This window comes from Actinosynnema sp. CA-299493 (genome assembly GCF_050946825.1).
GTDB lineage: Bacteria > Actinomycetota > Actinomycetes > Mycobacteriales > Pseudonocardiaceae > Actinosynnema.
Map to the genome: position 1 here is coordinate 6,127,471 of NZ_CP191993.1, position 57,671 is coordinate 6,185,141.

At 73.0% G+C, this 57,671-nt stretch carries 48 protein-coding genes (2 of these 48 only partly in view); 24 read left to right on the forward strand and 24 right to left on the reverse strand.

Going from position 1 to position 57,671, the window contains the following annotated elements; genetic code table 11:
• The 3 genes from ACQPYE_RS25580 to ACQPYE_RS25590 all read right to left on the reverse strand — a co-directional run.
• Positions 1-204, reverse strand: partial view of a UbiA family prenyltransferase gene (locus ACQPYE_RS25580; RefSeq protein ID WP_498714928.1) — the beginning only. Its footprint begins 849 nt before the window's first position; only the first 204 of its 1,053 coding nucleotides appear in the window; the start codon lies at positions 202-204; its stop codon lies beyond the left edge, outside the window.
• Positions 201-1,220, reverse strand: a complete 1,020-nt coding sequence (locus ACQPYE_RS25585) for a polyprenyl synthetase family protein (protein ID WP_498714929.1) — start codon at positions 1,218-1,220, stop codon at positions 201-203. Before ACQPYE_RS25585 ends, ACQPYE_RS25580 begins: the two co-directional genes overlap by 4 nt.
• Positions 1,221-1,308: 88 nt before the next feature.
• Positions 1,309-2,322 (reverse strand): methyltransferase, encoded by a 1,014-nt coding sequence (locus tag ACQPYE_RS25590; protein WP_498714930.1) that lies wholly within the window; start codon positions 2,320-2,322, stop codon positions 1,309-1,311.
• 74 nt (positions 2,323-2,396) lie between these two features.
• Between ACQPYE_RS25590 and ACQPYE_RS25595 the strand changes: the two genes are divergently transcribed.
• Positions 2,397-3,260 (forward strand): TauD/TfdA dioxygenase family protein, encoded by an 864-nt coding sequence (locus tag ACQPYE_RS25595; protein WP_498714931.1) that lies wholly within the window; start codon positions 2,397-2,399, stop codon positions 3,258-3,260.
• Here the strand turns inward: ACQPYE_RS25595 and ACQPYE_RS25600 are convergent.
• Positions 3,254-4,423, reverse strand: a complete 1,170-nt coding sequence (locus ACQPYE_RS25600; RefSeq protein WP_498714932.1) for a cytochrome P450 — start codon at positions 4,421-4,423, stop codon at positions 3,254-3,256. The two genes, ACQPYE_RS25595 and ACQPYE_RS25600, sit on opposite strands and share 7 nt — an antisense overlap.
• A 75-nt stretch (positions 4,424-4,498) precedes the next feature.
• Between ACQPYE_RS25600 and ACQPYE_RS25605 the strand changes: the two genes are divergently transcribed.
• Positions 4,499-5,665 carry a nucleotide disphospho-sugar-binding domain-containing protein gene (locus ACQPYE_RS25605; RefSeq protein ID WP_498714933.1) on the forward strand — a complete coding sequence of 389 codons (1,167 nt, stop codon included), beginning with the start codon at positions 4,499-4,501 and terminating at the stop codon, positions 5,663-5,665.
• A complete protein-coding gene (locus ACQPYE_RS25610; protein WP_498714934.1) occupies positions 5,662-6,846 on the forward strand; it encodes a cytochrome P450 in 1,185 nt (394 codons plus the stop codon). The genes ACQPYE_RS25605 and ACQPYE_RS25610 overlap by 4 nt, the downstream gene beginning before the upstream one ends.
• On the opposite strand, the gene ACQPYE_RS25615 is transcribed toward ACQPYE_RS25610, so the two are convergent.
• From ACQPYE_RS25615 to ACQPYE_RS25625, 3 genes are read right to left on the reverse strand one after another with little or no spacing between them, the layout of a single operon-like run.
• Positions 6,806-8,212, reverse strand: a complete 1,407-nt coding sequence (locus ACQPYE_RS25615; protein WP_498714935.1) for a condensation domain-containing protein — start codon at positions 8,210-8,212, stop codon at positions 6,806-6,808. The genes ACQPYE_RS25610 and ACQPYE_RS25615 overlap by 41 nt on opposite strands.
• Positions 8,205-9,440, reverse strand: coding sequence for a beta-ketoacyl-[acyl-carrier-protein] synthase family protein (locus ACQPYE_RS25620; RefSeq protein ID WP_498714936.1), 1,236 nt, complete (start codon positions 9,438-9,440; stop codon positions 8,205-8,207). Before ACQPYE_RS25620 ends, ACQPYE_RS25615 begins: the two co-directional genes overlap by 8 nt.
• Positions 9,437-9,697 carry a phosphopantetheine-binding protein gene (locus tag ACQPYE_RS25625; RefSeq protein ID WP_498714937.1) on the reverse strand — a complete coding sequence of 87 codons (261 nt, stop codon included), beginning with the start codon at positions 9,695-9,697 and terminating at the stop codon, positions 9,437-9,439. The genes ACQPYE_RS25620 and ACQPYE_RS25625 overlap by 4 nt, the downstream gene beginning before the upstream one ends.
• Positions 9,698-9,823: 126 nt before the next feature.
• Between ACQPYE_RS25625 and ACQPYE_RS25630 the strand changes: the two genes are divergently transcribed.
• From ACQPYE_RS25630 to ACQPYE_RS25685, 12 genes are all read left to right on the forward strand, one after another.
• The gene (locus ACQPYE_RS25630) at positions 9,824-11,299 is read left to right on the forward strand and encodes an AMP-binding protein (RefSeq protein WP_498714938.1); all 1,476 of its coding nucleotides are present in this window, start codon (positions 9,824-9,826) and stop codon (positions 11,297-11,299) included.
• Positions 11,256-12,032 (forward strand): hypothetical protein, encoded by a 777-nt coding sequence (locus ACQPYE_RS25635; protein WP_498714939.1) that lies wholly within the window; start codon positions 11,256-11,258, stop codon positions 12,030-12,032. Before ACQPYE_RS25630 ends, ACQPYE_RS25635 begins: the two co-directional genes overlap by 44 nt.
• Positions 12,029-12,511 carry a phosphopantetheine-binding protein gene (locus tag ACQPYE_RS25640; protein WP_498714940.1) on the forward strand — a complete coding sequence of 161 codons (483 nt, stop codon included), beginning with the start codon at positions 12,029-12,031 and terminating at the stop codon, positions 12,509-12,511. Before ACQPYE_RS25635 ends, ACQPYE_RS25640 begins: the two co-directional genes overlap by 4 nt.
• Complete coding sequence (locus ACQPYE_RS25645; RefSeq protein ID WP_498714941.1) at positions 12,508-13,893, forward strand: AMP-binding protein; 1,386 nt, start codon at positions 12,508-12,510, stop codon at positions 13,891-13,893. The genes ACQPYE_RS25640 and ACQPYE_RS25645 overlap by 4 nt, the downstream gene beginning before the upstream one ends.
• Positions 13,890-14,795, forward strand: coding sequence for a thioesterase domain-containing protein (locus ACQPYE_RS25650; protein WP_498714942.1), 906 nt, complete (start codon positions 13,890-13,892; stop codon positions 14,793-14,795). Before ACQPYE_RS25645 ends, ACQPYE_RS25650 begins: the two co-directional genes overlap by 4 nt.
• 29 nt (positions 14,796-14,824) lie before the next feature.
• Positions 14,825-16,525 (forward strand): condensation domain-containing protein, encoded by a 1,701-nt coding sequence (locus ACQPYE_RS25655; protein WP_498714943.1) that lies wholly within the window; start codon positions 14,825-14,827, stop codon positions 16,523-16,525.
• Between the two features lie 105 nt (positions 16,526-16,630).
• The gene (locus tag ACQPYE_RS25660) at positions 16,631-17,167 is read left to right on the forward strand and encodes a hypothetical protein (RefSeq protein WP_498714944.1); all 537 of its coding nucleotides are present in this window, start codon (positions 16,631-16,633) and stop codon (positions 17,165-17,167) included.
• Positions 17,168-17,275: 108 nt separating this feature from the next.
• Positions 17,276-17,926, forward strand: coding sequence for a winged helix-turn-helix transcriptional regulator (locus tag ACQPYE_RS25665; protein ID WP_498714945.1), 651 nt, complete (start codon positions 17,276-17,278; stop codon positions 17,924-17,926).
• A gap of 70 nt (positions 17,927-17,996) precedes the next feature.
• Complete coding sequence (locus tag ACQPYE_RS25670; protein WP_498714946.1) at positions 17,997-19,721, forward strand: ArnT family glycosyltransferase; 1,725 nt, start codon at positions 17,997-17,999, stop codon at positions 19,719-19,721.
• A 356-nt stretch (positions 19,722-20,077) separates the two neighbouring features.
• Positions 20,078-21,679, forward strand: coding sequence for a PP2C family protein-serine/threonine phosphatase (locus ACQPYE_RS25675; protein ID WP_498714947.1), 1,602 nt, complete (start codon positions 20,078-20,080; stop codon positions 21,677-21,679).
• An 80-nt stretch (positions 21,680-21,759) separates the two neighbouring features.
• The gene (locus ACQPYE_RS25680) at positions 21,760-22,878 is read left to right on the forward strand and encodes a cobalamin B12-binding domain-containing protein (RefSeq protein ID WP_498714948.1); all 1,119 of its coding nucleotides are present in this window, start codon (positions 21,760-21,762) and stop codon (positions 22,876-22,878) included.
• Entirely contained in the window at positions 22,875-23,270 is a 396-nt protein-coding gene (locus tag ACQPYE_RS25685; RefSeq protein ID WP_498714949.1) for an STAS domain-containing protein, read from the forward strand. The genes ACQPYE_RS25680 and ACQPYE_RS25685 overlap by 4 nt, the downstream gene beginning before the upstream one ends.
• Before the next feature lie 28 nt (positions 23,271-23,298).
• Here ACQPYE_RS25685 and ACQPYE_RS25690 read toward each other — a convergent pair whose 3' ends face one another.
• Both ACQPYE_RS25690 and ACQPYE_RS25695 read right to left on the reverse strand, forming a co-directional pair.
• On the reverse strand, positions 23,299-25,230 hold the full coding sequence (locus ACQPYE_RS25690) for an FtsX-like permease family protein (protein WP_498714950.1): 1,932 nt from the start codon (positions 25,228-25,230) through the stop codon (positions 23,299-23,301).
• A gap of 12 nt (positions 25,231-25,242) precedes the next feature.
• A complete protein-coding gene (locus ACQPYE_RS25695) occupies positions 25,243-26,022 on the reverse strand; it encodes an ABC transporter ATP-binding protein (RefSeq protein WP_498714951.1) in 780 nt (259 codons plus the stop codon).
• Positions 26,023-26,243: 221 nt separating this feature from the next.
• On the opposite strand from ACQPYE_RS25695, the gene ACQPYE_RS25700 reads away from it, so the two are divergent.
• Complete coding sequence (locus ACQPYE_RS25700) at positions 26,244-27,572, forward strand: sensor histidine kinase (RefSeq protein ID WP_498714952.1); 1,329 nt, start codon at positions 26,244-26,246, stop codon at positions 27,570-27,572.
• Complete coding sequence (locus tag ACQPYE_RS25705; RefSeq protein ID WP_498722986.1) at positions 27,572-28,234, forward strand: response regulator; 663 nt, start codon at positions 27,572-27,574, stop codon at positions 28,232-28,234. The genes ACQPYE_RS25700 and ACQPYE_RS25705 overlap by 1 nt, the downstream gene beginning before the upstream one ends.
• 79 nt (positions 28,235-28,313) lie before the next feature.
• On the opposite strand, the gene ACQPYE_RS25710 is transcribed toward ACQPYE_RS25705, so the two are convergent.
• From ACQPYE_RS25710 to ACQPYE_RS25725, 4 genes are all read right to left on the reverse strand, one after another.
• Complete coding sequence (locus ACQPYE_RS25710) at positions 28,314-28,985, reverse strand: DUF5825 family protein (RefSeq protein ID WP_498714954.1); 672 nt, start codon at positions 28,983-28,985, stop codon at positions 28,314-28,316.
• Positions 28,982-30,880, reverse strand: coding sequence for a RiPP maturation radical SAM C-methyltransferase (locus ACQPYE_RS25715; protein WP_498714956.1), 1,899 nt, complete (start codon positions 30,878-30,880; stop codon positions 28,982-28,984). Before ACQPYE_RS25715 ends, ACQPYE_RS25710 begins: the two co-directional genes overlap by 4 nt.
• A gap of 268 nt (positions 30,881-31,148) precedes the next feature.
• Entirely contained in the window at positions 31,149-32,888 is a 1,740-nt protein-coding gene (locus tag ACQPYE_RS25720; protein ID WP_498714957.1) for an alpha/beta hydrolase family protein, read from the reverse strand.
• A 4-nt stretch (positions 32,889-32,892) separates the two neighbouring features.
• Positions 32,893-34,137, reverse strand: a complete 1,245-nt coding sequence (locus ACQPYE_RS25725; protein WP_498714958.1) for an MFS transporter — start codon at positions 34,135-34,137, stop codon at positions 32,893-32,895.
• Positions 34,138-35,085: 948 nt separating this feature from the next.
• On the opposite strand from ACQPYE_RS25725, the gene ACQPYE_RS25730 reads away from it, so the two are divergent.
• Positions 35,086-36,150, forward strand: a complete 1,065-nt coding sequence (locus tag ACQPYE_RS25730; RefSeq protein WP_498714959.1) for a spore photoproduct lyase family protein — start codon at positions 35,086-35,088, stop codon at positions 36,148-36,150.
• A gap of 67 nt (positions 36,151-36,217) precedes the next feature.
• Here ACQPYE_RS25730 and ACQPYE_RS25735 read toward each other — a convergent pair whose 3' ends face one another.
• Both ACQPYE_RS25735 and ACQPYE_RS25740 read right to left on the reverse strand, forming a co-directional pair.
• Complete coding sequence (locus ACQPYE_RS25735; protein ID WP_498714960.1) at positions 36,218-37,258, reverse strand: NAD-dependent epimerase/dehydratase family protein; 1,041 nt, start codon at positions 37,256-37,258, stop codon at positions 36,218-36,220.
• A gap of 77 nt (positions 37,259-37,335) precedes the next feature.
• Positions 37,336-38,004: a DUF1990 family protein gene (locus ACQPYE_RS25740; protein ID WP_498714961.1), complete on the reverse strand. Its 669-nt coding sequence runs from the start codon at positions 38,002-38,004 to the stop codon at positions 37,336-37,338.
• Between the two features lie 174 nt (positions 38,005-38,178).
• Between ACQPYE_RS25740 and ACQPYE_RS25745 the strand changes: the two genes are divergently transcribed.
• The gene (locus tag ACQPYE_RS25745) at positions 38,179-38,571 is read left to right on the forward strand and encodes an OsmC family protein (RefSeq protein WP_498714962.1); all 393 of its coding nucleotides are present in this window, start codon (positions 38,179-38,181) and stop codon (positions 38,569-38,571) included.
• On the opposite strand, the gene ACQPYE_RS25750 is transcribed toward ACQPYE_RS25745, so the two are convergent.
• On the reverse strand, positions 38,572-40,212 hold the full coding sequence (locus ACQPYE_RS25750; RefSeq protein ID WP_498714965.1) for a CATRA conflict system CASPASE/TPR repeat-associated protein: 1,641 nt from the start codon (positions 40,210-40,212) through the stop codon (positions 38,572-38,574). It lies immediately after the preceding gene.
• On the reverse strand, positions 40,193-40,540 hold the full coding sequence (locus tag ACQPYE_RS25755) for a CATRA system-associated protein (protein ID WP_498714967.1): 348 nt from the start codon (positions 40,538-40,540) through the stop codon (positions 40,193-40,195). The genes ACQPYE_RS25750 and ACQPYE_RS25755 overlap by 20 nt, the downstream gene beginning before the upstream one ends.
• A 130-nt stretch (positions 40,541-40,670) precedes the next feature.
• On the opposite strand from ACQPYE_RS25755, the gene ACQPYE_RS25760 reads away from it, so the two are divergent.
• Positions 40,671-43,712 carry a CHAT domain-containing protein gene (locus ACQPYE_RS25760; RefSeq protein WP_498714968.1) on the forward strand — a complete coding sequence of 1,014 codons (3,042 nt, stop codon included), beginning with the start codon at positions 40,671-40,673 and terminating at the stop codon, positions 43,710-43,712.
• 56 nt (positions 43,713-43,768) lie between these two features.
• Here ACQPYE_RS25760 and ACQPYE_RS25765 read toward each other — a convergent pair whose 3' ends face one another.
• The gene (locus tag ACQPYE_RS25765) at positions 43,769-44,185 is read right to left on the reverse strand and encodes an HPF/RaiA family ribosome-associated protein (RefSeq protein ID WP_498714970.1); all 417 of its coding nucleotides are present in this window, start codon (positions 44,183-44,185) and stop codon (positions 43,769-43,771) included.
• Positions 44,186-44,411: 226 nt separating this feature from the next.
• On the opposite strand from ACQPYE_RS25765, the gene ACQPYE_RS25770 reads away from it, so the two are divergent.
• From ACQPYE_RS25770 to ACQPYE_RS25785, 4 genes are all read left to right on the forward strand, one after another.
• Positions 44,412-45,545: a hypothetical protein gene (locus ACQPYE_RS25770; RefSeq protein WP_498714971.1), complete on the forward strand. Its 1,134-nt coding sequence runs from the start codon at positions 44,412-44,414 to the stop codon at positions 45,543-45,545.
• A 64-nt stretch (positions 45,546-45,609) separates the two neighbouring features.
• Positions 45,610-47,112 carry a S1 family peptidase gene (locus tag ACQPYE_RS25775; RefSeq protein ID WP_498714972.1) on the forward strand — a complete coding sequence of 501 codons (1,503 nt, stop codon included), beginning with the start codon at positions 45,610-45,612 and terminating at the stop codon, positions 47,110-47,112.
• A complete protein-coding gene (locus ACQPYE_RS25780) occupies positions 47,109-49,292 on the forward strand; it encodes a serine/threonine-protein kinase (protein ID WP_498714973.1) in 2,184 nt (727 codons plus the stop codon). Before ACQPYE_RS25775 ends, ACQPYE_RS25780 begins: the two co-directional genes overlap by 4 nt.
• A gap of 9 nt (positions 49,293-49,301) precedes the next feature.
• Entirely contained in the window at positions 49,302-50,723 is a 1,422-nt protein-coding gene (locus ACQPYE_RS25785; RefSeq protein ID WP_498714974.1) for a vWA domain-containing protein, read from the forward strand.
• 42 nt (positions 50,724-50,765) lie between these two features.
• Here the strand turns inward: ACQPYE_RS25785 and ACQPYE_RS25790 are convergent, their stop codons facing one another.
• The 6 genes from ACQPYE_RS25790 to ACQPYE_RS25815 all read right to left on the reverse strand — a co-directional run.
• Positions 50,766-51,839 (reverse strand): transporter substrate-binding domain-containing protein, encoded by a 1,074-nt coding sequence (locus ACQPYE_RS25790; RefSeq protein ID WP_498714975.1) that lies wholly within the window; start codon positions 51,837-51,839, stop codon positions 50,766-50,768.
• Positions 51,836-53,083: a GlnX family signal transduction membrane protein gene (locus ACQPYE_RS25795; protein WP_498714976.1), complete on the reverse strand. Its 1,248-nt coding sequence runs from the start codon at positions 53,081-53,083 to the stop codon at positions 51,836-51,838. Before ACQPYE_RS25795 ends, ACQPYE_RS25790 begins: the two co-directional genes overlap by 4 nt.
• 385 nt (positions 53,084-53,468) lie before the next feature.
• Positions 53,469-54,506, reverse strand: coding sequence for an NlpC/P60 family protein (locus ACQPYE_RS25800; protein ID WP_498714978.1), 1,038 nt, complete (start codon positions 54,504-54,506; stop codon positions 53,469-53,471).
• 19 nt (positions 54,507-54,525) lie between these two features.
• Positions 54,526-55,011 carry a poly-gamma-glutamate biosynthesis protein PgsC/CapC gene (locus ACQPYE_RS25805; RefSeq protein ID WP_201436176.1) on the reverse strand — a complete coding sequence of 162 codons (486 nt, stop codon included), beginning with the start codon at positions 55,009-55,011 and terminating at the stop codon, positions 54,526-54,528.
• The gene (pgsB, locus tag ACQPYE_RS25810) at positions 55,008-56,957 is read right to left on the reverse strand and encodes a poly-gamma-glutamate synthase PgsB (protein ID WP_498714980.1); all 1,950 of its coding nucleotides are present in this window, start codon (positions 56,955-56,957) and stop codon (positions 55,008-55,010) included. The genes ACQPYE_RS25805 and pgsB overlap by 4 nt, the downstream gene beginning before the upstream one ends.
• Positions 56,954-57,671, reverse strand: the 3' portion of a protein-coding gene (locus tag ACQPYE_RS25815) for a HAMP domain-containing protein (protein WP_498714982.1). The gene runs 1,472 nt beyond the window's last position; 718 of the gene's 2,190 nt are visible here — the last part of the coding sequence; its start codon lies beyond the right edge, outside the window — the gene reads right to left on this strand; its stop codon occupies positions 56,954-56,956. The genes pgsB and ACQPYE_RS25815 overlap by 4 nt, the downstream gene beginning before the upstream one ends.

Genomic DNA, 57,671 nt, shown 5'->3' on the forward strand with positions numbered 1-57,671 from the left:
GTGCCCGCCCAGCCAGCCCGCGGTGGGCGCGGCCCACGCCGCGAGCAGCCGCCACGGGTGCCCGGCCGCGCCGGCCAGGACCGCGCCGCCGAGCCCGACCAGCCCGACGTACCAGAGGGTGTAAGGGCGCCACGTCTCCACGTGCGCCCGGACGGCCGCGCCGAAGCCCACGTCCTCGCCGCGGCCGTCCGGCGGTGCGCTCACCGCGTCCCGCTCGTGGTCCAGCGCGCGATGTCGGCCAGCGCGGTGGCGTGCGGCGACGGCGCCAGCCCCGCCAGCCCGGCCAGCGCCAGCTCCACGTGGGACGCCATCCGCTGGTGCGCGCTCCGCACCGCGCCGGTGGCCGTCACCAGGTCCCGGACCCACCGCACGTCGCCCTCCCGGGCGGCGCGGCGGCCCAGGACGTCGCGCAGCTCCCGCCGATCGTCCTCGTCGGCCGCTTCGTAGGCCAGCAGCACCGGCAGCGTGGGCCGTCCGTTGAGCAGGTCGCTGTCGGCGGGCTTGCCGGTCTGCTCGGCCGTGGCGACGAACGCCAGCAGGTCGTCGCGGATCTGGAAGGCGATGCCGACGTTCTCGCCGTAGGAGGCCAGCATCGTGCCGGTGTCCGCGCCCGCGCCGCCCAGGGTCGCCCCGATGTAGCAGGCGGCCCGGAACAGCGCGCCGGTCTTGAGGCGCACCATCTCCTCGTACCAGCGCGCGCCCTCGTCGGGGTCGCCGACGAGGCGCGACTCCAGCACCTGGCCGCGGCACAGGTCGCGGCCGACCTCGGCCAGCTCGCCGACCGCCGCCACCACGCGCGCGGGCGAGGCAGGCCACGGCTCGTCCACAAGGGACTCGAAGGCGCTGAAGATCAGGCCGTCGCCCGCGACGATCGCGTTCGGGACCCCGTAGGCGGCGTGCACCGACGGCCGCCCGCGGCGCAGGTCGTCGCCGTCGATGATGTCGTCGTGCACGAGGGTCGCGGTGTGGACGTACTCCAGCGCGAGCACGGCCGAGGTGACGCGCAGCGGGTCGCCGCCGACGGCCTGCGCGGCGTGCAGCGCCATCAGCGGGCGCAGCAGCTTCCCCGCCGGCACCAGGGCGAACCGCGCCAGGGAGGCCAGTTCGTCGGTCGTCTCCGGCCAACGGCGGTGCAACTCCTCCTGGAGGAGCCGTCCCGACTCGCTGCGGGCCAGACCGTCGAGGAAAGTCCGATACTGCGGTGAGTCGGAAACGGTCATGCGCGTCCGCCCTTCGACAGGCGACAGGCGACAGGTTTGACGCTCAGCGTGACGGTAAGGCGCGAAGATTCCCCCGGCAAGGGGGCGATCAGCGCAACGCCGCCCGGAACTCCATGAGCGCCAAGCCATCCGAGCCCGCGAACGTCCTCGCCGGCGCCAGCCCGACCGACGCGGCGAGCGCGTCGTGCGCCGCGCGGTCGCGCTCCCGGCCGCCCACCTCCACCAGCATCCGGAGGTCGAACGGCGACAGGTGCGGCACGTGCGGCTCGGTGGGCAGCACCTCGACCACGAGCACTCGTCCGTCCGGGCCGGCCGCTTCGGCGCAACGGCGCAGGATCGTCGCGGCGGAGGCGTCGTTCCAGTCGGTCAGCACGCGCGAGACGACGTAGACGTCCGCGCCCGCGGGCAGCGGCTGGAAGAAGTCGCCCTCCACCGTCTCGATTCGCCCGCCCAGCCCGTCATCGGCGAACCGCGCCGCCGCCGTGGCCACCGGCTCGGCCCGGTCCACCAGCATCCCGCGCAGGTGCCCGTGCGCCGCCAGCAGCTCGGCCAGCAGCGCGCCCGACCCGCCGCCGACGTCGGCCACCAGCCCCACCTCCGGCCACGGGTAGAGCTTGGCCACCTGCGGCGCGGTGGACGCCTGGAGGCCGGCCATGAGCCGGTCGAAGTGCGCGCGGTACTCCGGGGTCGCGTCCAGGTCGGACCAGAAGTCGCGGCCGTGCACCGACGCGTAGCCCGGTTCGCCCGTGCGCACCGCGTGCGGCAGGCCCAGCGCGGCCAGGTCCATCCGCGCCGGGAAGGCGTCCAGGTCGAACCGCGTGCCGTAACCGGTGTCGCCCCGGTCGCGGAGCAGTTCCCCCAATCCGGTCAACGCGAACACGTCCGGTGAGACCTCCGCGAACACCTCGCGGTGGGCCAGGTGGCGCAACAACCGGCCCAGCGCCTCGCGGTCGGCGCCGCAGCGCCGTGCCAGCTCGGTCAGGTCGGTGGTGCCGGCGGCGATCAGGTCGGGCACGCGGAGCGTGACCGCCGTCCGCACGGCCATCGGGGTGACCAGGTCGGTGAGCGCGTCCAAGCGCTCCCCTGCGTTCTCGGGCGCCATCGGCGCAGCGTCCCGGACCGCACCACCGCAGTCAACCCGTGGACCAACGCCCCTCGGTGGCACAGAATGGCCCGATGACGAGCGTGACCGCCCCGGAAATCCGGTTGGTGTCCGGCGCCCTCGGCGCGGAGATCAGCGGCATCGACCTGAACACGTTGACCGACGACCAGTTCGACCTGATCCGTGACCGGCTGCTGCGTCACCAGGTGGTGTTCCTGCGCGGTCAGGAGAACCTGACGCCGCAGGCGCACATCGCCTTCGGGCGGCGCTTCGGCGAGGTGGAGCTGCACCCGTACCTGCCGCGGCTGGAGGGCAACCCGGAGATCGTCGTCATCGACTCGGAGGACGGCGCGAAGGTCGACGTGTGGCACACGGACATGACCTTCCACGAGAGCCCGCCGATCGCGTCGGTGCTGCACCTGATCGAGCTGCCGCCCCACGGCGGCGACACCATGTGGACCAACCAGTGCCTGGTGTACGAGGCGCTGTCGGCCCCGCTGCGCGACCTGGTGGACGGCCTGACCGCGATCCACACCATCCGCGTGGGCGCCGAGTTCTCCAGCCGCGCCGAGCACCCGGTGGTGCGCGTGCACCCGGAGACCGGCCGTCGCTCGCTCTACGTCAACCGCCTGTTCACCTCGCACATCCCGCAGCTGTCGCGCAACGAGAGCGACGCCCTGCTGGAGTACCTGTTCCGGTTCTCCGAAGGCCCGCAGTTCACCTGCCGCTTCCGCTGGCAGCCCGGCGACGTGGCCATGTGGGACAACCGGGTGACGCAGCACTACGCCGTCAACGACTACCGCGAACGCCGCCGGGGCCAGCGCATCACGGTGCTGGGCGACGTGCCGACGGGCGAGCCGCCGCGCTGGGAGCACTACCAGCCCGCGCCGGGCGAGCGGTACTGGCCCGACCGGGTCAACGCGGTGGAGAGCTACTGATCGTCCCGCCACACCACCGGGAACTCCTCGATGCCCCCGTTGATCCGGTCGTGGCGCCACGGCAGCTCCTCGACCGGGATCGCGGGCGCGAGCCCCGGCAGGCGGCGCAGCAGCGTCGCGATGGACAGCTCGACCTCCATCCGGGCCAGCGCCGTGCCCAGGCAGAAGTGCGGCCCGTAGCCGAAGGCCAGGTGCGCCGTCCGGGGCACGCGGTCGACGTCGAACACGTTGGGGTCGTCGAAGACCCGGGGATCGCGGTTGGCCACCCACGGGACGGCCATGACGCGGTCACCGGCGCTCATCGCGACGTCACCGACGGTCACGTCCTCGGTGACGACCTGCACGCGGAACATGCTGCTGACCGCGGTGTACCGCAGGATCTCCTCCACCGCGGCGGGGATCTTCCCCGGTGACCGGACCAGCTCCGCGAGCTGGTCCGGGTGCTGGAACAGCACCCGGACGCCCGCGGCCGTCGAGCCGACCTCCAGGCCGCCGCGCAGCAACCCCATGGCCAGCACGATGATCTCGTCGTCGGACAGGCCGTGGTCGTCACCGCCCTCCAGCCACACCGACAGCAGGTCGTCACCGGGCTCGACCCGCTTGGCGGCCAGCTGCCCCGCCAGGTAGACCCACAGCGACTTCGCGGCCTCCACCGAGTTGTAGTCCACCACCGAGTTCAGCCCCGCGAGCCAGCCGTGGAACCGCTCGCGGTCGGTGGCCGGGACACCGATCACCTCGCAGATCACCAGCAGCGGCAGGGGCGCGACGAGGCCGCTGACCAGGTCGGCGGGCCGCGGGCCGGCGATCATCGCGTCCACCAGCTCGTCCACCAGGGCCTGCACGCGCGGCCGGTAGTGCGCCATACGGCGACCGCCGAACGCGCGGCTGCCCACCCGGCGCACCGCCGCGTGCGCCGCGCCGTCCTGGTTGAGGTCGCGCAGCGGCGGGTCCTCCGGCGACGGCGGGCGCAGCACCCGGCTGAACCGGGGGTCGGCCAGCACCTTGACGCACCCGGCGTAGTCCAGCACGAGCCAGGCGGGCTCCCCGTCGGGCAGCAGCACCCGGCTCACCGGGTCGGTCTCGATCATGCCGACCAGTTCCGGCGACAGCTCGCCGGTGAACGGCTCGAAGGGGTACTGGCGCGGTTCGGGTGCGACGGCCACGGCGGACAACACTGCGCCCGAATCCCCTCTGCGTCAACGGATTCCGCACGCCCTCCGCGCGGGTTAGCATGCCGGGTGCGCATTCTGATCTCGACGTGGGGCTGGCGTTCGCACTTCTACTGCCTGGTGCCGGTGGCGTGGGCGCTGCAGGCCGCCGGGCACGAGGTGCTGGTGGCCACCCAGCCCGGCCTCGCGCCGGTCGTGGACGACGCCGGGCTGGTCGCCGTGCCGCTGGGACCCCACCTGGACTTCGAGGCCGTGTTCACCGACCGGATCGGCAGGGTCGGTGGCGGCACCGGCGACGGCCCGCCCGACCCGGACGGCCCGGCGATCACCCCGGACGGCGGAGTGGTCCACATGGCCGACGCCTGGGTGGACGACCTGGTCGCGTTCGGACGGTCCTTCCGGCCGGACCTGGTCCTGTGGGAGCCGTTCAACCTCGCGGCGGCCGTGGCGGCGGCGGTGCTGGACGTGCCCGGCGCGCAGGTCCTGTGGGGACCCGACCACGGCTCCACGCTGGCGTGGGACCACGACGGCGTCTTCGGTCCGCTGGCACGGCGCTTCGGGATCACGTCGTCGGACGTGCGCGTGGCGGGCGGCCTGATGGTCGACCCGGTGCCCGCGCCGCTCCAGGTGCCGCTGCCCGTGCCGAGCCTGCCGATGCGCTACCTGCCCTACAACGGCACCCACGTCCTCCCGCCGTGGCTGCACGAACCGCCGAGCCGTCCGCGCGTGTGCGTCACCGGCGGCACGGTCGCCGGGCCGGGGCTGTCCGAGCGGGCCGACCTCGCGGACGTCATCCGCGCCGTGGCCGATCTGGGCGCGGACGTGGTCGTCGCCGTGGCCAAGGCCCACCGTGACGCGCTGCCACCGCTGCCCGACACCGTGCGGGTCGCCGACGCGCCCCTCGCGCTGCGCCTGGCGCTGCCCGGCAGCGCGGCGTTCGTCCAGCACGGCGGCGCGGGCACGATGATGACCGCCCTCGTCCACGGCGTGCCGCAGCTGGTCCTGCCGCAGGTCGGCGACGAGCACTTCAACGCCGAACGCCTGCTGCTGTCTGGCGCGGGCCTGGTGCTGGAGGAGCCCGACGTCGCGTCGGTGCGCGACAGCGTCGCCGCGCTGATGGACGGGGGGCCGTGGCGCGAGGCCGCCGAACTGCTGCGCGACCGCATCCACGCCATGCCCACCCCCGCCCAGGTGGTCGACCAGCTCGTCGCCTACGCCGAAGGAGGCCGCCCGTGATCCGCTTCCCGCTCCCGCCCGCGCCGTCGCTGCACCACCCGTCGCCGGAGTACGCGCGCCTGCGCGCCGAAGACCCGGTGCCGAGGGTGGAACTGCCCGACGGCACCATCGCCTACCTCGCGACCCGGCACGCGGACGTCCGCACGGTCTTCAGCGACCCCAGGTTCAGCCGCGCCGCGGCCACCGGGCCGAAGGGTCCGGAGTGGGAGCTGGGGTCGCTGGCCGACGACTCGCTGCTGGGCATGGACCCGCCCCGGCACACCGAGGTCCGCCGCGTGGTCGGCAGCGCGTTCACCGCACGCCGCGTCGAGGACATGCGCGCGATGGTGGCCGGGCTCGTGGCCGGCATGGTCGACCGCCTCGAAGAGGCCGGTCCCGGCGCGGACCTGAGCGTGCACGTGTCCGCGCCGCTGCCCATCGCCGTGATCAGCGGTCTGTTCGGCGTGGCCGACGAGGACCAGGACCGGGTCAAGGAGTGGTCGGACGCGCTGGTCGGCGACTGGCGGGCCGACCCGGACCCGCCGCGCGCCGCGCTGGCCGCGTTCGGCGAGCTGATCGGGAAGCGGCGCGCGAACCCCGGCGACGACCTGATGAGCGCCCTGGTCGCGGCGTGGGACCGGGAGGACTCGCTGTCCGAGCGGGAACTCGTCTCCGTCACCGCCGGGCTGCTCGCCGGCGGCCACGAGTCGACCACCAACCAGATCAACCTGTTCGTCGCCGTCCTGTCCAGCCACCTCGACCAGCTCGCCGCCCTGCGCGGCGACGACCCGCGCGCCGTCGCGGTGGCCGTGGAGGAGCTGACCCGCTACATCCAGCTGGGCGAGAGCGGCATCCTGATGCCCCGGGTCACCCTCGAAGACGTCGACCTGGGCGGCGTCCCGGTGCCCGCGGGCTCGGTCGTGCTGCCCGCCGTGGTGTCGGCCAACCGCGACGAGTCGGTGTTCCCGGACGCCGACCGGCTCGACCTGACCCGCTCGCCCAACCCGCACATCGGGTACGGCGCCGGCCCGCACCACTGCATCGGCGCCTCCCTGGCCCGCATGGAGCTCCAGGAGGCGCTGGGCGGCCTGCTGCGCCGGTTGCCCGGCCTCCGCCTGGCCGTGCCGGAGTCGGAGCTGCGACTCAAGCCGGGCCTGGTGGTCAGGAGCTTCCGGGAGCTGCCGGTGACGTGGGACCGATAGCGGGCGCCGTCGGGTCGAACGCGGCTTCCAGCGCCACCTCCTCGACCGCGTGGAGCATCGTCTCCACCTGGTCGGTGGTGAGCACGGCCATGTCGAACACCATCTGGAGGTGGACCGTGCCGGGGCGGTCCTCGACGCTGATGAACAGCTGGTCGGGCATCGCGTCGAGGTGGCCGTCCCAGGACAGGAACGTCCGGGGCAGCTCGGCCCGCACCCGCTCCTCGGTGACCGGGTCGCCGTCGGCCAGCAGCGCCTCGGCGTCCGGGCGGGTGCTGAACCTCAGGTCGCTGATGCGGCACGTGACCGCCGCCGGGTGGCCGCGTTCGGCGTCGAGGCGGGCGACCAGGCGGTCGAGCTGGTCGGGGTCGTAGTAGGCGCGCATCCAGGCGGCCGTCGCCGCGTGCCGGGTCCGCGCCACCACCTCGTCCACCGTCCCGCCCAGGTCCAGCGTCACCACCGAGTTCTGGCTCAGCGTGCCGATCACGTCGGCGAAGCCGGGCCGGAACCGGTTGCTGACGATGACGTTGGTGGTGAGCGGGTCGACGCCGGTGGCGCGGCCGATAGCGATGGCCAGCACGGCCAGCAGCACCCGCGCGGTGTCGGTGCGGGTGCGGCGGGCGATGGCCAGCACCGCCAGGTGCGCGGCGGAGGAGCTGAACCGGCCGTGCCAGTAGCGGTGCCCGAGCCGTCCCCCCGGGTGCTTCGGCTCGCCGAAGGTCGCGCGCGGCAGGTCCCGGAGCCGTTCCTCCCAGTAGCGCATGGCGCCGTCGCTGGTGCGCCGCGCCTCGGGGGTCTGCTCGCGGCGCGCGATGTCCAGCGCGGTGACGGCGTCGGGGTCCAGCCGGCGGTCGACCAGCTCGCCGACGCCCAGGCCGGTCATCAGCAGCAGCGTGCCCGTGCCGTCGGCGACGAGGTGGTTGACCGCGAACACCAGGTGCGCCGCCCGGCCGCGGTGCTCCAACACCGCCAGCCGGACCAACCACGGGGTGTGGCCGTCGAACGGGGTCATCATCCACTCGAACCAGATCTTGTGGCTGTGCCCCAGGACCTCGGCCGGGTCGACGTCGTCGTCGAAGACGGTCACCTCGACGTCGATCTCGCCGGACTCCACCACCACCTGGCACGGCTCGCCGTCGTCGCCGACGCCGAGCCTCATCCGCAGCGCGGGGTGGCGGCACATCATCCCGCCCAGCCGGGCCGCCAGCCCGTCGACGGTCACGCCCTCGGGCAACGGGTGCGCGCCGCTGTTGTTGTGCGGCCAGCCGGTCGCGCGCATGTCGCGCATGATCGCCTTCTGGCCCCACGTCAGGGGCGCGGAGCCCGCGCCGGGTCCGGAGAACGGGACGGTGACGCGGCGCTCACGCATCGGCGTGCCCGAGGATCACGCTGACGTTGTGGCCGCCGAAGCCGAACGAGTTGGACATGACGGTGCGCGCGGGCGCGGCGAGGGCCTTGTCCCGGATGTGGTTCAGGTCGATCGACGGGTCCGGGTCGTCCAGGTTGTGCGTGGGGGGCAGCAGCCCGTGCCGCAGCGCGGCGATGCCGATGGCCGCCTCCACCACGCCGGACGCGCCGAGCATGTGCCCGGTGACCCCCTTGGTCGAGCTCACCGGCGGCATCCCGGCGCCGAACACGCTCGTGATGGCCTTGGCCTCCGCGGCGTCGCCGGCTTTGGTCGCGGTGCCGTGTGCGTTGAGGTAGTCGACGTCCGCGGTGGTCAGTCCCGCGTCGCGCAGCGCGATCAGCATGCTGGCCGCGGCGCTGGAGCCGTCCGGGCGGGGCGTGGTGGGGTGGTAGGCGTCGGTCGTCGCGCTCCACCCCAGCACGTCGGCGTGGACGGACGCGCCGCGCGCCCGCGCGAACCCCGGCCGTTCCAGCACCAGCACGCCCGCGGCCTCGCCGAGCACCAGGCCGTTGCGGCGGCGGTCGAACGGGCGGCTGGCGGTCGTCGGGTCGGGCCAACCCCTGGCCAGGGCCAGGGCGTTGCCGAAGGCGTCGGCGAAGGTCGGGAACAGCGGGGCCTCCGAGCAGCCGCACACCACCACGTCCGCGTCGCCGGCGCGCAGGATGCGCAGCGCCTCCCCGATGGACTGGCCGCCGGCCGCGCAGGCCGTGCCGACCGACGAGGTGTAGCCGCGGATGCCGAACTTGATCGCGGTGCGCGCGGCGGCCATGTTCGGCAGCACGCCGGGCAGCAGGAACGGGCTGACGCCCAGCCGTCCCCGCCGCGACCGCCGCACCGCCTGGTCGGCCAGCGTGTCCAGCCCGCCGACGCCCGACATCACCACGGCGACCCGGTAGGGGTCCACGTCGCGGCCCACTTCGAGGCCCGCGTCGGCCATCGCGTCTTCGGCAGCCCGCAGCGCCATCACGATCGACCGGTCCACGAACCGGGCGTCCTTGGCCGGGATCACGCTGTCCGCGGCGATCGGCGGCGCGAACGCGGCGACGTCCACGACGCCGTGCAGCACGTGGTCCTCCGGTGGCGCGGACAGCCCGGAGCGGCCCGCGCAGACGGCGTCGAACACCTCGTCCACCGTCGTGCCGACCGGCGTGACGAGCCCGATGCCGGTGACGGCGGCCCGCGTGGTCACGTCGCGGCCGAGGCGCTGATCCGCTGGGCGACAACGGCGCAGAACTCGCCGACGGTCAGGTTGGCGAAGGCCTCGGCCTCCTCGGCCTCGAAGCGCACCCCGTACCGGTCCTCCACCCGCAGGGCGAGTTCGGCCAGGGCCAGCGACTCCAGGTCGGCGCCCGCCGGGCCGAGCACGGTGTCCTCCCCGATCTCGTCGGTGCTGTACTTCATCTCGGTGAGCGACTCCAGCAGGAAGTCGCGGATCTCAGCGGTCATGGTCCACGCGCCCTTTCCCGGCCGGTGAAGGGAGATTTCACGCCATCGGGTGCCGGCCGTCAAGCAACCCGTGCGCCGAACCGGCGCTATGGACCGCGCTCGCTTCGGGACCGCAGAATGTGCGGCATGACGACGACGGCGCTGGACCTGGTGGCCGGCTTCGGCGCACCGCCGGTCTCGGCCGCCGTCGTGCCGCCCGGCGGTGGCGCGCTGAGCTACGGCGAGCTGGCCGACCTGGTGGGACAGGCCGGAACGGCGTTGCGGCACAATGACAAAGCCCTCGTGCTGTGCGCGGGCGACCGCGACCTGCCCACGGTGCTGGCCTATCTCGCCGCACTGCGGTTGGGCCACACGGTCGCATTCCTTCCCGCTACCGCCGAGGTGCTGTCCGCCTACCGGCCCGATTTCGTCGTCCCGGCGCCCGGCGCGCACGACGACCTGACCGCTGCCGGTTACCGGCCGACCGACGGGTCCCCGGTCGGCACGACCACCTTCCGCCGCGCCTCCGCCGGCCCGCACGCCCCGATCTCCGACGAGACGGCGCTGCTGCTCACGACTTCGGGGACTACGGGCACCCCGAAGGCGGTCCGGCTGTCCTACTCGGCGATCGCCGACAACTCGCGGGCCATCGTGGACGTCCTGGGCATCACCGCGGCCGAGCGCGCCGCCACCACGTTGCCGATCACCCACGCCTACGGGCTCTCCGTGCTCAACAGCCACCTGATCGCCGGGGCGAGCGTCGTGCTCTCCGACAGCCCGCCGCTGGCGCTCGCGACGTGGGACCGGCTGGCCCGCACGGGCGTGACGTCGCTGGCGGCCGTGCCGACCACCTACGCGGCGTTCGGGCCGTCGCACGTGAGCCTCCTGGGGCGCACGGCGATCCGCACGATGACCCAGGCGGGCGCACGGCTGGCCGACGAACTGACCACCCGGCTGGCCCGGATGATGCAGCGGCGCGGCGGCCGGTTCTTCACGATGTACGGGCAGACCGAGGCGACGTCCCGGATGGCCGTGCTCGACCCGGCGGACCTGCCCGAGCGCCTCGGTTCGGTCGGCCGGGCCGTGCCGGGCGGCGTCTTCACCATCGCACCCGGCGCGCCGCACGCCCGGGCCGTCCCCGGCGAGGGCGCGGTGCGCTACCGGGGGCCCGGCGTCATGCTGGGCTACGCGTCCCGCCGGGAGGACCTGGCCCGGGGCGCCGAGGTGGACCAGCTGGACACCGGCGACCTGGGCTACCTGAGCGACGGCTACCTGTACCTGACCGGCCGCACCAAGCGCATCGCCAAGGTGCTCGGCGTCCGCACGAGCCTGGACGACCTGGAGCGCGCGGTGGAACGACCGGGGCACCCCACCGCGGTGCTCGCCGGCGACGACGACGTGGTCTACCTCGTCGGCGCGGGCGATGCCGCCGTTCACGAGCAGCAGCGACGGCACTTGGCCGATTCGCTCGGCGTGCCGAGCCGGCACGTTGTCCTCCGGCAGGTCGACCGACTACCGCGCACCCCCGGCGGGAAGGTCGACTACCGGGCATTGGCCGAAGTCATCGGGAGGTCCGGCGGTGGAGCTGAGCAGTTGGCGTCGACTGTCCGACCGGGGACCTGACCTGGTGCTGTGCCTCGACTTCCCCGGCGGGAGGGCGTCGGCGGGCTTCCCCGACCTGGCGGCCTCGTCCACCGCGGACGTCTCCTTCCTCCACGTGGGACGGATCGGCGCGGGCCCGCTGGACGAGGCGGTCGCCCGCTGGACGGACGAGGCCCTGGCAGGTGGCGGCGCCGTCCGCGCCGTCCTGGGCTACTGCGCCGGCGCGTCGCTGGCCACCTGCGTGGCCGACGCGGTGGCCGAACGGCAAGCCGCACCGCGGGTCCTGCTGTTCGACGCCGCGCGGACCGGCGCGGGCTCCCTGGCGGGCGAGTTCGGCGGCATCCTCCAGTCCTCCGCCGAGCACCTGACCGAGCAGGAGCGGGAGGACGCCCAGGCCCTCGCCGACACCCTGGTCGAGGAGCACCCCGACGACCTGCCCCGCGTGGCCGACGCCCTGGCCGCGCGCTACGACGAGCTGATGCGGTCGGTCGCCACCCGGCTGTCGCTCGACGACTACTTCCGCGGCGAACTGGTCAAGGGTTTCCGCACCTACCTGGACTACCTGCTCCTGGCCTCCGCGGGCCGCTTCGGACTGGCGGCGGGTGAGCCCCTGTTCGTGCACTCCCGGGACTACCCGCTGCCGGTGGACGGCGACGTCCACCTGACCGTGTTCGACGTGGAGCACGAGGAACTGCTGCGCGACGACCGGGTCCGCGCCCACGTCGCCACCCACCTGAGAGGAGTGCCGGCATGAACCCGTCCCGGGTGGCCGAGCTGCTGCGGTCGCACCCCGGCGTCGGCCGGGTGGAGGTGGCGGTCGTGCCCCACGACGGGCGCGACGTCGTCGTGGCCGCCGTGGAGCCCACCGAGTACCTGAGCGGCACGGTGCTGCGCGAGCACGTCCGGCAGCAGGTGGGCGGCCCGGTCGGCGTGCTGGTCGTGGACTCCCTGCCGGTGACCTCCGACGACCTCGCCGCCGCCCTGGCGGACGGCCGCTGCACCCTGTTCGAGGACCCGCGGGACGACGTCGAACGCCGCGTCGCCGCCATCTGGGCGGAGCAGCTGGACGTGCGCGCCGTGGGCGTCACCGACGACTTCCTGGAGCTGGGCGGCGACTCGCTCTCCGCCCTCGGCATCATCTCCGCGATCGAGGCGGAGTTCGACCGCCCCGTCGACGTCTACGAGTTCATGACCGCGTCCAGCGTGCGCCGGCTGGCGGAAGTCCTCCGATGACGACGAGCCTCCCCGTGCGGCAGCGGATCGCCGACATCGCCCGCGACGCGCCCGACCGACCCGCCCTGATCGGCTTCGACGCCGACCTGGCGGAGGTGGCGCTGTCGTGGCGGGAGCTCGCCGACCGCGTCGCGGAGTCGGCGAGCCGGACGACCGGCCCGTACGCCGTCGTGGAGGCCGCCAACACCGTGGACGCGGCCGTCGCCATCGCCGCGGCACTGGCGGCCGAGGTGCCGGTGTTCCCGCTCAACCCGGCGACGCCACCCGCCGAACGGGACGTCCTGCTGGCCCAGCTGGCGTCCCGCTTCGACCGGGAGGACCACGGGGTCGCCTACCTCCTGGCGACCGGCGCGAGCGCGGGCATCCCCAAGATCGCCGCCCGTCCGGGCCCGCTGCGCTACGACCCGCGCAGGACACCGTCGTTGGTCATCCGGCAGACGGGGTGGCGCACCGGCCAACGGCACCTGGTCGTCGGCCCCCTCTACCACGCCGCGCCGTTCACGTCGTTCGTGGACGCGATCCTCGACGCCAACACCGTTGTGCTGCAACGGTTCTTCGCGCCCCGGTGGACCGTCGACCTGATCCGCGAACACCGCGTCGAATGGGCGCAGCTGACCCCCACGCACATGCGCGAGATCCTGACGACCACCCCGGACCCGGCCCACTTCGACAGCCTGCGCGCCGTCCTGCACACCGCCGCCAAGTGCGACGACGACACCAAGCGCGGCTGGCTCGACCTGCTGGGCCCCGAGCGGGTCTTCGAGCTGTACGGCGCGACCGAGGGCATCGGCGTGACCCTGGCCCGCGGCGACGAGTGGCTGTCGCACCCCGGCACGGTGGGCCGCGGGGTGCTCACCCGGATCCGCATCCAGGACGACGCCGGACGCCCGACCCCGCCGGGCACCCCCGGCACCGTCTACCTGCGCACCCCGGACGCGATCACCCGCGCCGACTACCTGGACCGCAGGACCGTCCGCACCACCCCGGACGGCTTCGCCACCGTGGGCGACCGCGGCAGGCTCGACGCCGACGGCTACCTCTACCTGGAACCGCGCGCGCACGACACGATCAACGTGGGCGGTGAGAAGGTGGACCCCGACGAGGTGGAGTCGGCGCTGCGCCACCACCACGCGGTGCTCGACGCGGTGGCGCTGGCCGTGCCCCACGAGACCCTCGGATCGGTGGTGGGCGTGCACGTGGTCCTGCGCCCGGACCGGACGGCCCGCCGAGCCGAGCTGGCCGCGCACTGCGGACGCCTGCTGGCGGGCTACAAGATCCCCAAGCACTTCACCTTCGTGGACCAACTCCCGCGCACGGCCGCCGGAAAGATCCAGCGCTGGCGCCTGTCTCCCGATTCCGAGGGCGGTGCACCACCCCGATGACCACACCCGTCGACACCGACTACCACCGCCCCCGCGACCCGGTCGAGCTCTGGCTGTCCCGCGTCTGGCACGACGTCCTCGGCTTCGGCGTGGGCATCAGGGAGAACTTCTTCGGCATCGGCGGCAACTCCCTGGACGCGGCCCGCGTGATCAACGCGGTGCTCACCGAGCTGGACGTCCGACTGCCCCTGAACGTCATGGCGGAACACCCCACGGTCGAGTCGCTCGCCGCGATCCTGCGCGAGCACGACGGCCGCCTGGCGGGCCCTCTGGTGCCCGTCCAGGACGGCGACGGCACGCCGTTGTTCCTGATCCACCCCGACGACGGCCAGGTGGCCCGCTACGCCCGACTCGCGCAGGACATCGGCGAGGACTACCCGGTGCACGGCCTCCAGGCCCCCGGCCTGTACGGCGACGCGGCGCCGGTCGGTTCGGCGCCGGCCGATCCCGGGCCGGTCGGTTCGGTGCCCGCCCTGGCCCGTGCCTACGCCGACGAGATCCGGGCCGCCCACCCGTCCGGCCCCTACGTCCTGGGCGGCGCGGGCGTGGGCGCGGTGATCGCCTACGAGGTCGCCGCGCTGCTCCCGGACGTGCGCCTGGTCGCCGACCTCGACCCCGACCTGGTCGAGGCGGGGACCTCCGACGTCGCGGACCCGGAGCGGGCGCTCGCGGACTGGAAGGCCCGCGACCTGGTCCCGTCCGACACGACAGCGGCGTTCGTGCGACGGGTGACGCGAGTGCGTGAGGCGTTGGCCGAGGCCCTGGCCGCTTGGCGGCCGTCGCCGGCGACGGCTCCGGTCGACGTGTTCGGCGAGACGGCGAACACCTGGCCCGACGACGTCACCGTCCGCCGGCACCAGGCGGGCGAGCTGACGACCGCACTGCGCGCGGCGCTGCGGTGAACGCCCCCACCCGGCCTCGGAAACGACGGGTGCGCCTGACCACCGTGCGCTCGGAGGCGGTCGAGTTCACCGGCCTGAGCCACCGCGAAGGACCGCTGGCCCTCGGCCAGCTCAACATCGTGCGCTGGCTGATGCGGACCCCGGACCACTTCCACGCCACCCTGGCCGTGGACATCCCGGTGCCCCCTGGCGTCCACGTGCCGGACGTGACCGCGGCCGTGGCCGTCCTGGTGGCCCGCCACGAGGGCCTGCGCACCTCCTACTCGGGCCGCGAGGACCCCCGCCAGACCGTGGCGGCGTCCGGTGTGGTCCCGATGACCGTCTGCTCCCTGGGCGAAGGCGCGTGGGGCGAGTCCGACCAGCCCGCGGCGGCGTCGGCGCTCCTGCGTTGGCTCCAGGACACCCCGGACGGCACGCGGCCCGCCGTGCGCCTGGTGGTGGCGGTGGCCCCCGACCACGACGACCTGGTGGTGGCCTGCGCCGCCGAGTTCTCCCACCTGGCCGTGGACCGGGCGGCGATCGAGGTGCTCAAGCACGAGTTCCGGGAGCTGACCGCGACCCCGTCCCTCCGCGAGGTCGGCCCACCGCGCCGCCAACCACTGGACCAGGCGGAGATCGAGGCCACCCCGCTGGAACAACGCCGGGCACGGGCGGCGCTCGCCCACCTGGACTCGCTGTCCCGCCGCACCCCCCGCTCGCTCTACCTGCTGCCCGGCGCCCGCGCCACCGGCGAGTCGTTGGCGGTGGAGATGTCGTCCCCGGCGGCGGGGCGGGCGCTGCGCCGGATCGCCGCCCGGACCAGGGCGAGCCGCTCCAGCATCGTCCTGGCGGCGGTCAGCGCCATCCTGTCCCACCGCACCGGCTACCGGGAACTGATCCTGCCCCTGCTGTCGGGCAACCGCTTCGACCGCGCGCTGACCGGATACGTGGGGACCCTGGCGCAGGGCTGCCTGGCCGCCGTGAACGTGGCGGACCGCGACTTCGACGCCCTGGTCAAGCACACCTGGACCGCCGTCCTGGAGGCCAGCAGGCACGGCCGGTACGACGCCGCGGCCCGGGCGGCGTCGGACGAGCGGATCGAGCACGACCGCGGCCTGTCGTTCGACTACGACCCGCTGTTCAACAGCACGGTGCCGGAGTCGTGGTTCGGCCCCAACACCCCCTTCACCCGCCAAGCCCCCGCGCCGCCCACGCCCACCCCCGGCGAGACGACGATCCGCTGGCGCCCGACCCCCCGCAACGGCACCCCGCTGCGCTTCGGCCTGACCGACGTCGACCCCCACCTGGTCCTGGACGTCTGGACCGCCGACACCGGCCTCGTCCCGAGGGAGGAGGTCGAGTCCCTGCTCTCGGCGGTGGAGCGCCTGCTCCTCGCCGCGGCCCACGCGGACCTGACCCCTGCACGACAGCGGGAAGCGATAGCCCTGCCGCCCATCACCCGTCCCGACAACTGGCACTTCGTGGACAACTGCTGGGTGGACCTGATCGAGGTGCAGTCCCTGGTGGACGACGCCCTGGCGCCGTCCACGAGCCGAATCCTGCCCGCCGAGAACGGCACACCCCTGGTGGCCCACCTGACCACCACCCCCGAGATCCGCACACCGCAAGACGCCCACGCCCGCTGCCTGGCCGCACTCCCCCACCACCCCGCAGCCCTGACCCCACGCCACTACGTGCTCCACGGTCCCACCCTCACCGACCCCCCACTGACCTCCGGCACCGGCCGCTGACACCACCTCCCGCCGTCGAGCGAAAGGTGACCTCGGGTCACCGGGGAGCTCCGGTCCACGGGGCTGGGTGCACCCCCGGTTCGGCGAGGTGGTGTCCTGTCGACCGTGACCGGACTTTCGGATCTCGTGGTCGGCTTCGCCCGGACCGGACGGCTCGGGCCGCTGCGCTGCGGCATGACGCTGGACGAGGTCCAGGACCTGCTGGGGCCGTTCCACGGACGCATGGACGACCGCAAGCCGCGCCGGTGGCGTCCGCGGCTGCACTTCTGGGACGACCTGGAGGTGGTGATCTGCCACGGGATGGTCGTGACCATCCTCGTGCCGGCGTGGAGGGACACGCTCCGCCTCCCGCACGCCGTGTCGGGTTGGCGTGCCCCGCACCCCGCGGTGATGTCGTACGACGATGTCCTGGAAGCATTGGCCACCGCTGGTTGCTCGTGGCGGGACGAGGAGTTCGAGGGATCCTCCTCGGACGACGGATCTCGATCGATCCGCACTGCCGGCGGCGAGGTGAGCCTCTCCTTCTGGCGAGACGGCGACGCGACCGATCCGCGCCTGTACAAGGCGATCAAGGTCGACCACTCGGTGGACCAAGGCGATCACAGCCCTCGACAGGGCCCGGCACGGACTGGGACGCGGTGAACGACGGCCCGTTCGGCCGGCACCCCGGCCGTTCGACGCAACCGACCTGAGGCGGGGTTGCTCCGTGATTGAATTCAAGCCGACGATCTGAGCGGAAGGCGCGACGCGATGAAGTCCCGACGGAACTACGGCCAGTTCTGCGGCCTGGCCGCCGGGGTCGGCGTCATCGGCGAGCGGTGGACGCTGCTCATCGTGCGCGAGTTGCTGATCTCACCCCAGCGGTTCGGCAGCCTGTCGGACAACCTGCCGGGCATCGGGCCCAACCTGCTCATCGAACGGCTCAGGGCGCTGGGCGAAGCAGGCGTGATCGAGCAGCGGCCGGTAGCCGAGGACAAGCGGGGCAGGTCGTACCGGCTCACCGAGGTCGGCGAAGGGCTGCGGCCCGTCGTGCTGACGATCGCCAAGTGGGGAATGGGTTTCCTGCGCGAGAGCGACGCGGAAGAAACCGTCCGCGCCGAGTGGGGTTTCCTCGCGCTCCAGTCCATGGTCGAACGGGACCGCATCCCCGACGTGGACGAGACCTACGAGTTCCGGGTGGACGACCGCAACTTCACCATCGAGGTGCGGGGCGGGGACATCGCCTTCGTCCCGGGCCCCGCGACCGAACCGGACCTGACCCTCACGTGCGCCGCGGACACCTTCGTCCGGATCGGCGCACGACTGCTGACCCCGCTCGACGCGATCGCGACGGGCGAGGTCAAGGTGGACGGTGACGTCGAAGTGGTCGAACGGTGCACGCGGATGCTCGGACTCGCCTGACCCCACGTCCACCCCGCCGTTCGCGACGGCGCAGTGGCGGACCTGTTCCCCACGCGGAAGGACCTCCGGGTTGTCGCCCTCCACGAGCCGGCTGCCGAGCACGGGCGCGACGCCCCCCGAAGACCTGCCGCCGGAAGCAGGCGTCCGTCCGTCACGCCGATTCGACTGGCTGCGACGGCGCCGGCGGTGGTTGGTCGCGCTCGCCGTGATCGCGCTCCTCACCGAGATGGCGGTCGCGATGATCACGGCGGCCGTGGAGCAGACCCCGACCATCGACGAGCCGGTCTACGTCGGCACGGCGGCGGTCTACCTGGAGCAGCACAGCCTGCGCTACAACCCGGAGCACCCCCCGCTGGGGAAGCTGATCATCGCGACCGGCCTGGCCTTCGCCGACGTGCGCCTCGATCCCGCCTTCGCCGGTGATCAGACCCAGCTCGGCCGGCACGTGCTGTACGGGTCGGGCGACGACCCGGGACGGCTGATGGTGCCGGCTCGGCTGCCGATGATCGTGCTCACGCTGCTGTTCGGCCTGGTCGTCTTCGCGTTCGCCCGCGATCTGGTCGGCCCCGTCGGCGGGTTGGCGGCGCTCGCCCTGTACGCGTTCTCACCCGACGTCATCGCGCACGGGTCGCTGGCCACGCTCGACGTGCCGGTGGCCGGTTTCCTGCTGACGTCGGTCTGGCTGCTGTGGCGGGCCCGTCGCCGCCCCACCCGCTACCTCCCCCTCGCGGGACTTGCCCTGGGAGCGGCCCTCGCCACGAAGATGAACGCCCTGGCCGCGGTTCCGGTGCTGCTGCTCCTGGTCGTGCTGTCCGTCCGGCACGCCCGCCGCACGCGCGACCCCGGCCCGGACGGAACCACCCGGTCGGCCCGCTTCCCCGGGATCGGCGCGGCGGCGGCAGCCGTGGCCCTGCTCGCGGTCGCCGTGGTGTGGGCCTCCTACCTGGCCGTGGACCCGCGGCTGGGCTGGGAGACGCCGCGGGACCTGGCCGCCGTCCAGGGCCTGCGCCCGCTCGTCGCCTGGTTGCCGTTCCCCGAGCCGTACCGGGACGGGATGCTCGTCCAACTGGGCTTCGAGAACCGGGTGTGGGGCGGCTTCCTGTTCGGCAGGCACTACTCCGGTTCGCTCTGGTACTACCTGCCGGCCGCGCTGCTGGTGAAGACGCCGCTGGGTGCGCTGGTGCTCTGGTCGGCCGGTGCGGTCGCGGTGGTGGCGGTCCCCCGGCTCCGCCCGGCGGCGCCCTACGTCCTCGTTCCCACGGCCGTGCTGCTGGCCGCGGCCATGACCGGCGACCGCGACCTCGGCGTCCGGTACGCGATCTTCGTGCCGATGTTCCTGGCGGTCGCGGCGACCGGCGTGGTCGCCGTGCGCCGGCGGTGGGCGCACGGCGCCGCGGTGGTCCTGGTCGTCTTCGCCGCGACCAGCTCGCTGCGGACGTACCCGTACTACCTGCCGTACGCCAACGAGGCGTTCGGAGGGCCAGCGAAGACCCGTCTGCACCTGCACGACTCGAACGTCGACTGGGGCCAGGACCTGGGCCGGCTGGCGGAGCGCCTGAGGCAGCGCTACCCGGGCGAGCGGGTCTGGCTCGTCTACAAGGGCAGCGGCCTGCCCTCCCGCCACGGCATCGACGCCGCCGACCCGCGCACCGTGCCCCCGGACCAGGTGCGCGGACTGCTCGTCGTGTCGAACTCCTCCATCGCCAAGGCCGACGACCACCTGACCGCGCTGATCGACGGCGGCACCCCGATCGACGAGGTCGGCCACTCCATCACGATCTACCGCCGGCCGTAGCACCGTGACGTCGTGACCGACCACGGATGATGTTCGTGAATGACCCACGGACAGGTCGACCCACGGACAGTGATCGCATGTAGGCCGTTCACCAGGGGAAACACACCGTGGGCGGTCCTGGGATCGAACCGGTGACCCGTCCTCGCCCGCCGCCGGCCTTCGTCACCTGATCGCACGAATGCGGCAGTGCGGGTAATCTGAGGTCCAGTCGTAACTGGCTTGCCCGGGACCACACCGACCGCGGACAGTCGTGAAGATGGGCTTGAGCCGCCCGATGACGTTATGAGGTGACGGGCGTCACCAAGATGCCTTCCGATGTGACCGACGTAGACGATGTGACCCTTCCCGCTCACCGCGTGGCCGACGTGCCGTGGCAGGCCGCGCCCTACCCGGTGCTGGTGGCCGATGCCGACGGTGCGATCAAGTCCGTCAACCCACCGGCCGGCGCCCTGTTCCCCCTGGCCAGGGTCGGCGAGTCGATGGACGGCGCGGTCGCCGGCTGGTTGCGACGGGCGCACGAGGAGACCTCGTCCGGTGGAAGGCCGGTCCGGGTGTCGGGGATGGTCGGCGAGCGCAGCTTCGAGGCGCACCCGGTCTTCGAGGACGGCGCGGTCGCCTGGTGGTTGGTGGAGGACACCGACGTCCGCCTGGCCCGTGAGGCGCTGCGCGTGGAGCAGGAGCGCACGGCCTTGTTGGGCCAGGTCTCGTCCGCCCTGTTGACCTCGCTCAACCCGCAGCGGTGCATGCAGGTCACCGCTGAGCTGGCCGCGGCGCACCTGGCCGACGCGGCGCTGGTGGTGGCGCCGGGCGGCACGGGTCGTGGACTGCCGGTCACCGCGTGCGAGCGCGGCGGGGAGAGCACGTTCGCGGTGTCGGATGCCGACCCCGAGCAGGTCGTGGGGTTGGCGGAGGCGTTGCAGGGGTTCCCGCCGGTGCCCTCGCGGTGGATCGACCCGGAGGCGATGCCGGGCTGGCTGGTCCCCGACGGTTTCGGACCGGTCGGCTCGGTGGTGCTGACGCCGCTGCCCGGGCACGGCGTGCCCGCCGGTGCGCTGGTGCTGCTGCGCCTGCAAGGGCAGGAGGGGTTCACCGAGGAGGAAGAAGGCTTCGCGCGGCTGTTCGCGGCACGGGCGGGTGCGGCGATGTCGGCGGCGCGGCTGTACGCCCACCAGGCGGACCTGACCGAACTGCTGCTGCGCGAGCTGCTGCCGCCGACGCTGCGGCGCATCGGCGGGGTGGAGTTCGCCGGTCGCTACCGACCCGCGAGCGACACCGAGCGGGTGGGCGGGGACTTCTACGACGTGCACCCGCTGGTCGCGGAGGGCACGCGCGTCGACCGCGCCCAGGCCGCCGAGCAGGCCGACGGGTCGCTGGTGGTGCTGGGCGACGTGTGCGGCAAGGGCATGCAGGCCGCGGTGCTCACCGGGAAGGTCCGCACCACCCTCCAGGCGCTGCTGTCGCTGGCCGACGACCACCAGCGGGTGCTGTCCATGCTCAACGACGCCCTGCTCAACTCCCACCACACCCGTTTCGTCACCCTCGTGCTGGCCTCGGTGACCCGGGTTCCCGAGGGGGTCCGGTTGCGGTTGACCAGCGCCGGGCACCTGCCGCCGCTGGTCCTCCGCCGCGACGGCGGCGTGGAGGAGATCGACACCGCCGGCACCCTGATCGGCGTGCTGCCCGAGGTCTCCGCGACCACCGCCGAGGTGCTGCTGGAGCCAGGTGAGACGTGCCTGCTCTACACGGACGGCGTCACCGAGGCCCACGGCGGGCCGATGGGCCGGGAGATGTTCGGCGAGGAGCGCCTGAGCAGGGCGTTGGCCACGTGCGCGGGCATGCCGGCCGAAGCGATCGTGGAACACGTGCACATGCTCGTGTCCCGCTGGGTCGGCACCCGCGACCACGACGACACCGCGCTGCTCGCGATCACCGCACCCCGGGGTCGGCGCACGACATGACTCGTCCTGCCGGCGCGCCGATCCCCCACCCGCAGGCCACGACGACCGCACCCGAGGACACCACCGCATCGGGAGAACCCTTGAACAGGCAGTCCCCGTCCCACACCGCTCCCTCCCGCACCGCGCCGGCGGACCTCCACCACGCGGGCTCCCGTCCGGAGGAGGCGGTCGAGCGGCTGTGGCAGGCGCTGGTCACGGGTGACGAGTACGCCGCCACCGACGTGGTGCTCGACGCGCTCGCCGACGGCATGCCCGCCGAGACCGCGCTGCTCGACGTCATCGGCGCCGTGCAGGCCCGCGTCGGCGTGGAGTGGGCGGCCAACCGGTTCACCGTGGCCCAGGAGCACGCCGTCACCGCCATCAACGACCGGGTGGTCGGCGTGCTGTCCGCGAGCCTGCCCCGCCTCCGCCCGCACCGGGCGCGGGTCACCGTGGCGTGCGTGGACGGCGAGTGGCACGCCCTGCCCGCCCGGCTGCTGGCCGAGGTGCTCCGCCTGCGCGGGTTCGCCGTGGACTACCTCGGCGCCCAGGTACCCACCCCGCACCTGGTGGCCCACCTGCACCGCACCGGCCCGGACGTCGTGGCGCTGTCGGCGTCGCTGGCCACCCGGCTGCCGCGCACGCACGCGGCCATCACCGCCTGCCAGGCCGCGGGAGTCCCGGTCCTGGCCGGCGGCGCCGCGTTCGGGGCCGACGGCCGCCACGCCCGCCGCCTGGGCGCGGACGCGTGGGCGCCTCACGCCCGTGCCGCCGCCGACCTGCTCGCGACCAACCCGCCCACCTACCCGCGGACGGGGACGGGGACCATCGACCACCTGCCCCACCTCGGCGACCAGGAATACACCATGGTCGCCCGCAGCACCGTCCAGCTGGTCAAGAACGTCTACACCGGCCTGGAGCAGCAGTTCGAGGCGATGCGCGGCTACGACGACCTGCGACGCGAGCACACCGCCGACGACCTGACCCACATCACCGAGTTCCTCGCCGCCGCCCTCTACACCGACGACGAAGCGCTGTTCACCGACTTCACCACCTGGACCGCGCACGTCCTGACCACCCGCGGCGTCCCCCACCACCTGCTGCCCGCGGCACTGCGACTGCTGGCCGACGAACTGCGCGACTTCCCCCGCGCCACCGCCGTGCTCACCGCCGCCCGGAGCCGCCTCGCCGCCCTCGACCCCGAGCACTCCGCGTCATGACCCGACCGCCGTCATCCCCGCCGCGCCTGACCGTCACGTTCGCGCACCACGGGCACCTGACCGTCACCGTGGCCGGCGAACTCGGCTTCGACAACGCCGACCAGTTCGCCGACACCGTCGCCCACGCCCTGAGCGACGGACCGGTCGACGGCGACGCCGTCCACCCCGCGACCGAACCGGCAGCCCCGACGTCCGCACGCTGCCTGGTCCTGGACATGACCGGACTGACCTACTTCGACTCCTACGCGCTGTCGGTGCTGCTGTCACTGCGCGGCACCGCCACCGCCCACGGCCTGCGCCTGGTGCTCGCCCACCGCCCCACCCACCTGGACCGCCTGCTGCGGCGAACAGGCGTGCACCCCCTGTTCGACCACCCCGCCCTCCCCGCGTGAGGACGGCCGGCACTTCACGACTGCCGGCTCATTCCTTGGTCGTGACCAGGGACACAGGCGGTGCTTTCGTCGCGATCGTCGCGGTAACGGCGCTGGTGACCGCCACGATGCCCACCGAACCGATCGCGACGACCACGAGGAGCGCCCAGGGGACGGCCACCACTGGCACGCCGATCGCCTCGTCGACGGCGCCGGCGATGCCGGCCAGGCCCATCCCGGCCACCACGCACCCGAGCAGCAGGCCGATGACCGCCGCGGCGGTCGCTTCGACCACCGCCGTGCGGACCACCTGGGGCCGGGTCAGCCCGGTCACCCTGGAGACGGCGAACTCGCGGCGGCGTTCGGTTCCGGCGATGACCACCGAGTTCACCACGGCCATCAGCGCGTACAGCCCGGCCAGGCCCATCAGCACGGTCAGGATCTTGACGTTGCCCGCCTGCGCGCCCTCCGCGCGGTCGACCGCCCACTCGGACACCGTCCGCACCTGGCCGAAGCCCGCCTGCCCGATCCGCTCGGCGACGGCGTCCGGGTCCTGCCCCGGCGCGACCTGGACGACGGTCTCGGTCGGCGCCCCGGCCCACACCTGCCGCGGCAGGGTCTGGCGCGGGACCAGGAAGCTGTCCCCCGGCTCCAGGGTCTCCGGCAGGCCGCCGACCACGGTGAGCCGCAGCGGCTGCCCGTCGATGTCGGCCACGAGCACCCGGCCGGGGTCGATCCAGTCGGCGTGCCGCGCCGGGCCGGTGAACGCGGTGGCGCCGGTCAGCGCGTCCAGGCTGCCCGCCGACGGGGACAGGGTGTGCGTGCGCGCGTAGTCGGCCGCGTCCACCGCGATGATCCCGGTGTAGAAGTTCCTCGTGGTCACCCGCTCGTCCTGCGCCTCCTCCACGGTGATCGTGATGTCCACGGCGTTCTGCCGGGAGGCGACGGCCACGCCCTCGACACCCGGCAACCGTTCCGCCTCTTCACCGGTGGAGGTCACGACGAGGTGGCCGTTCACGGATCGCTCGGCCTCCTCACCGCCGGCGGCGGCGAGCGAGGCGAAGGTGCCCGCCAGCCCGAGCAGCAGGGAGACCAGCACGATCAGCGGCGAGGCGGTGGCCGCGCTGCGCCGCACCCCGTCCCGCAGGTTGGCCTGCGCCAGGCCGATCAGCGTGCTGCCGGGCACGAGAACCCCGAACAGCCACGCCGTGAACGGCACGACCAGGGGACTCAGCAAGCTCATGGCGACCGCGCCGAACATGGAGATCCCGAGTGCCGCCATCATCGCGCCGATGAGGTTGGCGCCTTGGGCCCACACCACCATCGCGACCGTGCAGCCCGCGAAGGACAAACCGGACAGCCACCGGGAAGCGGTCATCACCCTGGCGGCCTTGCCGGTCTCCTGGAGGGCTTCCAAGGGCTGGATCCTCGCCGCCCGCAGCGAGGCGGTGAACACACCGGTCAGCGCCACGCCGACACCGATGACCCCGGCGGCGATCACGGCCCACATCCGCCACGGGACGGTGAAACCCTCCGGCAGCAGGCCTATCCCGACGAGCAGCCACGTCTGCGCGTACTTCGCGACCCACCCGAACGGCACGCCCAGCGCGGATCCCACCAGGCCGAGCAGCAGGGACTCCGACAGCAGCAGCGCCCGCAACTGGCCGCGGCTCCCGCCGGTGAGGCGCAGCAGGGCGAGGTCGCGGCGGCGCTGGGCGACGGTGAAGCCGAACGTGGAGCTCACGATGAAGACCGCGAGGAACACCGCCAGGAACGCGGTCATGCCCATGACGGTCGCGGCGCCGACGAAGCCCTCGCGGACCTGGTCCTCTGCCTGGCGGGACAACCCGGGTGGGATCCGCGGCTCTCCCGTGGCCACCAGGACCAGCATCGAGGCCTGGACCAGGGCGACACCGACGGCCACGCTGAGAATGGCTCCGGTGAACAGTTCCCACCGCTCGCGGAACGTGCTGAACGACATCCGGAACACGGCTCAGCTCTCCCACCGCGCGAGCCGCTCGGCGACGTCGCGGATGGTCGGCGTGCCGATGCGGTCCACGATCCGGCCGTCGGCCAGGAAGACGACCGTGTCGGCGCCGGCCGCGACCGCGGGGTCGTGCGTCACCATGACGATGGTCTGGCCCGCGCTCCGCACCATGGTGCGCAGCAGTTGGAGGACCGTTCTCGCGGAACCGGAGTCCAGCGCGCCGGTGGGTTCGTCCGCGAACAGCACGGCGGGTCGGGAGATCATCGCCCGAGCGATGGCGACCCGCTGTTGCTGGCCGCCGGAGAGCTCGCGGGGCCGGTGACCCGCGCGATCGGCGAGCCCCACGCCGGCCAGCACCTGTCGGACCTCGCTCTTGGACACCCGCACCCCGGCGAGCTTCGAGGGGAACGCGACGTTCTGCTCGGCCGTCAGCGAGCCGATCAGGTTGAAGCTCTGGAACACGAACCCGATCGTGCGCCGCCGCAGCTCGGTCAGGACGCTGTCCGGCGCCGCGGTGATGTCGCGTCCCGCGAGGAGGACACGTCCGCGGGTGACCTGGTCCAGCCCTGCGGCACAGTGCAACAAGGTCGACTTGCCGGAGCCCGACGGGCCCATGATGGCGGTCCAGGTACCGGTCGGGCAGCTCAGGCTGACGTTGTCGAGCGCGGCCACGCCGGTGTTCTCCGACCCGTAGAACCGCGTGACCCGGTGCAGTTCCACGGCCGGGTGGCCGGCGGGCGGCGCCCCCGGCCGGTGGCCGGCGTCGAGGTGCTGGTTCCAAGGCATGGCAAACCCCCGTTGTTCGTGACGGGCAACCAGTGGCACGACTGTCGCGAGCCCCCTCCCGACCTGTCGCCCGCTTGCCTGGCCGCCGGTGGAACCAGCCAACCGCACGCCTCGCACGGGTGTCACTGTCCTCAACCTCCGTACAGGAGGTAGAGGTTTCTCCACCTCCTGTACCGAGACCACCGGCTGCCTCCACGCCGGTGCTGACTACGTTGTGCGTCGTGTCGGTACGCAGCGCACGCACGATCTGGGAGTCGATGGCACTTCGCCGGTTCCTCCTGACCGGCTGGCCGTGGCGGGGCCTGTCGTTCGTGATGAGCACGCCGGTGGTGTCGGTGCTGGTCGGCGTGCCGGTCGCCGCGTTGTGCCTGCCCTGGGTGTACCTGGTCCTGCGGTTCCTCGGGACGGAGCCGATCGCGCTGGGCGAGGCGGTGCTGGTGGGGCTGGCCGGGTTGCTGCTGGTCGTGGCCGGGGGTCCGCTGGTAGCCCTCCCGGTGGCCCGGGCGGAGCGGGTGCGGTTGCGGCTGGTCCACACCGACCCGGTGCCGTGGCCGCGCGCCTCCGGCAACGGCGACCGGTTCGGCTGGTTGCGCGACCGGTACACCGAGTCCGCGACCTGGCGGAAGGTCGTCTACCTGGTCGTGGTGACGCTGGCGGCGCTGCCGAGCGCGGCGCTCGTCCTGACCATGACGATGGTCCTCTCGCTGATCGTCAGCCCGCTGCTGGTCACGCCCGGCAGCACCCTCGCGCTCGGTCTCGGGCAGGCGGGCACGGTGGCGGAGGCGCTGCCGTACTCGCTGCTGGGAGTGGCCCTGTTCCCGGTGACGTTGTACCTGTTCGCCGCCCTGGCCGGGCTGCACGCCGCGACGGCCAGGGCGCTGCTGTCCGGGGTGTCGGACGAACGGCTGAGGACCGAGTTGGTGGAGGTCTCGCGGTCACGGGAGCGCCTGGTCACCGCGTTCGAGGTGGAACGGCGGCGGATCGAGCGGGACCTGCACGACGGGGCGCAGCAGCGGGTGGTCAGCCTCATCCTGCGGTTGGGGCTCGCGCGACTGGAGGTGCCGCCGGACTCCCCCGGCGCCGAATCGGTGGCCAACGCCCACGAACAGGCCAGGCAGCTGTTGGCGGAGCTGCGGGAGTTCGTCCACGGCATCCACCCGCAGGCGTTGTCGGACCTGGGCTTGCCGGCCGCGTTGCAGGAGCTCGCGGACCGGTCGACGATACCGGTGGCGGTGGCCTGCGCCATCCCGGAGCGGCCACCCGGTGCGGTGGAAGGCGCGGCGTACTTCGTCGTGGCAGAGGCGTTGAGCAACTCGATCAAGCACAGCGGGGCCACCGGGATCGAGGTCACGGCGCGGCTCCGGCGCGACGTGCTCACGGTGGAGGTCACCGACAACGGGCGAGGAGGTGCGGACGCCGGGCGCGGCACCGGGCTGACCGGTCTCGCCGACCGTGCCGCGGCCCTCGGCGGCGCCTTGTCCTTGTCCAGCCCCACCGGTGGGCCCACCACGGTTCGAGCGGAGTTCCCGTGCAGCCCGGACAACCGGTGATCCGCACCGTCCTCGCCGAGGACGGCGCACTGCTGAGGGAAGGGCTCTCGGCCCTGCTGGACCGGTTCGGGTTCCACGTGGTGGCGGCCGTGGGGGATGCGGAAGCGCTGATCACCGCCGTCACCGAGCACGACCCCGACCTCGTGGTCACCGACATCCGGATGCCACCGGGGTTCTCCGACGAAGGGCTGCGGGCGACGGTGCGGTTGCGGCAGGAGCGGCCGGAGCTGCGAGTGGTGGTGCTGAGCCAGTTCGTGGAGACCGGCTACGCCTCCGACCTGCTGGACTCCGGCGGCGGGATCGGCGTCGGCTACCTGCTGAAGGACAGGGTCGGGGACGTGCGGGAGTTCATCTCCACCCTGCGCAGGGTGGCGGCGGGCGAGACGGTCATCGATCCGCAGGTGGTGCGCAAGCTGCTGAAGCGCGGCAGCACTCCGCTGGCGACGCTGTCGAACCGCGAACGCGAGGTCCTCGGACTGGTGGCCGAGGGCTACTCCAACGCCGCCATCGCGGAGGAACTCGTCGTCTCCGAAGCCGCGGTGACCAAGCACATCGGCAACATCTTCACCAAGCTGGGGTTCACGCCCGGCGATGACCGCAACCGGCGGGTGCTCGCGACGCTCGTGTACCTGCGCGATGGGGCACAGCCGAACCGGCCGTGACCCGACGGCGATCGCAGGAGTCGCCGAACTCGTCCGGAGTGGTGCCCCGGACCCCGCCGTCCACGGAGCGGCGCCGGGGTCAGACGATCATCGACGGCCAGGGCCAGCGGCGGACCCGGTAGGGCAGCCACCAGGCGAAGGCGTCCACGGTGCCGACGAGCCCTTCGTCGGCGAGGTGGGCGAGGACGTCCGGGGGGATCGAGTCCGACCGCGCGCCCGGCATCAGGGTGTCCACCGCGGCGAGGTAGTCGGGGTCGTCGATGACGAAGCGCGACAGGTCGCCCGCCCGGCGGTCCCTGACCTCCAGGAAGCCCGGACCGTGCCGGTGGATGCACTTGCACAGGTAGTACGTGCTCCGCCACTGCTCCAGGACCACGTCGGCGTCGGGGTGGTCCGGCATGGCGCGCGGCGGGCGGAGGTGGTTCAGGCGCGCCCACACGTCCTGGTGCTTGCCGGAGATCATGGTCCAGTCGTAGGCGACGCTCCAACTGGTCAGCTCGCGCAGGAAGACCATGAGCCACACCAGGGTCTTGGCGTCCATCCCGCCGGCGAGGTCCACCGGGCTGCCGACGGAGACCTTGCGGACGCCCCTGGCGTACAGGTCCGCGGCCGTGGCCTGCGGGTCGCCCGACGCGGGCTGCTCCCCCATCGCCAGCTCCGGCAGGTGCAGGACGGCGTCGTCGTGGTCGCGCCAGAGCAGCAGCGGGACCGGGGCGGGTCGGTGGTCGAATGCCTGGACGGCGGCGGTCACGCGGGCACCTCCTCGATGTCGGACCGGGTGCGCTCCGGTTCGGTTTCGGGCCGGGGCAGTCTCATCAGTTCCTGGTTGCGGGCGATCGGCGCCACGTGCACGTAGGTGTCGCACTCGGTGAACAGCACCCCGAGCCGCAGCCACTGCGCCAGGGCGTCGGCGATCCGACCCGGGTCGCCGTCCAGTCCCGCCGCGGCGAGCTTGCGCGACAGCGCGCCCGGCGCGTGCGGTTGGTCGAGCAGTCGGAACAGCGCGACCTCCCACGGGTCGTCCAGCCACCGGCTGGTCCAGTCGTAGTCCGCGCGGCGGCTGACGAGCAGGATCCGGTCGCCGAGGTCGGTGTGGCTGAGCCTGCTGGTGGGGAACTCCTGCTGCCACCGCTCGGCGGCGTCGCGCAGCCGGTCCCCGATGTCCTCGCCCACGCCGAGCGCGTCGGAGGTGAACAGGTAGGCCAGGTCCATCAGCTCGGTCCGCGGGAGGTCGTAGTTCATCGCGTACTGCGTGCCGGGGCCCAGGTTGGCGAACCCGAGTTCCGGGCGGTTGAAGTACGGGCTGAACCGCTCGATGACGATCCGCGCGACGCCCTCCACCGGCGGCAGGTGGTGCAGGGCCGGCATCTGCTCGATCACCGACAGGTAGGCGTCCTCGGTCTCACCCGGGAAGCCGTAGAGGTAGTTCCACGCGATGGACAGGCCCTCCGACGCCGCGTCGCGCAGCATCCGCACGTTGTGGCAGCCCGTCACGCCCTTGTCCATGATCTTGAGGACCCGGCTGTCGAGGTTCTCGACGCCGGGCTGCACGTTGACCAGCCCGGCCGCGGCGAGCGTGGCCAGCTGGCCGCGGTTCATGTTCGACTTGATCTCGTACTGCATGCGCAGGTCGTACCCGGACTCGATGATCGTGGGCAGCAGGGTGCGCACGTAGTTCATGTCCAGGATGTTGTCCACGACGAACATGTCCAGCACCTGGTGCTTGCGCACCAGGTCGACGATCTCGTCCCAGAAGACGTCCGGGCTCTTGCTGCGGAACTGCATGAACGATCCGTTGAGCCCGCAGAAGGTGCAGTGGTGCTTCTCGCCCCACCAGCAGCCGCGCGCGCCTTCCACGACCAGCTTCGGGTCGACCCAGTCGCGCACCACCGACTCGTCGAGGCGCTCGAAGTAGCCGTCGTAGTCCGGCGCCACGATCTGCGCGGGCGCCAGTGGCGTGGTCACCATGGGGTTGACCACCTCCGCGCCGTCGTCGCCCCGCCAGCACAGGCCGGGCACGGCGGTCGGCGGGACGTCGTCGCGCATCGCCGCGACCAGGGCGGGGAAGGCGACCTCGCCCTCACCGCGCAGCACGTAGTCGACGAACGGGAAGTTGCGGTGGATCGCCTCGCCCTGCACGCCGTCGCAGTTCGCCCCGCCCAGGGCGACGCGGACGTCCGGCAGGATGCGCTTGAGCTCCTTGGCCACCGCCAGGGCGGGCACGTTCTGCTGGAAGGTGGAGGTGAACCCGACCAGGTCCGGGTTGCGCTCGGCGATGCGCCGAGCGGTCTCCGCGACGAACTCCGGCGCGGTCTCGTGCAGCTCCAAGGACATCGCGCGCTGCTCGTCCGGCATCGGCACCAGCTCGGTCAGCTCGTCCACCCGCCAGTGCGGGTCGTCGTAGAGCGCCGAGGTGAACACCCAGTCGCCGACGCCCTGGAAGTAGGTGTCGAGCGAGTAGAAGTAGTAGTCGCGGACGGTGAACGACCGGTGCTCGGCGATCCAGTCCACGTAGTCCAGGTTGGCGTGCACGACCTCGACCGAGGTACCGGGGACCTCGCGGCGCACCGCCGTGCTGAGGATGCCCAGCGCCAGCGAGGGCACGTCTATCAGCGCCCACGGCATGTTGACCAGAACGATTCGCACTGCGGCTCGCTTTCGTCGTGCTCGCGTCTGTGGTGTCCGGATCCTGGGGGTGCGGGGGGTGGGAGGCGGGCGATCGGGTACCGCCCGCCTCTGCCACCTGGTGGCTCGCCGTCAGAAGCTGACGCTGACGGACACGCTCACCTCGACGCCGCGGCTCTGGTCGCGGTTGCCGCTGATCGGGTCGTTCTTGATGACGCGCTTGCGCATGTCGTCACCTCCCTCCTGTGGTCGGGGGCGGACGGGTCCGGCACGCTGCCGGTGCCTTCGTTCATCCCGTCTTCCTGGGGGCGGAGATCTCCCGCCCTCCCAGCGCCGTGGCCACGAAGCTCACCACGGAGCCGATGATCTGGCGGTGGACCGCGCCCGTGCGGCCCTCGTGGCCGGAGGGGGTCCACTGGAGCTCGTGCTCGACGCCGTGCGCCTCCAGCGCCGCGACGTAGGCGGCGACCTGGTCCGGCGGGCAGCGGTCGTCCTCGGTGGCGGCCAGGACCAGCACCGGCGCCCGCACGGAGGCGACGTGGGACATCGGGGACGCCGCGGCGTACTCGGCGGGCCGCTGGTCGGGGTCCCCGCCGAAGATGCGGCGGTCGAGGGCCCGCACGGCGGGCGTGGCGCCGCGGTAGGCGGCGACGTAGTCCGCGATCGGGTTGACCGCCGCGACCGCACTCCACAGCGCCGGCTGGACGCCCGCGGCGAGCAGGGCGAGGTAGCCGCCCCACGACGTGCCCACCACCGCCGTGCGGTCCTCGTCGGCCACGCCCGCCGCGACCAGGTGCTCGCGCACGGCGGCGAGGTCGAGGAGCTGCGTGCGACCGGGACCGTCGGAGAAGTCGTTGCGCCAGGCCGGGCCGTAGCCCGTCGAGCCGCGGTAGTTCGGCCTGGCCACGGTGCAGCCGATGCCCGTGAAGACCGAGACCAGGCCGTCGTAGGCGTCGCGGGCGGCGGTGTGCGGGCCACCGTGCAGCAGGAACACGGTGGGGTGCGGTCCGGGTGAGTCCGGCGCGGTGAGCAGCGTGTGCACGGGTCCGGCCGGGGTGTCGACCCACGCCTCGCCCGTCACGCCCGCCACGGTCGCGTTCCGCGTGCCGCCGGACGACCACCGGCCCGACGCGGTGCGCAGGTGCGGCGGGTGCGTCGTGTCGGTCCACACGTAGTGCAGGTCGCCGTCGGGCTGCACCTGGGCGGCCAGGATGCTGCCGCGCGGCGTCGGCACGGGCACGTCGGTCCGCCGCTCCAGGTCGAGCTCGCGCAGTTCGGACCGGGCGTGCCGGTCCCGGCGCACCAGGACCCGCCGGCCGTCGGGGTACCAGGTCGGCGCGATCTCGGTGTCGGAGTCGAACCAGCGCAGCTCGCGGAGACCGCCGGCCGGGGTCCACTCGGCCAGGCGGTACGCGGCGCCGTCCGCGGTGGTCAGCAGCAGCCGTTCCGGGCCTTCGACCGGGGCGAACCCCGAGACCCACAGGGCGCGTCCCGGCAACCGCAGCGGCAGCCGTTCGCCCGTGACCAGGTCCAGCACCACCGCGGGCACCGGGTCCTCGGGGTCGCGGGCGAGCACGGCCAGCCGGCCGGAATGGGACAGGTCGACGAGCGTGGCGTGGCCGTCGAAGTCGCCGACGTGGTCCACCCGGCCGTCCGGGCTCCTCCGGTAGACCGAGAGGCCACCGCGGCCGACGCCGACCGCGGCGGTGCCGTCCGCGGACATGGCGAGCCCGGCCGCGCGTCCGGGCGGCACCCCGGCGTCCTCGGAGTCCCCGCCGTCGAACGGGGTGATCCGCCAGCGGCCCACCTCGGTGAGGTCGTCGTCGAACCACCACACCTCGGCGCCGGTCGGGTCGATCGCACAGCTGATCGTGCCCTGCGGTCGGTCGGTGACCTGGCGCGCGCCCGCGGCGGACCGGGTGAAAATCTCGCACCGGCCGTCCACGTCACCGGTGTAGACCGCGCGATCGGGCGCGAACTCGGCGAAGGCGGGCACCTCCGGGAAGAACACCTGGACGTCGATCTTCACGCGGTCACTCCTCCACCGGCTCGGGGGTGCGGTCGGCCCCGGCCGGCGCCGCCAGGGATCGCACGGTCACGGTCGTGTAGAGCGCGATCGCGACCAGCGCCGTGCCCAGCACCACGGCGACGAGGGCCGGGGCGAGCGCGGCCACGAGCACGCCCGCGGCCAGGGGCGCCACCGCGCCCGTGCCCTCCCCGACGACGCCCAGCGCGGTCCCGACCCGGCCCTGCATCCCGTCCGGGGTGCTGGTGATCGCCTTGCTCTGGAACGCGATGCTCAGCGCGGGGGTGAGGGCCGACACGGCGGCCAGGAGGGCGCCCATCACCGGCGGCGGCGGGGTGGTCGTGAACATGAACGCGACGAGGACGACCAGCCACGAGACGACCAGGACCAGGCGGGTCGGGGTGAAGCGGCGCAGGAAGAAGGGCGCGGCCAGCGCCCCGAGCAGGCCCGCCACCCCCGCCGCGGTGAGCAGCAGGCCGATGGTGGCGGCGGACGCGCCGTGCAGGCGCGCGACGAGGATGACGTGGAAGTACAGCGCGCCCAGCACCAGGTTGACGCCCGCGGCCCACGTGACCATGAACCGCAGGAACGGTTCGGCCCACAGGAACCGCACGCCGTCGGCGAAGTCCCGCAGGAAGGAGGACCTGCGGTCCTCGGTCCGCGCCGGTCGCAGGTCCGAGCTGAGCAGGCCCGCGCACAGGGCGGTGACCGCGTAGGCGAAGGCGTGGACGAGGAAGGGCGCCCAGGGCGCGAGCTGGTACAGGCCACCGCCGATGCCCGGTCCGGCGAGCTTGGCGGCCTTCTCCCTGGCTTGCAGGGCGCCGAGCGCGCCCGCCGGGTCGTCCGACGGGAGGATCGCGCGGATGGCGCCCGACGCGGCTGCCGCGTAGCAGGCGGTGGCGACGCCTTCCACGACCGCGGCGGCGAACAGCACCGGCAACGACGCGCGACCCGTGAGCACCGCGAGCGCGATCACCGTCGCCGCGCAGCCCGCGACCAGGGCGGAGATCACCATCATCGGCCGGCGCGGCGCGCGGTCCGCGTAGACGCCCGCCGCCGGCGAGACCAGCACCTCGGCCAACCCGACCACCGTGCCCAGCACACCCGCCGTCACCGGTGAGCCGCCGAGCAGCAGTACCAGCACCGGCAGCACCAGCGCCGAGGCGTGCGAGCCGAGCAGGGCAGCCGCGCCACCGAGCCAGAACAGCCGGAAGTCCCGGTGTCTCCGCACGCTGGTCCCGACCGCCGACATGCCGTCGTTCTCCCGTCATCCGGAATCGCGAAATCAAATCCATGCGCCACGAGCAGTGCACGACCGGTTCGACAAATGGGTTCGAGACCGCCCTTTTCGGCGGTGACAGCGGACGCTTCCCCGAATTTATACACGCCCCACCAAGACTCGCCATGCACCCCGACAGAGCAATTCCGCTGGCGTACGGACCATGGCCAACCCCAACGGATGCCACCCGCGCGGAAGTCCGAAGCAGCGGGCTTCGTCCGGTATTGCGCAATCGCGGCGGTTCAGCGACCCTGGCCTGCCGAAGACCTCATCCGTGCAGGTGGAGGAGGTACGACCCGAGAGGTGCCGAGCGCTCGCGGAACGGCCGCTATTCGCCGCGACGTCGATCAGCGCGGCACGCCGACCGGCCGCGCTGCCCATAAGCGACCGGGACAGGACGTGGAAATCCCGACCCGAGCGCTTCGCCGGATCCGCCCACCGGCGCACCAGTCGATCAAGCGCGTGATCGATGTCGGCTATTTCGAGCGCGTTCGTGGATCACCGAGCGGCTTGGCGGACGGGTGTCGGTTCTCGTCCGACCTGAGCCGGTAATGCGCCGGAGGGCGCACCTGAAGGGAGGGGCCACCGAGAAGCGGGGGTCGTTCGATCGGTTCATTTTCCGCCCTTATCGGGTGACGCCGGGGCGCGCATCTTGCGCGGCCTCGCGTCGTGCTGCTGCGCTTGGCCCAGGGTGCACACCGGCCGGAGAAGGGAACCCCCATGCCGTGGCGATCGACATCCGCGGGACTGGTCAGCCCCTGCCTCGCGTCCGCCCTCTTCCCCGCCACTGCCACGGCCGCACCGAGCAGCGACCCGGAGGGCTGGTCCACCGACGACGACGTCGCCATCCGCTGAAGTGAGTCGGCCCACAGAGCAGCACCTGACGTGCGTTTTCGTCGGTCCCGTTCGGACACTGGAGACGTGACGCCCCCACCGTTGATCTCCCCGACCCGCATCTACGTCGAGCACGCCGCCGGGGAACTGCCGCGCGGGCGGGAGGTGCTCGACCGGTTCCCCGACGCGGAACGCGTCGAGGTCGACAGCCACTGGCGCATCCCCGAGCTGCACGGCGACGAAGCCAACGCCCGGCGTTGGGTGCGCATCAAGCAGGAGGCGTTGGTGCTCGGGGTGAAGAAGTCGCTCAGCGCCCGGCCCAACGGGCGCTCGGCCCACTTCATCGCACCGTCCACGGCGAACGGGTGCGCGATGGCCTGCGCGTACTGCTACGTGCCGCGGCGCAAGGGCTACTCCAACCCGATCACGGTGTTCGCGAACATCGAGCAGATCACCGGCTACCTGGCCCGCCACGTCGCGCGCCAGGGACCGATGACCGAGCCCGGCCAGGTGGACGACGCGGCGTGGGTCTACGACATCGGCGAGAACTCGGACTGCTCGGTGGACGCGATCCTCAGCGACAACGTGCGCGACCTGGTGGAGCTGTTCCGCGGGCTGCCCACCGCCAAGGCGTCCTTCGCGACCAAGCACGTCAACCGCGACCTGCTGGACTGGGACCCGCGGGGCCGCACCCGGGTGCGGTTCTCCCTGATGCCCGACCGCGTCGCGAAGCTCCTCGACATCCGCACCAGCCCCATCGCCGACCGGCTCGCCGCGCTGGACGACTTCCACGCCGCCGGCTACGAGGTGCACGTCAACCTCAGCCCGGTCGTCGTGCACGACGGGTGGTTGGACGACTGGCGCGAGCTGCTGGAGGCGCTGGGCGACGCGGCCTCCCCCGGCACCCGCGACCAGCTGGCCGCGGAGATCATCATGCTCACCCACAACGAGGCGTTGCACGAGGTGAACCTGCGCTGGCACCCCCGCGCCGAGGACGTGCTGTGGCGTCCCGACCTGCAGGAGGCCAAGCGCAGCGAGGGCGGCGGCGCCAACGTCCGCTACCGGCACGGCCTCAAGCGCCGGCTGCTGGGCGAACTGCTCGACCTGATCGACCGGCACGCACCGTACCTGCGCGTTCGGTACGCGTTCTGACGGGCGGGATCGCCACGCGCACCACGGCTGTTCCGCGCCGGCCGACCCGCCGGCCCCGTGCCGGTCGTCAGGTCACCGCGTCGGCGCGCTTGTCGTCGCGGAGGCGGTCGCGGCGCAGGGCCGGGCTCGGGCCGGGTGTGGCGTCGGCGAGGCCGGCGAGCTGTTCGCGGGCGCAGTCCATGCTGCTCACGCGCGGCGTCCAGGCCAGTTCCGCGCGTGCCCGCGTGGTGTCGACCAGCGGGGAGCGGGTGCCCACGTCGAACCAGCCCGGTGACATGCCGATCGCCCGCAGCCGCCACAGCAGCCCCACGGCCTCCCGCATCGCGCGTCCCGGCACCGGCACGGCGCGGGCGCCCACCAGCCGGGCCAGGTCGGCCGCGGTCAGCGTGTCGGCGGCGAGGTTGAACGCACCCGTGGCGCGACGGCTCAGGATCCGCACGATCGCGTCACCCACGTCGTCGGCGTGCACCAGCTGCACCAGCATCGCCGCGGGCAGCGGCAGCAACGGCACCTTGCCGGCGCGCAGCAGCCGGATCAGCCACCGCGGCACCAGCGGGTCGAAGAACAGCGCCAGGAAGCTCGCCGAGGCGGCGCTCTGCGCGACCAGGGTCGGGCGCACGACGGTGACCGCGATGTCCGGGTTCTCCCTCGCGAACCGGTCCACGGCGGCCTCGACCTCCGCCTTGCCGGTCCCGTAGGCCGAGCCGGGCACGCCGGTCGTCGGCCACGTCTCCGGCACCGGCCGGTCGGCCGCGGGCCGGTAGGCGGCGATGGACGAGGCGTGCACGACGTGCGGCACCCCGGCCCGCCGCGCGGCCTCCAGGACCGCCGCGGTGCCCTTGTGGTTGGTGCGGTGCAGCCGTTCGCCCTGCCGGACGGGCTGGAACATCCACGCCAGGTGCACCACGGCGTCCACGTCGACCATCACCCGGTCGAGGACGTCGCGCGCGCCCTCATCCCCCAAGTCGCACGCCTGCCACTCGACCCCGTCGAAGACGCCGTCCGCGGGCGGGCGGCGGCACAGACCCACGATCCGGTGATCCGGCCCGTCGGCGGCCAGGGCGCGCAGCACGCCGGTGCCCACGTTGCCCGAAGCCCCGGTGATCACGACTTTCACGACACAGCCCCCGTCCGATCAGGCCGATTCCCGTCGATCCGGACTACCCGTCGGACCACGCCGCAACCTCACGACACCGGATCGGGGACGCTCACGCCCCAGCCGGCCGCTCGCTCCACCGCGGTCGGCGCCACCGCCACCGGCTCGTGGACGAGGCGCCGCAACCGCTGCCCGGCCCGCCGGTAGAACCGCAGCTGCACGCGCCGCCCGAACCACCGCCACCCCCACCGCATCCACCACGGCGCGCGCGGGTGCAGTTGCGAGTGGCTGCGCGCGACGAACTCCACGCGACCGGTGGCGTGGTGCTTGACGAGCGCGTAGTCCACCCGCCCCCGCTCCAGGTGCCCTTCCAGGGTCTCGTAACCCCAGCCCCAGGTCGTCCGCTCCGCGGAGGTCTCGTCCAGCACGTCGGTCACCCGCACGCCCATCAGGAACCGCAACCCGGGCAACCGCGCCTGGAGCAGCATGTCCCGACCCGGCAACGCCGAACCGGGTTCGTAGTACGCGCGCACGATCTCGGGTGGGCTGAACTCGTACCCGGCCACCAGCGGTTTGGCCCGCGACCACAGCCCGCCCTCGACCGGCGGCCCGACCGCCTCCCGTCCCAGGTCGTTCCGGTGCACGTCGAACGTCCACGCCGGACGCCGCACCTCCGCGGGGTCGTAGTTCAGCCCGCGCCCCCGCAGCGCCCGCAGCAGCGCTCCGACGTCCACCCGATCGGACCTGACCACTCGCACGACGACTCCAACCTCTCGGGACCTCCCGTCGAGTACCCGCCCGAGCGCCGCGGACACGGCAGGTGACGGCCGTCCTCGTAACACGGCAGTGTGATGGCAGGAGGGCAGCGGTTGGCGGACGCGTGACGGGCTAACCCCTCGGCAACGGTCGACCACAGGCGAGGGACGGCGGACATGACGAAGCTCTACAGCACCGCGGCGGTGTCCCGGAACGGTCGCGTGGAGGTCGACGGCGCCGAGCCCGCCGCACTGGCCGTCACCCAACCGGTCGAACTGGGCGGCAGCGGCGCCGGCTGGGACCCCGAACGCCTGTTCGCCGCCGCCCTGGCCACCTGCGTGCACCAGAGCCTGGTGCTGATCGCGTCGTCCGGGGGGCACGACGCGGAAGGGAGCGCCGTGCGCGCGGAGGTGACGCTGAGCGGGCACGGCGCGCAGCGGTACGACCTCGACGCCCGCCTGGTCGTGGAACTGCCCAACGTCACGGACGACGACCAGCGACGCACCCTGGTGGACCGGGTCGCCCAGCACTGCCCCCTGGCCAACGGCTGGGAGCTGTCCGTCGCCTGATCAGCCGGTCCACAGCCACGCGGTGGTCACCAGCTCCTTGGCCCGCACGGCGACCTTCGTGAAGTGCTCCCGCGGCAGGCTCGGAGATCCTTCGACCACCACGAACGAGTGCAGCGCGTCCGACAGGGCCACCGCGAGGTCGCGGTCCGGGTGGTCGACCACCCACCCGCGCAACGGCTCGCTGTCCAGCAGGCGGCCCGTGTTGGTGACCGTCGCCCCGCCGAAACCCAGTTCCGCCAAGCCGACCGGCCCCACGTCGGCGGCCATGCGCACCCGCATCCGGTCGCGGAACACACCGTTGTCGTGGGCGAGCCGCTGCGCGGTGGACCTCAGCAGCACCGGCAACGCCCTCTGGACGTCGAGCCCTTCCGGCAGGAACACCAGGACGCCGTCCCCGGTGCCTTGGCGCTCGGTCTCCGAGAGCGCCACGTCCACGTCCGACAGCACCAGCCGCACCACGGCGGCGAGCCGCTCCTGCAAGCTCTCCTTCGCGGACGAGTCCCGACCGCCGTAGCCGACGATGTCGAGCATGAACCCCATCCGGATGGGGCGTCGCGCGCGCCGGTTCGGCTGCCCGGCCGACCTCGTGACGCCGGCCCGACCAGCGGCCGGGGTCACATCCCGCACCTCCCGCGCCAACCGGCCGCTCTCCTCCAGCTGCGTGATCGTGTGGCCGAGCTGCCGGTCGAACCACTCGGCCAGTCCGCGGTCACCGCCCAGCGGCCGGTCCAGCACCGCGGCCATGTTCGCCCGCGCGATCTCCGCGACGTGGCGCAGCCGGCGCAGCGCCGAGGTCGACACGGCGATGTCGACCTGCCCGCGGCGCAGGGCGTCGACCGGCGCCAGGTCGGCGCGGACCCGGTCGACCTGGCCGTCCACCGCGCCGCGCAGCCGGTGCAGGGAGGCGACGTCGCGCCGCCACACCTCGATCGAGTAGCGCAGCTTGGCGGCGTGCCCGAGGTAACGGGCCAGCGGCGGCATCTCGGCCGTGCCCCGGCTCCACGTCCACGCGCTCAGTTCCCGGTCGCGGTCGGCGGGCGCCAGCACCACGAGCGCGCGGTCCGCGCCGCGGTCGCCCGCCGGCTCCCACACCGACACGTGCGGCGCCGGCGACTCCGGTTCGAGCCACCGCAGCCCGTCGCCGAGCCCGTCCGGCAGCGCGTCGAGAACGGCCCGGTCCAGGCCCGATCCGCCGGCGTCGCGGCCGAGCTTGCCCTGGAACACCCGGACCGCGCCGAGCCACCCGTCGGCGTCGCGGCCGACCACCTCGCGCCAGACCCGGTCGAACTCGACCCACCCGGGAGGCACGGCCGAACCGGCGCGCAGCCGCCGCGACCTGGTGTCGGCGGGCACCGCGAGCACCAGGGACAGGTTCAGCGCGTCGTGCGACTGGCGCAGCACCACCTGCACGTCCGCCGTGCCGTTCTCCGCCGCGGCGACCGCCTCGTCCCGCCGTGACGACCTCAGGTCGGCCGGCAGGTGGGCGGGCAGCCCGGTGGTGGCGACGGGGTGCACCACGCCCAGGTCGCGGCACCGCTCCCAGATCATCCGCAGGCTGGTCTCGACCGCCGGGTCGGGGGCGTCCGCCAACGGCGCGAACAGGTGCCCGACCAACTCCTGGTCAGTCGGTGGGACGGTCATCGACCGGTTCCCCGTCGTGCGTCCGCCCGTCCTGCGGCAGGAGCCGGTGGACCACCGAGTTGGCGATCTCCAGCACCGGCGCCGGTGGCGGCACCGCGGGTTCCGCCCCGATCCGGGTGATGCGCGTCGGCGAGGCGAGTTCGAGCTGGATCGTCGCGGCCCGGAAGGCGTCGACGTCGGCGTCCTCCACCGCGTCGAGCAGCGCGGTCAACAGAGCGGTCACGGTCGACCACCGGCCGTCGGTGAGCCGCCAGGACGCCACGTCGGCGAGGACGCCCAGGGCGTCCTCGGTCGATTCGTCGTCCAGGCCGGGGAATGCGCTGTCCATGCTTCGGTGCGCCTCGGTCGTAGGTGATCGGCGGACGCCAAGGGTAGGCACACGATCGGCCGTTCGGGCACGCACTTCTGCGGTGTCACCGCGAAGCCGGTCGAGCCCGGAGGTCTGGTAGAAGTCGGTCATGCGCGCGAAACGTGCCCGGCGAGCCGCGACCCGACGAGGGGACCCGACGGGGGCCGCGGCCCGGTTCGTCGCGGCGATCGGGGACGACCCCGCGCAGTGGGTGCGGTCGGCCGGTGAGGTCCTCGGCGACGGCACGGCCACGGTGGACGACGAGCTCCTGGCGTCGGTGGCGGCGCTCATGCGGTTCACGCTCCAGGAGATCTCTCCCCGGCACCCGCTCCGCTTCGACTGCGTGCGCTACTTCGCCGCTGCCACGACGACGCTGGCCGACCGTGACGATCCGCTGCACCGGGACGTCGAGGCCGTGGTGCGCGCGGAGTTGGACAACCCCGGGCTGGACGAGGGTCAGCGCGACTTCCTCCGGTGGGTGGGAGGAGCGATCGCGCGGGAGCGCGCCGACCGCGAGGCCGCGGAGCTCCTGCGGACCGGTGCGCGCACCCTCGACCCCGACACCCTGGACCGGGCCGTGGCGCTGCTGCGCGGGGCCGTGCTCGGCTCGACGTCGGACGAGGAGCGCTGGACCAACCTCGAAGCGCTGGGACGGGCGCTGGTCCACCTGTACGAGGCGGTCGGCGACCCGGCGGACCTGCGCGCGGGGATCCGCGCGTTCGAACGGGCGTACGAGATCCGTCCCGCGGCCAAGGTGGCGCGCAGGCTGTCCGCCGCGTGGGAGTTCGCGCACCGGAGCACCGGCGACCCGGAAGCGCACGAGCGCGCCGTGCGGTTCGGCCGTGCGGCCGGGGACCAGGCAGGAGACGACCAGGCAGGAGGCGGCGACGGCTCGGGGCACGACTCAGGCGACGACTCGGGGCACGACTCAGGCGACGACTCGGGGCACGACGAGTCGGAACGCCTCAACAACCTCTCCGCCGCCCTCATCGCCCGCTACGCCGACAACGGTGACGGGCGAGCGCTGACGGAGGCGATCGCCCTGCTGGAGCGGGCGCTCGTCCTGCTCCACGACGGGTGCTCGCGCCGGTTCTCCCCGATGCACAACCTGGGCGAGGCACTGCACGCCCACTACCTGCACACCGGGGACACCGCGGCGCTCGACCGGTCCGTCGAACTCGGCCGGGAGGTGCTGGCCGCCGTCGACGCCGATCCCCTCCTCTTCCGCCCGGGGGTGCTGACCAGGCTGGCCGCCCGGTGCTACAGCCGCCACGGCCGCTCCGGGGACGGCCAGGACCTGGAGGAAGCCGCCGAGCTCGCCCGGGAGGTCGTGCGGACAGCGCCGGCGACGCACCCGGACACCCCCGACCTGCTCGCCGCGTCACTGGGCATCCTGGGACGGCACAGCCAGGTCACCCAGGACCTGGAGGCGATCCGCGCGGCGGAGGCCGCCGCACGTGCCCGTCTCCGGGACCTGGCGCCGGACCACCCCGGCAGGCACAAGTTGGCGCAAGCCGTCGCCGCTCTCCAGTTCTCGCTGTCCTACCGCACCGGTGACCGGTCACTTGCCCGCAGAGCGGCGCAGACCCTGCGCACGAGCGGCGCGGATCACCGGACGGACGTGCGCACCCGGATCGCCATGCTCCACGGCGCCGCGAAGGCATCGCAGTACGGCGAAGATTGGGAGGGAGCCGTCCGAGCCCACGCCGAGGCGATCGAGCTGTTCCCCCTGCTGGCCTCGCGCGGCCTGGTGCGGACCGACCAGGAACGCAGGCTGGCCGGACTCGGGGACCTGGTCGGGAGCGCGGCGTCGGCCGCGGTCCAGGCGGGCGACCCGACCCGTGCGGCCACCCTGCTCGACCACGGCCGGGGCATCCTCTTCTCCCAGGTGCTGGAGAACCGCGACGACTTCACCGACCTGGCCGACCGGCACCCCGCGCTGGCCGAGGAGCTGCGCTCGGTCCGGGACGTGCTGGCCACGTGGACGAGCGAGTCGACCGAGGACGCCGACCGGCACCACGGGCTGGCACTGCGGTGGACCCGGCTGGTGGAGCGAGCCCGCGCGCTGCCCGGCTTCGCCCGGTTCCTCAAGCCCGCCGAAGACCTCACCCCCGCCGCGGCCGACGGCCCGGTCGTGCTGTTCGCGCTCGGCGACGAGCGGGTGGACGCGGTGATCGTCCGCGCGGACGGCGTGCGGGCGGTGCCGCTGCCCGGGGTGACGCGCGCGGAGCTGGCGGACCGGGCGCGCGACTTCCTCGCCGCGGTCGACACCGACCTGGCGGTGGACGACACCGCCGACCGGATCCTCGCGTGGCTGTGGGACGTCGTCGCCGAACCGGTCCTGGAGGCGCTGGGCCACCACGGGCCGCCCGGCCCGGGAGAGCCCTGGCCCCGCGTGTGGTGGTGCCCCTCCGGGGCGCTGACGTTCCTCCCCCTGCACGCCGCCGGGCACCACACCCCCGGCGACCCGCGTGCCGTGATCGACCGCGTCATGTCGTCGTACACGACCACCGCACGGGCGCTGCGGTACGCCCGCCGTGAACGCGTGGCGCCGACCGGCGACGACCGCACGCTGCTCGTGACGCCGGCGGACGCCGCGGGCTTCGCGCCGCTTCCCGGTGTGCACGCGGAACGCGAGATCGTCGTCCGCCACCTGTCCGCGCCGCCGGACGAACTGGTCGGCCAGGACGCCCTCCGGGACCGGGTCCTGGAAGGGCTGGGCAGGCACTCGCGGACGCACTTCGCCTGCCACGGCGTCACCGACCCCGATTCGCCGTCGCGGAACCGCCTGGTGCTGGCCGACCACGACGAGACGCCGTTGACCGTCACCGACATCATCCGGCTGCGCCTGGACGCGGACCTCGCCTTCCTGTCCGCCTGCTCCACGGCGCGCACCACCCCGACCCTGGCCGACGAGTCGATCCACCTGGCCTCGGCGTTCCAGCTCGCCGGCTACCGGCACGTGGTGGCGTCCTCGTGGCCCGTGCACGACCGCTTCGCGATCCGCTTCACCAAGGACTTCTACGCCGCCATCGGCGACACCGGCACCGACCTGGCGGCCCTGGCCGTCCACCGCGCGAGCCGCCGACTGCGCGACCGGGTCCCCGCTCACGCCCGCGTCTGGGCCGCGTACATCCACGTAGGACCGTGAGCCTCGCGGCCGGCGGCTGACGGCACCGGTGTGCTCGCCCCTCGTCCCGATGAGGCCTACCGCGTCATCTCGCCCTGATCAGCCCGAGGCTCGTCCTCGACCTCGATCACGCCGACCAGCTCCGGGTCCACCGGAGCGGGCATGTGACGGATGCTGTCGCTGCCCTTGTGGTCGTGGGCGCGGGAGTACCGGGAATCCAACACCTTCCCCAACTTGTGCGCCGCCCCGGCGTAAGCGTCGTCCACAGTGGCCGCGTGGTGGGTGACCGCCACCGGCTGCTTGCCCCCCGGCCGCGCCTCGATGACGCACTTCATGTCCTCCGGCTTGCTGCCCCCGTCCTCGCTGAGGTGCACCTCGACCCGGGTCAACCAGCCGCTGAACCGGGACAGGCTGCTCTCCAGGTCGGTGGTCACAAAGGTGGCCAGTCCTTCGCCACCGTGGATGTTGTGGTCGGTGTTGACCTGGATCTGCATGTGCACCCTCCGTAGCGGGAAAGCGATGGTCTTGCTCGGTACCACGGGAGCGGCCGGCTCAAACGCGGCGACGTCCGGCGTGCGGGGCGCCGGAACTCCGCATTCGACCGTTGAGCTGCGACAATCACCCGCGACCCCTCACTTGAGGTGTCCACCTCGGGCGGACCGGCAACGCCGTGCGCTGGTGGGCCGGTCCGTCCCGGGGGGCTGCGGCATGATCTCGTCCATGACAGCCGCACGGTTGCTGGCGCGCCGCACCGAGCGGTGGTTCGTCCAGCAGGGAGCCCCGACGATGATCGAGGGCTACGGGTTCTTCACGCACGTGCTGCCGCGGATGCTGCCGGCGCTGGCCACCATCGCGATCGCCTGCCTCGTCTGGCTCGTGCCGCTGGGCGCGGCGGGGTACGGGCGGTGGGTGCTGCTGGCGCTGATCCTCGCCAGCGCGCTCACGACCTGGATCGTGCTGTCGTTGTTCGTGCGGCGGCTGCCGCGGTTCACGCGCAACCGCACGATCGCGATCCTCGTCGGGTACGCGGTGGTGCCGGTGATCGTGCCGATCCTCCAGGACACCATCGAGGACACGCCGGACAGCGATCCGGTGCAGCTGGCGGTGTTCTTCGCGGCGATCTTCACCGCGGCCTGGTTCTCGGTGACGTACGGGTTGGCAGCGCTGCTCAAGGGCGCGATCCGGCACACGGTGGACGACTTGCGCAACAGCGTGCACCTGCTCGGGCGGGCGTTGCCGCCGTTGTTGTTCGTGACGCTCTTCCTGTTCTTCACCGGTGAGCTGTGGCAGGCGATGAACCAGCTCCCGTGGCAGCGGGTGAGCCTGGTGGTGGCGCTGTTCGCGGCGATCACCGTGCTCGCGGCGGCCGCGCGGCTCAAGGACGAGATCGGCCGGGTCGAGCAGGACCTGCGCCCCGAGGTGCTGCGGGAAGCCTGCCGGGGCACGCCCCTGGGCGACGAGGAGTTCGCCGAGCCGCTGCGCCCGCACAAGCTGAACGGACGGCAGTCGCGCAACCTGCTGGTGATGCTCGCGATCCGCCAGCTCGTGCAGGCGGCGGTGGTGGGACTCGCGCTGTTCGCGTTCTTCGTGGCGCTCGGCCTGATCGTGGTCACACCCGCCGTCGCCGAGCAGTGGATCGGAGCGCCGCCGGAGCCCGCGAAGTGGGTTCCCGGCGTGCCGGCGGCGATGCTGCGCAACGCCACGTTGTTCGCGGCCTTCGGCAGCATGTACTTCGCGGTGGTGTCGATGAGCGACGCCGAGCAGCGCAGGCAGTTCTTCGCACCCGTGGTCGAGCGGATCGAGCGGACGCTGGCGGTGCGCGCGGTCTACCTGGCGGTCCGCGAGCGCGCCTAGGCCGTTCGGGCGTTTTAGCGCGCAAACGGCGATCGTCGCGGTGATCCGCGCCTAGTGTGCGGCAATGATCGCCGGTGAGGGACGTGCCGGGCCATTCCCCCACGGGACGGAGGAGTGGCGGGTGCGGCTTCGGTGCCGCGGACCGCGTGGCGTGGTGGGCGCGGGTGTGCTGCTGGACAGCGAGCACGTGCTGACGTGCGCCCACGTCGCGCTGGCCGCCGAGGACCTCACCGTCGAGCTGGTCGGCCTGCCGGAGATGCCCGTGAGCGCCGCTCACATCGTGGAGCACGTCGAGCCGCAGCACGAACGCGGCGACGTGGCCTTGCTGCGGCTCGCGACGCCGCAGCCGGGCGTGCGCCCGGCCACGTTGCGCAAGGTCGCCATGACCTGGAACAGGTCCGTGCACGCACAAGGTTATCCCCGTGGACTGGAGGAGGTCGGCGCCTGGGCGACCATGGTGCTCTCGGGGATGGCGGGCGCCGAGTGGCAGCAGATGAACAGCGGCGGCGGGTACCGGGTGCAGCGCGGGTTCAGCGGCGCGGGGGTGGCCGACGACGCGAGCGGGCACGTGCTCGGGATCGTGGTCAGCGAGTACAACGACAACGGCGCCGGGCTGTCGTGGATGATCCCGGTCGCGGCGATCGAGGCGCGCCTGCCCGTGCTGTCGCGCTGGGTGCTCGGCGACGACGGCATCGACGAGCGGTTCAAGAAGCGCCCGGCGCGGTACAACGGCAGGGTGCGGGAGTTGATGGACTGGCTCTCGCACAGGCAGGACGGCGGCGCGGTGCTGGTCGTCGTCGGCGAGGACCTGGAGCACCTGCAGGACGCGGTCTCGTTCTCCGCGGTGGGCGAGTCGCCCGCGCCCGACCTGGCGATCAACGTCGAGGGCCTGAGCACCGAGGAGGTCTCGCGCCGGGTCCTCGACCGGGCCGGCCTGGTCAGCCGCGGTTCCAGCACCGAGCGCGTGCGGGAGGGCACTCCGCCGATGACGGTCGTGCTCGACGGCGTCGACGCGGCTCGCGACCCCCGGTCGCTGCTGCACGACCTCGGCGGGCCGATGGTGGCGAGCGGGGCGCGGCTGGTGCTGGGCTTCCGCGACGGTGACGCCGCGGACGTGGTCGCCGCGCGGGGGCTGGCCCGGGCCGCGGTCGTGACGCGGCTGGACGGGCTGGTCGAGCGGGTGACCGCGCTGATGCGGGAGGATCCCGACACCGCGGCCACCAAGCTGCGGCTCGGGCTGAGCGCGTTGCGCCGCGCCGCCGCGGCGGACTGGCGGCTGGTCGAGGGGAAGCTGCCGCGGTTCGACCGGGCGATCACGCGGGCCGAGCACGAGCGTGCGGCGCGGCGGCGCGTGCGGGAGGAGATGTCCGTGCTGCGCGGACGGCTGGCGTCGGCGCAGGCGCGTGCCGCCGCGGCGGGTTTCGCCGAGGACCTCGAACTCGACCGGCGCCGCCGCAGGGCGCACGCGGCGCTGGAGGCCGAACCCGTCGACCTGGCGATGGCTCTGCGGGTCGTGCAGGCCTGCGAGGAAGCGGTGCGGCGGCTGGAGAGAGGGGATCAGGAATGACGGCGTGCACCCACTGCGGTGGGACCGTTGACGACACCGGGTTCTGCGTCGACTGCGGTGAACTCGCGGTGGTGCGCGGCAATCCCGCCCGGGTGTCGAGCGCCACGGCGAGCAGCCACCGCTCGCGCACCGGCGACCCGATGTCGTTGCCGGTCTTCGACTTCAAGGATCCCACCAGCCGGATCATCACCGACCCGCGCGTGCCGGTGCGCACCCGCCTGTGCCCCAACGACCAGTGCCCCGACCGGACCGCGCTGCCGCCGCGCGACGCGGGGTTCTGCCTGGCCTGCGGCACGCCGTTCTCGTTCCTGCCCAGCCTGGAGCCCGGTGCGCTGGTGGCCGACCAGTACCGGGTGGTCGGGTGCTTCGCACGCGGCGGCCTCGGCTGGATCTACCTGGCCAGGGACACTCACCTGGACGACAACCCGGTGGTGCTCAAAGGACTCATCGACGTCGCCGACCTGGACATCTCGACCAAGGAACGCCAGGTGTTGACGCTGCTGGACCACCCGAACGTGGTGCGGATCTACAACTTCGTCAGCCACCCGGACGCGCACACCGGCGAGGACCGCGCGTACATCGTGATGGAGTACGTGGACGGGATGGTGCTCGAAGAGGTCGCCGAGATGTCGGTGCGCGGCTTGGTGCCGCTGGGCGAGCCGCTGCGCACCGAGCACGTCGTCGGCGCCGGGCTCCAGCTGCTGGCCGCGTTCGACTACCTGCACGAACGCGGTTTCCTCTACTGCGACCTCAAGCCGGACAACGTGATCATCCGCTCCGGCAAGGTCGGTGAGCGCGGCAACCGGGTGAAGCTCATCGATCTCGGCGCCGTGCGCAGGATCGGCGACCGGAGCAGCAAGATCGTCGGCACCCGGCCGTACCAGGTGGACGAGCGGGAGATCGCCGAGCGCGGCCTGACCGTGCAGTCCGACCTGCACACGCTCGGGGTGGTGCTGCGCAGGCTCGACTACGCGACCGCCGACCACGACGAACCCGAGCGCTCGCACCTCGCGGTGGGGCTGAACTCGTTCCAGCGCGCCTACGACCGGGCCAAGCACCCCGAACCGGACCAGCGCTACGGCTCGGCGGCGGAGATGGCCGACCAGCTGCGGGGTGTGCTGCGCGAGGTGGCGTCGTTGCGCGACCGGAGGCCGCGCCCGGAGCCGTCCACGGTGTTCGTGCACACGACGACGCTGCTGGACGCCGGGCTCGGCGCGGTGCCCGCGCTGGACACGTGGACCGGGCGTGCGGTCGACCTGCTCGCCGAGATCGCGCTGTCCGACGGCAGACCGGCCGCCGACGCGGTCGCGGTCGGGTTGCCGGTGCCGCGGGCCACCGCCGACGACCCGGCCGCCGACGTGCTCGCCGCCGCCGACACCGAGGACCCCGGGCGCCTGATCGCGCGGCTGGACAGCGACAACGTGACCTCGCCGGAGACCGCTCTCGTGCGCTGCCGGGCGGCACTGGCCGCGGCTGACGTCACCGCGGCCCGGAAGAGCCTGGTGCAGGCACGCGGCCTGCTGGGCAACGACTGGCGGGTGAGGTGGCACGAGGGTTTGATCGAGCTGGCGAGCGAGGACATCGACGTGGCGCGGCAGGCGTTCGACGGCGTGTACTCGTGGCTGCCGGGTGAGGACGCGCCCAAGCTCGCGCTGGCGTACTGCGCGGAGCACGAAGGCGACCTCGACCGGGCCGAGGCCTTGTACGAGGCGGTGTGGCGGCGCGACCGGTCGGTGGTGAGCGCGGTGTTCGGGCTGGCCAGGGTGCGGCTCGCGCACGGTGACCGGGGTGGCGCGGTGGCGTTGCTGGACGAGACGCCGCAGGCGTCGCGGTACTTCGACGCGGCTCGCATCGCGGCGGTCCGCGTGCTCAGCGGCGGCATCCGGGCCGGAGGCGAGCTCCTCGCGCCGACCGACGCGGACCTCGCTGCCGCCACCGCCCGGCTGCGCGAGCTCTACCTCGACGGCGGTGCGCCTGCGGGCGAGTCGCGCGTGCGGCTGGAGACCGTGGTGCGGGAGGCGGCGCTCGCCGTCTCGCTGTCCGAGGACGCCGACACCACGCAGTTGCGGCTGCGGGTCGAGCAGTCGTACCGCGCGCTGGCCCGGCAGGCCACCAACCGCGCGGACCGCTCGTCCCTGGTCGACCGCGCGAACCACCACCGGCCGATCACCAGCCGCTGAGAGGAAGCCATGGAGCCCGGTTTTTCGCTGTCGGTGAGCCAGAACCCCTACCTGGACACGGGGGAAGGCGAGATGGACGCGGTGCTCACCGTGTCCGGTCGGGGTGTGGTCGGTGGTGCGTCCGCACCGGAGGTGGCGCAGGTGATCGCCATCGACTGCTCCGGCTCGATGTCCTACCCGCAGACGAAGATCGCGTCCGCGCAACGGGCGACGAACGCGGCGATCGACACGTTGCGCGATGGGGCGCTGTTCGCGGTGATCGAGGGAACGCAGGCCGCCCGGGTCGTGTACCCAGCCGGATCGCGGCTGGTCGCGGCGACCCCGGAGACCCGCCGCGCCGCCAAGAACGCCGTGCGGCAGCTGGAAGCCGGTGGCGGCACGCGCATGGGCGAGTGGCTGGAGCTGGCGCGTGGTCTGCTGTCCGGGCACCCGACCGCGGTGAGGCACGTCATCATGCTCACCGACGGGCAGAACAACCCCGGCGACTCGAAGCTCGCCAAGGAGCTCGTGGAGTGCTCCCGGGTCTTCACCTGTGACGCGCGCGGTGTCGGCGCGGACTGGGACAAGCGCGAGCTGCTGCGGATCGCCGAGGCGTTGCACGGCACCGCGGACGCCGTGCGGCAGCCGGAGGACCTCGTCGCCGACTTCGAGGTGATGACCAGGACGGCGATGGAGAAGGTGATCCCCGAGGCGCGGCTCGTGGTCACGACGACGACCCGCTCGTCGGTCGACTTCCTGCGGCAGACGTTCCCGACCGAGGCGTCGATGGCGGGCGATCCGCTGGAAGAGCGCAAGACCGCGTTCCTGACCGGCTCGTGGGGCGCCGAGACCCGCGAGTACTTCCTGCGGCTCTCGGTGTCGTCGGCCGAGGCGAGGCTGAACCGCGACGTGCGGGTGGCGCGGGTCGACCTGGAGGTGCGCAAGCCGGGTTCGACGGAGTTCACGAAGGCGTGCGACCAGGTTGTCGTGTTGGCGCGGTGGACCAACGACCTGAAGCTGTCGAGCGTGATCGATCCGAAGGTGGCGCACGTGACGCGGCAGACCGAGCTGGGTCAGGCGGTGCTGGCAGGCTGTGACGCGCACGACGTGGACGACCTGGACGCGGCGGCTCGGCACTGGGGACGTGCGGTGGCGCTGGCGACCTCGTTGGACAACGAGAAGGTGCTGGGCCGGCTGCTGCGGCTGGTCGACGTGATCGGCGACCCGGCCGACGAGAACGTGCGGATCCGGTCTGATCTCACGCCCGAAGAGCTGCTGTACACGGGGATGAGCTCGGTGATGTCGAGCATGAGCCCCGCGGTCGAGCCCGTCCCGGTCCCCGACGACCCCGCCGCGGCGGCCCTCCCGGAACTCGTCTGCCCGAAGTGCGCGCAGCGGTGGGGAGGCAGGTACAAGTTCTGCGGCGCCTGTGGCGAACCACTGGCCGGATGACCCGAGGGGCGCTCGTGATCAACCCGGACTGACCCGTGACAGCTAGTCGGCGTAGGCGATCGGCGGCAGCGGGAGCACCGGGCCCTGCTCGACCCCCGCCGCCCGCACGCGCTCGCCGAACCACTTCTCGTGCGAGGCCTGCAACGAGCCGTCCGCGCGCATCCGGGCGATCACGCCGTTGACGAACCGGACCAGGTCCTTGTGCTTGGCGCTGATCGCGACGCCCGCGGTGCCGCCTCCCTGACCCGGCAGGTCGGTCAGCTCGGTGCCGGCATCCTGCATCTGCAAACCTTGCAGGATCGGGAAGTCGGTGTAGACCGCGTCCACGAGACCGCGTTGCAGCAGCATCAGGCACTCGCTGGAGTCGGGTGTGGACACCGGCTTCACACCGGTGCTCCGCTGCGACTCGATCAGGTCGGCGATGCTCGTGGTGGCCGACGCGGCGCACACCTTCCGGTCGCGCAGCCCGTCCAGCGAGTCGCGCGCCTCGGCGCCCCTGCGCGTGAGCAGGCCCGCGTTCGTGGTGAGGTAGGGCGTCGAGTAGATGATGTCGTGGTTGTAGACGCGGTCGCAGGTCATCGTCACGTCGGCGACGACCATGTCGACGACCGGGACCCCCTCCAACGCCTGGTCGGCTTCCCTGGTGGCGTTGTTCTTGACGGTGTCGAGCGCCAGCAGCCTGCTGCCGGTGGGCATGGTGACCAGGCGCAGCAGCGGATCGCTCGGCTGGAGCGGACGGCCGAACAGCTCGGTCGCGATCCGGTTGATCAGGTCGATCTCGAAGCCCTCCATCTCCCCCGTCACCTGGTCGCGGCGGCTGAGGAGCGGGGTGGTCTGGCTGACGCCGACGTCCAGGCCGTTCTCGCGGATCTCCGCGAGCGTCACGCCTTCGAGCACGCTCGTGCCGTCACCGAGGCCACCTGCGGGGTTGAGCGTGCGCGCCGGGTCGTACTCCGCCCTGCCCTCCTGCGTCGTGCACTCCAGCGGCAGGGAAGCCGGCTGCCCGGGGTCGCGGTAGCCGTTGGGCAGCACGGGTTCGGCCGTCCGCTCGACGGGCTGGACGGGTTGGGCCGCGCAGCCCGCGAGCAGCAGGAGTGCCAGCAACAAGCGCTTCATCGGTAGTACTCCGCGATCCGGGGCCGGAGACCGGCCAGTGCCGCCACGGCCGCTCCCACCATCAGCAGGGCGAAGACGACGTCCAGTCCGCTGATCCACGCGCGCGCCTCGGCGGTGGAGCCGGCGGAGGCGTTGGTGTAGGCGGAGATCGCGGCGGTGAGGTGCTCGTCCACCAGTTCCGCGGTCGACTTGCCGTGCTCGGGCGGCGTCACGAGCGCGACGGTCTCCGGGTAGGTCAGCTTCGAGTCGGTGGTGACCAGGCCGGCATCCGCGTCGGACCACTTCCGCGTCGCGTCGGCCGCCTGGTCGATGTGCTCGCGGTCCGTGGCGGATCCCGCCGCCTGCGCGATGAGCTCGGTGATGTCGGCGAGGTCTTTCGTCAACGCCTCCTTGTCGCCGACGGAGGGGTAGATCAGCAGTCGGGCCTCGTTGCCATCCGCGGACCGGCCGACGTTGCGCGCCTCCGCGAGCGGGGCGACGACCTCCTCCCGGTTCCGGATGCTGTCCTCGGCGTGGCTGCTGGAAATCAGCAGCGGGATCGAGATGACCAGGAGCGCGGCGCCGGTGAGCGCCGCGGCGACGACGAGGCCGGTGTTGTAGCGGCGCTTGGTGCGCAGGAAGAGGAACCTGTTCGACCAGTAAAGGACGCCCAGCACGGCGAGGCCGAGCAGCCAGACGAGCCAGGACTGGCCGGTGGCGTCCTGCTGGGCCTCGGTCAGGTTCTTGATCTGCTCGCTGTGCAGTGCCGCCGCGTCCTCGAGGATCTTGCCGCGGGCCAGGAAGCTCGCTTGGTTCAGGTAGGAGGTGGCGACGGGGTGGCCCTCGCGGCCGGCGCTCCAGCCGCTCTCGACGAGCTGCACGTACTGCGGCACCAGGTCGGTGATGCGCTGGACGCGCTCGGCCGCACTCCCACCACCATCGCGCTCCGCCGCCATTCGCAACGCGTCGAGCGCGTCGAAGACGTTCTCGCGCACCTTCTGCTGCAACTGCGGCGAGCGCTGCTGGTCGACCAGCAGCGCGTCGAGCGAGGTGGCATCGGCGTCCGCGAACGCGCGGTAGACGTCGAGAGCCGCGGACGTGAGCACGCCGCGCCTTTCCACCGCGTCGTCCAGCATCGCCTGCCTGTTCTGCAGGACCAGCAAGCCGATCAACCCGAGCAGCAGCGCCGACGCGGACGTCAACGCGGCGATCATGGTCAGCTTGCCCTCGGTGCGCCGGAGATAGGCGCGCAACTCCTCGCGCACGCTCGTTCGACACCTCCGCCCTTGGTCGGGCCGAGTGAATCACCCGGTGTTGTCCGGTGTCGCCGGAATCGGTGAAGTGCACACGTTCGGCCCTACCTCTGCGCTGCACACCTGTGGCCGTGCGCAACCGATTTCTTCCTTGTGCCCGCGTTCTCTCCCTCGACGTCCTGGCTGCGGCCACGGCCGGTGTGCTGCCCGATGAGTCCCTCCGCGACATGTCACCGAACGACCAGAGGTTCTGCGACAACAAGTTTATTCAGTCAACACTGAAGCTATAGAGTCACCTGAGTCCACATTGTGCCTGCACCGCCCCGGAGTCATCGGGCCGCACGTCGGTACTCGCCGCCCAGGACGTTACGACAGCCGCGTCCACCGAGTCGCGGGGTTACAGCCGCCGGGCCGACCGCCACGAAGTCGAGTAGAAGCCGCCGTCGTCCAGCAGCGAGGTGCCGCCCACGTCGCCCAGCGTGGGCCCGTTGATGCGCTCCCGGCTGGAGATGAAGCGGTGGTGGCCGCCGTCGTCCAGGCCGAGGTAGATGCCGACGTGGTCCAGGGTGTCCGGGTCGTCCTCGACCTCGAAGAACACCAGGTCCCCCGGCTGGAGCCGGCTGTAGTCGGTGGCACGGCGGCGTTCGTTGGCGACGAGCTGCACGCCGGGGCCGAACTCCGAGATGGCGTAGGCCCGTCGGGGGAGGCCCGGTCCCGGCGCGTTGACGCCCAGCAGCGGCATGCCGAGGCGGTAGCCGAACACCAGGCGCACGTAACCCGAGCAGTCCACGGCGCCGTAACGGCTGCGCTCGGGCTGCGCGCCGGCGCCGTTGCCGAAGTCCCAGGGCAGGCCCAGGTAGTCGTAGAAGTCCGACTGCTCCTGCCGACCCGCGCCGGAGGACTTGACCGGGCCGAACGAGGCGTCACCCCGGAAGCGCACACCGTTCGCGTCGGTCCCGTCCGGCATGTCGATCAGGTACTCGGTGGCGACGGCGAGCACGTCGGGACCGAGGTCACCGCGTGCTCGCGCGAACCAGTCGGTGAACCAGCCCTCGACCTCGGCGCCGATCCGCCACGGCTGCGGCAGCAGCCGCACCCACGAGGTGGTGTTGACGGTCGCGGAGGTCGCCTTGGGTTCGCTGAAGGACCGGCGCGGGCCGACGAGCTGGGCCGTGCGCGCGCCGTCGGTGAACACCGCCACGACCACGCCGCCCGCCTTGTCGCGCACGACGGTGCGGGCGGGCGCGTCGAGTCGTTCGTAGACCGGCTGATCGGCCTGCGGGCTCACCGGTCCCGGCTCGGTGGTCCGGTCGCCGCCCGACCCGCCGGTGGGTGCGTCCGGCCACCAGAGGACCAGCGCGACCGCGAGGGCGGCGACCACCAGCGCCGCCACCCCGGCCCGCGGCAGCCCCGTGAGTCGCCGTTGCGCCTTCATCCCTCTCGCACCAACCGCTTCAGACCGTGGGCACCAGCCCGATGAGCACGCCGCTCGCCAGTACACCGTATCCGGCCGCGCTGACGGTACCCGTCGCTATCGCGGTGACCAGCGGTGGTTGGCGGACGAGCTGGTAGGCGATGAGACCGGGCACCACGAAGCCCAGCGTCTGGTGCGCGAACAGCAGCGGGTAGTCGCTCTGGATCAGCATGAACAGCGTTGTCTGCAGCAGCACGCCGGTCAGCACGACAGCGGCGAAGAGCCGCTTGCCGTAGAGGATGACCACGCGCTGCAACAACTTCACCGCGCCGTACGTGACACCGCTCATGACCACCACGAGCAGCGCGCGCCGGTAGTCCTCCACGAGGGTCAGGGCCAGCCAGCCCGGCGTGATCATGCCGCCGGGCGAGAGGTTGGTGGTGAGGTAGCACGCCAAGGAGAACACGAGGCCGATGGCCAGGCCGAGGGTGGCGACCTCCGGCAGGAGGAGGGATCCGTTGGTCACGACTGCTTCCGAGGTCTGGGAGTGGGGCGGTGGTCGGGGTGCGGTGACGCGTCGCGGTCGGGGGTCTCGTGTCCCGCGCTGTCGAAGAGGTCGCCCCGCGCCGCGCCGTCGGCCTGCGTCCGGTGGACCGGACGGGGCGTCACGCCGCCGGGGTGTTCGGGCCGGAAGCGCTCGGTCCCGGGGTCGTGGCGCTGCCGGACCGGTTCCGGGCGCACGCGGTCGGACGCCGGGCGTCGCGGTTCCCGCGCCCGGTGAGGGTCGACGCCGGGCAGCCGGTCTCGGGAGGGAGGAGCCCCCGGGTCGATGAACCGCGTCTCCGCCGACGCGCCGCGGGCCGTCTCCGGCGACTGACCGGGCCGGGCCGGGTGCCGCCGCTGCTCGTGCGGGCGGGGGTGGACCGGCAGCCGCTCACCCGGTGCGCGCGGTGGCTCGTGGCGGGCAGCCGGCAGCTCCGAGGGGAACCAGCCGTCGTCCGTCCTGCGCGGCGGGACGGGACGCTGCCCTCCCCCCGCGTCCGGTCCTGGTGCGGCGGACCGGGGCGGGGCGGGTCGCGAGGCGGGTCGCGGGGTGCGTCCGGAAGGGACGTCCCCGGTGGGTGCCGGCCGGGCCGCCGGGCGCGCGGGCGGCTCGCTCCGCACGCCCAGTTCGCTCCGCACTCCCAGTTCGCTCCGCACTCCCAGTTCGCTCCGCACGCCCAGCTCGGTCCGCACGGCTGGCTCGCTCCGCGCGGCCTTCCCCACCTGTGCGTCCGCGGGCGCGGCCTCCTCCGCCGGCGGTTCCTCCAGGTGCTCGACGGCTTCCAGGAACATCTCGCCCTGGCCGTGGATGTTGCCGATGGCCACCAGCGACGCGGTCGACTCGATCCCGGTCAGGACGGCGTCGAGGATGTCCCGACCGTTCCGCGCGCCGCCGAGGTCGACCACCCGGTCGCGCCACCGCTCGTCCACCGCGGACAGCGCGCTGCGGGTCGGTTCTCCGATGAGCACCACCCGGTCGGGGTCGATGCGTGCCACCAGGGCGCCCATCTGCTGGTTGCGCTCCACGCGGTCCGGTCGGCAGTTGATGACCACGTGCAGGGGGCGGCCGATGGACCCCTGCTCCAGCAGCCGTTCGATGTTCATCAGGGTGGACTCGGGGTCGTTGGCCGCGAAGACGTTGGCCAGCTTGATCCGCTTGTCGCCCGCGATCCGGGTGTGCACCGACAGCACGCCCGGGTCCGGCGGCGCGGACCACATGCCCACCAGCGCCGAACGCCGGTTCACGCCCAGCAGGTCGGCCACCTTGAGCGCGATGGCGACGTTCTCCTTGAACGTGATCCAGGTGAAGCCCGCCATGTCCTCGTCGGTGACCGACTCGGGGTCGACCGCGATCAGCTCGCAGTCCCGCTTGGCCGCCTCCGCCTCCAGGATGTGCAGCCGGTCCACCTCGGCCGTCACGCACACCCCGCCCACCGGCATGGACCGGCTCAACGACCGGGCCACGTCGTCGAGGGTGGGGCCCATCTCGGCGAGGTGGTCCTCGCGGACGTTGCACAGCACGCCGATGGTGGAGCGGATCAGCTTGCTCTGGTTGATCTCCTGGAGGTCGGGCATGACCGCCATGCACTCGATCACCAGCGCGTCGGACCGGTAAGCGGCGGCACGGCGCACGATGCCGATCTGCTCGACGACGTTGGCGATGCCCCACTTGCGGTAGACCGGTTCCTCGCTGCCGTCGGGGTGGATGAACCGGGCGGCCGTGCCGGTGGTCTTGGCCGTGGTGACCAGTCCCCCGCCGCGCAGGGCGCCCGCGCACAGCCGGGTGATGGAGCTCTTGCCGCGGATGCCGTTGACCAGGACCCGGTGCTCGATGCTGCCGAGCTGGGCGAGGTGCCTGCGCTGCTCGGCCACGCCGGCGGCGAACATGCCGACCGTGAGCAGGACGAAGACGACGTAGAGGTAGGTCACGCCGAGCCCTTCCCCGCTCGGGCGCGGGGCGCGTGGGTGGCGGTGCGGCGGGACGGCGGGCGGGACGGCGGGGTGTGCGCGGCGGGCTTGTCCACCGGTTTGAGGAACTGGGTGGGGTCGGTGGCCGCGCCCCGCGGCCGGCGCACCTCGCCGAGCCGGTCGGGGCCCTGGGTCACCGCCTGTCGGCAGATCTCCAGGCACGAGGCGATGGTGCCGACCTCGTCGTGCCGCTGGGGGTAGATGACCGACTTGAGGTCGCCGCGGACCAGGGCGTCCGCGGCGCGGGAGACCCGGCGGAGCGGGCCGAGCACGGAGAACAGCAGCCAGCCGTAGCCGAACAGCGCGACCAGCGCGACGATCAGCGCGACCAGTTGCGCGTAGCGGCGGACGTCGTTGACGGGCAGGGCGAGTTCGGCGCCGGGCTTCGCCGAGACCACCGTCCAGCCGAGCCGGCCGACCTCGCCGCCGACCACGGCGGCGGCGGAGACGATGCCGGGGCCGTCCTCGCCGGGTTGGACGTCGCCGACGGGGTCGCCGCGCTGGGCGCGGGTGGCGCCGTCGCGCAGTGCCGGGTCGGTGACCTGCTCGAAGGCGATGAAGCCGTCCGTGGCGCTGATGGTGCGGAAGTCACCGTCGACCAGGCGCGCGTGGCCGGGCACGTGGCCCAGCAGGGAGCCGAGGTGCTCCAGGTCGAACTCCCCGACCACCGTGGCG

Bases quoted from the DNA above. Each gene is read 5' to 3' on its own strand.
- ACQPYE_RS25585 (WP_498714929.1), bottom strand. From the start codon at position 1,220: ATGACCGTTTCCGACTCACCGCAGTATCGGACTTTCCTCGACGGTCTG.
- ACQPYE_RS25590 (WP_498714930.1), bottom strand. From the start codon at position 2,322: ATGGCGCCCGAGAACGCAGGGGAGCGCTTGGACGCGCTCACCGACCTG.
- ACQPYE_RS25595 (WP_498714931.1), top strand. From the start codon at position 2,397: ATGACGAGCGTGACCGCCCCGGAAATCCGGTTGGTGTCCGGCGCCCTC.
- ACQPYE_RS25615 (WP_498714935.1), bottom strand. From the start codon at position 8,212: ATGCGTGAGCGCCGCGTCACCGTCCCGTTCTCCGGACCCGGCGCGGGC.
- ACQPYE_RS25625 (WP_498714937.1), bottom strand. From the start codon at position 9,697: ATGACCGCTGAGATCCGCGACTTCCTGCTGGAGTCGCTCACCGAGATG.
- ACQPYE_RS25630 (WP_498714938.1), top strand. From the start codon at position 9,824: ATGACGACGACGGCGCTGGACCTGGTGGCCGGCTTCGGCGCACCGCCG.
- ACQPYE_RS25640 (WP_498714940.1), top strand. From the start codon at position 12,029: ATGAACCCGTCCCGGGTGGCCGAGCTGCTGCGGTCGCACCCCGGCGTC.
- ACQPYE_RS25645 (WP_498714941.1), top strand. From the start codon at position 12,508: ATGACGACGAGCCTCCCCGTGCGGCAGCGGATCGCCGACATCGCCCGC.
- ACQPYE_RS25650 (WP_498714942.1), top strand. From the start codon at position 13,890: ATGACCACACCCGTCGACACCGACTACCACCGCCCCCGCGACCCGGTC.
- ACQPYE_RS25665 (WP_498714945.1), top strand. From the start codon at position 17,276: ATGAAGTCCCGACGGAACTACGGCCAGTTCTGCGGCCTGGCCGCCGGG.
- ACQPYE_RS25685 (WP_498714949.1), top strand. From the start codon at position 22,875: ATGACCCGACCGCCGTCATCCCCGCCGCGCCTGACCGTCACGTTCGCG.
- ACQPYE_RS25690 (WP_498714950.1), bottom strand. From the start codon at position 25,230: ATGTCGTTCAGCACGTTCCGCGAGCGGTGGGAACTGTTCACCGGAGCC.
- ACQPYE_RS25695 (WP_498714951.1), bottom strand. From the start codon at position 26,022: ATGCCTTGGAACCAGCACCTCGACGCCGGCCACCGGCCGGGGGCGCCG.
- ACQPYE_RS25725 (WP_498714958.1), bottom strand. From the start codon at position 34,137: ATGTCGGCGGTCGGGACCAGCGTGCGGAGACACCGGGACTTCCGGCTG.
- ACQPYE_RS25745 (WP_498714962.1), top strand. From the start codon at position 38,179: ATGACGAAGCTCTACAGCACCGCGGCGGTGTCCCGGAACGGTCGCGTG.
- ACQPYE_RS25750 (WP_498714965.1), bottom strand. From the start codon at position 40,212: ATGACCGTCCCACCGACTGACCAGGAGTTGGTCGGGCACCTGTTCGCG.
- ACQPYE_RS25755 (WP_498714967.1), bottom strand. From the start codon at position 40,540: ATGGACAGCGCATTCCCCGGCCTGGACGACGAATCGACCGAGGACGCC.
- ACQPYE_RS25760 (WP_498714968.1), top strand. From the start codon at position 40,671: ATGCGCGCGAAACGTGCCCGGCGAGCCGCGACCCGACGAGGGGACCCG.
- ACQPYE_RS25765 (WP_498714970.1), bottom strand. From the start codon at position 44,185: ATGCAGATCCAGGTCAACACCGACCACAACATCCACGGTGGCGAAGGA.
- ACQPYE_RS25770 (WP_498714971.1), top strand. From the start codon at position 44,412: ATGACAGCCGCACGGTTGCTGGCGCGCCGCACCGAGCGGTGGTTCGTC.
- ACQPYE_RS25775 (WP_498714972.1), top strand. From the start codon at position 45,610: ATGATCGCCGGTGAGGGACGTGCCGGGCCATTCCCCCACGGGACGGAG.
- ACQPYE_RS25780 (WP_498714973.1), top strand. From the start codon at position 47,109: ATGACGGCGTGCACCCACTGCGGTGGGACCGTTGACGACACCGGGTTC.
- ACQPYE_RS25785 (WP_498714974.1), top strand. From the start codon at position 49,302: ATGGAGCCCGGTTTTTCGCTGTCGGTGAGCCAGAACCCCTACCTGGAC.
- ACQPYE_RS25790 (WP_498714975.1), bottom strand. From the start codon at position 51,839: ATGAAGCGCTTGTTGCTGGCACTCCTGCTGCTCGCGGGCTGCGCGGCC.
- ACQPYE_RS25800 (WP_498714978.1), bottom strand. From the start codon at position 54,506: ATGAAGGCGCAACGGCGACTCACGGGGCTGCCGCGGGCCGGGGTGGCG.